A 52,601-nucleotide genomic window follows, 5' to 3' on the forward strand; every position below is an offset into this window, starting at 1 on the left:
GGGCGACGGCACAGAATGCCCGCGCCGCACGGGTGCTCGGCATCGACACCGACCGCGTCTATGCCGCCACCTATGGGCTCAACGCAGCGATCTGCGGCGCGTGCGGCGCCCTCGTCGCCATGGCTTACACCATCCACCCCTATCTCGGACTGCCCTACACGATCCGTTCGTTCATGATCGTTGTCGTTGCCGGTCTCGGCAATCTGGCCGGCGTCATTATCGCCGGGCTCGGTCTCGGTGCGGCCGAGAATGTTGCGGGTTTCGTTCTCGGCACACAATTCCAGCTCGCATTCGTATTCCTGCTGCTGGTCGTCGTACTGGTATGGCGCAACTGGCGGCTGGCCAGGCGGCGAGAGTATCTGAAGTGAGGGCTCCATATGCGAAATTTGCCGGCTATCTGGCGATCCTTCTGGTCGGCCTTGCGGCGCCGCTCCTCTTTTCAGCCTACCAGTCGCAAATGGCGGAGCTGTGGCTCTTCATCGTCTTCGCACTGACCTGGGATCTGGTCGGTGGCCAGATGGGCTACAATTCCTTCGGCAACGTGGTTTTCCTGGGCATCGGCATGTATGCCTGCGCGGCGGTCCAGGTGGGCCTGTTCTACGAGGTCTCCACCTACAACAACGCACGCGGCGGCGGCGCCACGGTCTTCACATTCGATCTCGGCCAGTATCTCGAGGGTCTTGCTATCGGCCTTCCGGTCGGCGCCGTATTGGCCGCGATTGCCGCGGCCATTCTCGGCGGTCTGGTCCTCGGCATGCGCGGCCATTATTTCGCGATCTGCACATTGGGCCTTGGCATTGCCGCCGGCCAGATAGCGAATGGATGGGAATGGATCGGGGCCGGCTCCGGCATGGTGCCGCCCACGCCGCCTGCCGCGCTGGGTGATCTGTCCCGCTTCTACTACTTCCTCGCCATGGCGCTCGCCATCGCCACCTTTCTCGTTCTGCGCTGGCTCTACACGACGCGCTTCCGGCTCGCCATCAACGCCATACGGGACAATGAGGACAAGGCTGAATCCATGGGCCTCAAGACCACGCGGATCAAGGTCATGGCGTGGGTTATCGCCGCATTCTTTCTCGGGATCGCCGGTGGTCTTCTGGGCAACCTCAAGCGCTTCATCGACCCCATCGATACCGCATTCGCCGGCGCCACCTTCGGCGTCTGGATGGTGCTCATGGCCATCCTGGGGGGCAAGGGCACCCTGTGGGGACCGGTTATCGGCGCCGCCGTCTTCCAGGTCGTCAAGGAGACGACATGGACCTATCTGCTCGGCTGGCAACGCGTGGCGCTCGGGCTTCTGATCGTGGTGATCGTCGTCTTCTTTCCCCAGGGTATCATGGGCTATTTCCGCGAGCGCTTTCCTGCCCGTTTCGGTCACCGCGTCGAAGAGGCGGCGAGGCCCGATCGGGCGGAGGAGACGACAGGATGAGCACGATGCTGGAAGTCGAAAACGTTTCGAAATCCTTTGGTGGCGTCCGGGCCAACCGATCGATCAGCCTCAAGGTGGAAAAAGGCCGGATCGTTGGCCTGATCGGCCCCAACGGATCCGGCAAGACCACCCTGTTTTCCTCCATCGTCGGCACGCATCCGATTGACAAGGGCACCATCCGTTTCCAGGAGCAGGAAATCTCTCATCTTCGCGTGGCCGAGATTGCCCGCCTCGGCCTCATCCGCACCTTCCAGCAGACACGGATCTACGGTCGCATGACCTGCATAGAAAACATGCTCATCTCCACGTCTCAGAGAGGCGGGAGTCTCGTAAACCTCTTCCAGGTGCACAACCCGGAACGCGAGAAGCAGGCCGAGGACCTCCTGGCCTTCGTCGGCCTCCACGCCAAACGCAAGCTGCAGGCTGGCTCGCTTTCCTTCGGCCAGCAGAAGCTTCTGGAGTTCGCCATGGCGCTCATGAACGAGCCGAAGATGCTGATGCTCGACGAGCCGACGGCGGGCATCAATCCGACACTGATCAATGGCGTGATCGACCGTCTGAAGCAGGCCAACAAGGAATTCGCCGTCACCCTGTTTGTCATCGAGCACAATATGAACGTCATCATGAACATGGCCGAGCACATCTATTGCCTGGCGCATGGAGAGCTCCTGGCCGAGGGGCCGCCGGAACAGGTCAGAAATGATCGCCGCGTCATCGACGCTTATCTGGGGGCGCATTGAATGGCGACGCGAGAGAGGCAAAGCAAGAACCATATGCACCAGCGCCGGCGAGGCACCGTTGCCGGCAATGCCGACCCGGTGCTGTCCATCACGGATGAGGAGCGGCAAGCCGGGCAGTTTGGCGCCGGCGCACCATCGCTCGGCACACTCGACGAACTTGCGGGCGACGACGTCCTTTTGACGCTCGACGGCCTGCGCGCCGGCTACGGGCCAATGGAAGTTCTGCACGATTTCTCGCTAAGGGTCGGGCGGGCACAGTCGCTCTGCCTGATCGGCCCTAACGGCGCAGGCAAGTCGACCGTGCTTCACACGATCTTCGGCTTTACCAATATCTATGCCGGATCGGTCCGGATCGGCGGCAGTGACGTGACGCGGTTGAAGCCCAACGATAAGCTCAAGCGTGCCGGCGTCGCCTACGTGCTCCAAGACAATTCCGCCTTCCCCGACCTGACGGTGGAGGAAAATCTATGGATGGGCGGCTATCTCATGGACTCGCCGAAAGAAGCGAAGTCCGCCGCCGGGCGCATCTTTGACAAATATCCGCAGCTGGCACAGCGACGAGCCCTGCCGGCCCGGGTCCTATCGGGAGGCGAACGCCGTCTCCTGGAGATTTCACGCGCCCTCGTCATGGACCCGCAAGTGCTGCTGATCGACGAGCCCTCGATCGGTCTCGAGCCGCGCTTTATCGAAATGATATTCGAGATCATGGATGGTCTGCAGCACCGCGACGGCAAGACCATCCTCATGGTCGAGCAGAATGCGAAGAAAGGGCTGGAGTTTGCCGATATCGGCTATGTCCTGGTTTCCGGCCAGCTCGCACGCGCCGGCAAAGGCGCCGACCTCATTGCCGACCCGGATGTGGGGCGCCTGTTCCTTGGTCAGTAGCGAGGGAGCGCCGCCCGGCACCGCAATCGAGAAGGCGATACCGGGCGCGGTGGTATGGCATCAGTTGGCCGGTGCGAAATCATAGGGCTCCAGCTTGGCGCGGGTGTAGACGCGGTACTCGTAATTCTCCTCGAACTGCATGCCGTCATCGTCGAATGTCTTGTCGCCGGTGACGCCGACATAGGTCTTCGAGACGTCCATCAATGCCTGGCGTACGGCATCAGGGTCTGTCGAGCCGGCCTCCTCGATGGCCAGCGCCGCCAGCATCGTTGCATCATATGCGTAGGCGCCGAAGGCCGTCGCCGAAGCGCGGCCATATTTCTCCTCGAAGGGCGCGGCATATTCCTTGTCGTAGAATTCGCCCGATACGCCGACCACCCATCCCTTGACGCCTTCAGCCGCCTCAGGAATCTCGCGCACCTCGTTCGACCACATTGTCATGTAGTCGGCATACCAGCCCTTTTCCGGCTTGAGGCCGAGTTCAAAGGCCTGCCGGAAGATCAGCCGGGCCTCGGTGCCGTAGGCGGTGTAGAAGACGGCTTCCGGATCGCCCTGGAACAGGCGGTTGAGTTCGGCCTTGTAATCGGTCTTTTCGAGATCGTAGCGCACCTTGTTGACGCATTCGCCGCCCATCTCTTCGACCGTCCGGCAGGCGGAAAGCTCCATGCCCACGCCGAACGGATTGTTCGGCACGATCGAGGCGAAGCGCGTGGCGCCGCTATCGCGCATGGCCAGGCGTGCGAGTTCGGCTCCACCGATGTTGTCGAGGCCGATGGCGTTGAAGAAATAGGGGCCGATCTCGCGAAGCTGCGGTGATGTCGAGCCGATGGAGATCTGGATCACCTTGTTCTCGTTGGTGAACTGCCCCGTCGGCAGCGATACGCCGCTCGAATATTCGCCGAGCACGAGCGGCACGTTGTCGACATTGACCAGCTTGCGCACGGCATCCATGGCGGCCTGCGGACGGGATTCGGTGTCTTCCACGATCACGCTCACCGTCCTGCCGAGAAGTCCGAGCCCGATCTGGCGCGTCTCGCCGCCCTTGAGCGGCACGGCGTAGCCCTCATTGATACGATCGAGCGCCAGTTGCATGCCTTCGGCGATGTCCTTGCCCTGCACGGCATTGGTTCCGGTGAGCGACGTGATCATGCCGAGCTTCACGTCTTCCTGTGCCTGCACGGTCGAGGGGACCGTGCCAAGCAACATCGCGGCGCCGATAGCGAGGGCGCCGCAGAGCACTGTCCGTTTCATGGCTTGTCTCCCTTGCTTTTCATCTTCGCGATGAGCAAGCGGGCACAGGGGCTGCGCCCGCCTGTCGCGGTCACGGCGTGTATGGCTGCAGCCCGCCGTCCTTGTAGATGAGGATCGCGTAGTCCTCGTTCGTCTGCATGCCTTCTTCATCGACCGCCTTGTCGCCGGTCACGCCTTTGTAGGTTTCTGCGGCCTTGTGCACGGCCTCGCGGATCTTGTCCGGCTCGGTGGAACCGGCCTCCTTGATCGCGAGCGCGGCGATCATGGCCGCGTCGTAGCCATAGCCCCCGAACACGGTGAGCGGCTTTTCGCCATAGGCCTCTTCATAGGGCCCTGCGTATTGCTCGTTGTAGAAGTCGCCGCCGACATCGTGCTCGATGCCGCGGACACCTTCGGCGATCTCGGGCGTGTCGGTGACCTCGTTCACCCAGTTGGAGACCTCGGTCCCGAACCATTTTTCACTAGCATTGAGGCCGAGCTCATAGGCCTGGCGCAGGACGAGTTGAGCCTCCGCCCCGTAGGCGAAGAATATCACCGCATCGGGGTTCGGCGCGTTCGCCTGCTGCAACTCGGCGCGATAGTCGGTCTTTTGCTCCTCGTAGCGCACGGTCGCCACGCATTCGGAGCCGCGCTCCTTGGCGGCCTCGCATACGGCGAGCTCAACGCCCACGCCATAGGGATTGTTGGGCATGAAGGTGGCGAAGGTCTTCGCACCGATTGCCTGCTCCGCGAGGTCCACCATCGCCGACCCCTGCAATGTGGCGAGGCCGATCATGTCGAAGAAGAAGGGACCGACATCCCTGAGCTTGGGCGAGTTGGCGCCGATGGAGATCTGCACGACGCCATTCTCATTGATGAATTGCCCCGTCGGCAGGGTGAGGCCCGAGGAGTACTCTCCGAGCACGACGGACACATTGTCGACATTGACCAGCTTTCGGACCGAATCCATGGCCGCTTGCGGACGGGATTCGGAATCCTCCACGATCAATCTGATCTGGCTGCCGTTGACACCGGGTCCGATCGCCCTGGTCGAGCCATCCTTCAGCGGCACTTCATAGCCTTCATTGACGCGGTTGATGGCGAGCTCCACGCCGCGCTGCATGTCCTTGCCGACGATGGCGCTCGGGCCGGTCAGCGAGGTGAACATTCCGATGTTTACCGTATCCTGCGCGTCAGCGGTCATGTGCGGCGACGCCGTAAGAAGCGTCGCTGCAAAGCCCGTGACGATGGTCAGGGCGGTCTTGTGCATCCACATGATGGTCTCCTCCCTTTCCATGTGTTCTCCACCCCTTTTTGCGGGGTGGCTGTTTCCTGAAATAGAGCGGCGAAGCGTTTCGTCCGCTGCCAAGACCCGAAAAATCGCGCTCAGCCTGCCCCTAGAAACGCCTCGCGTATCTTCTCGTTGGCCAGGATGTTGTGCGCCCGGTCCTCGAACGCGTTGCGTCCGTCGGCCAGCACATAGCCGCGGCTGGAGATTTCCAGCGAGCGCTGGGCCTCCTGCTCGACGATGACGATGGCGCGCCCTGCCGCGTTGATCTCCATCACCTTGTCGAAGACCTCACCCGCCATGCGCGGCGAGAGCGCCGCGGAGGGCTCGTCCAGCAGAAGCAGCATCGGGGCCGCCATGAGCGCGCGGGCCATGGCCAGCATCTGCCGCTCGCCGCCCGAAAGTGCCTTGACGCGCAGCCGCTTGCGCTCGGCAAGCCGCGGGAAGGTCTCATACATCTCTTCCGCGCGGCCACGCAGCGTCTCGCGGTCGAGAAGGTAGCCACCCATGCGCAGATTTTCCTCGACGGTGAGCGAGGGGAAGATGTTTTCGAGCTGCGGCACATAGGCGATGCCCTCGCGCACGCGCTGATCCGGCCTGAGGCCGGTGATGTCATCGCCGCGAAGGCGCACGCTGCCGCGGCTCGGCGTCAGGAACCCCATGACCACCTTGAGCAGGGTCGACTTGCCGGCGCCGTTCGGGCCGATGATGGTGACGATCTCCTGTTCTTCGACGCTGATCGAGACGCCGTGCAGCACCTGGGAACCGTCGTAACCGGCGTAGACATCCTCAACGGCCAATATTGCCATTCGGACCCTCCGCTCACTCCTGGCGCACCGCGTCCGGCCGTGCTTCGGTGCCGCTGCGCGCCAGATAGGCCTCGAGCACATCTTGCCGGCCAAGCACCTCCTCCGGCTCGCCCTCGGCGATGATGTGCCCGGCATCGAGCACGGACACCTGATCGCACAGCGACCGGATGACCTTCATATTGTGTTCCACGACGAGGAAGTTCTGGCCGCCATGACATAGTTTCCTGATGATCGCCGCGATGTCCTCGATCAGCCGCGGGTTGACCCCGGCCACCGGCTCGTCGAGCAGGATCATGCGAGGACCGTTCATGAGGGCCTGGGCAAGGGACAGAAGCTTCTTCTGCCCGCCGGACAGACTGCCGGCATATTCGTTGGCCTTGTCGCCGAGCATCACCATGTCGAGAATTTCATAGGCACGCTCGAGATTGCCGCGTTCCTCGCCGCGCACGGCGGCGAAGCGCGTGGCGGCGCGGAACAGGGATTCGCCCGACTGCATCGGCGCGGCGAGCAGCATGTTCTCCATCACCGTCATGGTGACGGGTTGGCGATGGCTCTGGAACGTTCGGCAGACGCCTGCGCGGGCCACGGCATCAGGCGACAGCCCGTCGAGCCGACGCCCGGCGAAGGTGACATGGCCCCGGTCGGGCCGGATGAAGCCGGTGATCACGTTGAAGAGCGTGGTCTTGCCCGAGCCGTTCGGCCCGATGAGACCGTAGATGAGCCCTTCCGGCACCGACAGGTTCACGCCGGCGAGCGCGGCGATGCCGCCGAAGTGCACATGCACGTCTTCAACCTTGAGCAGCGGGTGGCCGTTCATAGCGTCGCCGCCTTTCCGGGATGAGGCCCTTTGGCATGTAGAGAATGACGAGAATGATCAGCACGGCAATCAGGATCATGCGCAGGGATCCGAGAAGGGCCTGATCGATTGGGACGAAGTCCTTCAGGAACCGTGTTGAATTGTAGATCGACTGGATGATCACCGTGCCGACGATCACGCCGACGAAATTGCCCGCGCCCCCGAGGATGACCATCGCCCAAACGATGAAGGTTTCGAGCGGCAGGAAATATTGCGGTGAGATGAAGGCGTTGTAGTGAGCAAACAGCGCACCCGCCAGCCCGCCGATACCGCCGCCCAGGGCCATGGAACGTATACGAAAGGTTGCAATCCGCTTGCCGAGCGCGAGTGGCACGTGGTCGCCCTCGCGCAGCGCCTTGATCGTGCGGCCGAACGGTGTAGCCAGCACCCACCAGCACAAAGCCAGGCAGATAGCCAGGACGGTCAGCACCATCACCATGTAGAACAGGTCGTAGCTGCCGGACGTGAAATATGCGCGTAGCGGGCGGGGAATGCCTGACATCCCGAACGCCGCGCCCGAATATGGCCCGCCGAGTTGGGTATTGAGAAACACCAGCCGGACGATCTCGGCCGCCGCCAGGGTGGAGATCGCCCAGTAATCCTGCTGCAAATTGGAGGTGGGCAACGCCATCAGGGCGCCGAAGGCGGCCGCAGCCACGACCCCCGCCGCCATCCCCAGGAAGATCGGCCATCCCGCGAGCACGACCATGATGGTCGAGATATAGGCACCGAGCATGAAGAAGACGATGTGGCCGAGATTGACCAGGCCGGTGACGCCGTATTGGAGGTTGAGGCTAAGGCTCAAGATACCCCAGATGCCCACCATTGTGGCGAGATAGATGAGGAAATCGGTCATCGCCTTGCTCCCGTCAATCCGCTCGGCATGAAGAGGAGCACGAGGATCAGCACCGTAAAGGGAATCGCCGCCTTGTAGCCGGTCGGGATGAACAGGTAGCCTGAAGTCGAGAGTCCGAGGAACTCGGCGAGCGGCGCCCAGTTGATGGCGAGCCCGACATTCTCGGCCAGGCCGATGATCACGGCGCCAAGCAGCGCCCCGTAGGGGTTTCCGACACCCCCGAGGATGGCGGCGGCGAAGACCTGTATGATGATGCCGAAGCCCATGTCGGGCGCAAGCTGGGTGTTGAGGGCGATCAGCACCCCGCCGAGTGCGGCGAAGGCCGCGCCGATGAACCACACCGTGCGGATCACATTCTCGGTGTAGATGCCGCTCGACTGCGCCAGCTGGCTGTTGTCGGCCGCCGCCCGCATGGCGATGCCGAGCCGTGTGCGGTTGAGGAGCAGGTGAAAGCCGGCCATGGCGACGACGGCGGCGCCGATGATTGCGATCTGAATGGAGGTGATGCGCGCGCCCATCACCTCCATCGGACGCTGCAGCCCGATATTGTAGAAGAAGGGAGACGGGCCCCAGATGGCACGCACGGTCTCGCGCATGGCGATGCCGAGCGCGAAGGAGGCGATCATCAGCATGATCGGCGAGGCCCGGCGCAGGCGCGAGAAGATCGCCCGGTCGATGACAACGCCTAGTATCCCGGTGAGCACCAGTCCGACGGCCGCGGCGAGCCATAACGGAAGCGTCAGCGTCGCCGAGAACAGAAGCGCCATATAGGCCCCCACGGTCGCAAACTCGACATGGGCGAAGTTGGGAAAACGCAGCACGCTGTAGACCATCGTCAGGCCCACCGCCAGGAAGGACAGTTCGGCCGCGCGGATGAGGCTGTCGATGAGAACCTGGAACAAACTCAGCGCCTCCTCGACTGCCGATTTAAGAGGCCGTGCGAGGCAATGTCAAAGGGGTCACGCCAGGCAGCTTCTCTCATGTAAAGTGGGCCCGCCTGGTGAGACAGTTTGCCAGCTCAATGCAGCAATGGATGGGCCTGAGCCCTTTCGCCAAGCAATAGAAGCGTTCGGCTGGAAACATACCGAATTCAGCTCACTCCTCCAATTGTCATGCGGTTGGCGCTGTGGATCCTTCTGCTGACTTTCGAAGCCGTCGATGCTGAGAGAAAACGACGACGCCCAGCAGCAGCAAGCCGAATGGGTAGACAAGCTCTTTGGGCGGCAGGCCCGGTTGCTCGATATCGACGGCCGTGACGACATCGCCGAACGTCATTCCCGCTTCGTTGGCCGCGCCGCCAAAGGCAAGCTGGGATACGGTCCAGCGGCCTTCGCCATCCTGCGCCAGCTCCACGCCGAACGGGCCCTGCACCTGTCGTGGCGAGGGCTCGGGCGTTTTCAATGCGAACAGCTTGAACCGGTCGCCATAGGGCGTCTCGCGGACCACGTGGAAGCGGACGATCCGGCCCGGTTCCGGCGTCAGCTCGGCCACGGATTGGGGCGGAACCGTCTCGAATGGCGGATACAGCCGGTCCATGAACAGGCTCGGCCTGAACAGTGCAACGATGACGACGATCAGGACCAGCGCCTCCCAGAAGCGGTTGCGGACCAGCAGCCAATTCTGCGTCAGTGATGCAAATGCGAGGATTGCCAGCAGAGAGACGATGAAAACGAGCAGGCCGTGCCAAATGCTTTCGACACCGATTAGCAGAAGCGTGGGATTGAAGATGAAAACGACCGGAAGTATCGCGGTTCGGATGTCATAAAGGAAGGACTGAACGCCGGTTCTGAGCGGCGAGGCGCCGGAGATCGCCGAGGCGGCGAAGGCAGCCAGGCAGACCGGTGGCGTGGAATCGGCGAGAAGCCCGAAGAACAGTACGTAGAGATGCACGGCAATCAGCGGCAGCACCAGGCCCGCGGCACTGCCGAGTTCGACCAGCACGCCCGCCAGCAGCGAGGCGACCACGAGATAGTTGGCCGTGGTCGGCAGGCCCATGCCGAGCACGATGCACAGCACTGCGGTCAGGGCCAGCAGGATATAGATATTGCCGCCCGCCAGGGTCTCCATAACGCCGACCAGTGCATTGGAAAGGCCGGTGGACGAAACCGCGCCGACGATGATGCCGGCCGCACCGATCGCCACCGCGATGCCGATCATGTTGCGGGCGCCGGCGATCATGCCGGCGATGCATTCCCTGATCCCGAACCAGAACGCGGCGCCCAGACCGCCGCCTGAGCGCACAGCATTGACGACCGGCGTCAATATGATGATCGCAAACAGCGCCAGTATCGAATAGAAGACCGCGCTGGCCGGGCTCCAGCGTTCCACGATCAGCAGGTAGATCAGGATCGCGAGCGGTATGAGGTAATGAAGGCCGCTGAGAAAGGTCGCGCGGAATTGCGGAATTTCGCTCGCAGGCAGGCCACGCAGACCGAGTTTCAGCGCTTCGAGATGCGAAATATAGATTAGGCCCAGATAGCTGATCACGGCCGGAATGAAGGCGGCCTTGATGACGTCGAAATAGGAGATGCCAACGAACTCGGCGATAATGAATGCCGCCGCACCCATGATGGGTGGCATGAGCTGGCCGTTCGTCGAGGCGGCGACCTCGATGGCGCCGGCCTTTACTGCCGGCAGGCCGGTTTTTCGCATGACGGGGATGGTGAACGTGCCCGTGGTCACGACATTGGCAATGGATGAGCCGGAAATCATGCCGGTCATGCCCGAGGCGATGATCGCCGCCTTCGCCGGGCCGCCTCGCATCTTTCCGACCAGGGCAAAGGCGATATTGAGGAAATAGCGGCCGGCGCCGGCCCGCTCGAGCAGCGCGCCGAAGAAGACGAACAGAAACACGAAGCTGACGGACACGCTCAGCGGAATGCCGAACACCGCTTCGCCGCCCAGCCATTGGTAGCCGATCAGGCGTTCCAGAGACACGCCCTTGTGCGAGATGACGAGTGGCATCTGCTGGCCGAAGACCGAGTATAGCAGGAACAGCGCGCAGACGATCACCAATGGCAGGCCGATTGCACGGCGCGTGGCCTCCAGCAGCGTCAGCAGGCCGACCGCGCCGATGATGGCCTCGACCGGAATCGTCCATCCGGCGAGCTGCCATTCCAGCAATACGCCCTGCCGCCGTACCAGGCCGTCATAGCCGAAAAACAGATAAAGCGCCGTGCTGGCGGCGACGACCGCCAGCACGATGTCGTACCAGGGTATGCGCCGCTCGCGATGTTGCGGGCGCGCCGGGTAAAGCAGAAAGGCGAGCAGCAGACCGAAAGCGAGATGAACCGCGCGCGCTGGTACGTGGGTGATTATGCCGCCCCCCAGCATGAACGGAAGCGGGGAGGCAATCCACAGCTGGAACAGCGTCCACATGACGGCAAGGATGCCGATCACCAGCCCCAGTCTCGGGCCGGCCGCGCGCGTGCCCTCGATCTCCTCCAGCGGATCGTGGGCTTCCCTTTCGGGATCTATGGCTTTACCGGGGCGGCCGGCGCTTTCGCCGGCCCGCCCGCTCATGTTGCCTCCGGCCCGTTCGGGACCGCCAGCTTACCAGCCTTTCTCGTCATAGTATTTCTGCGCGCCCGGATGGATCGGCGCCGAAAGCGCATCTGCGATCATCTCTTCAGGCTTGAGATTGGCAAAGGCCGGATGCAGCGAACGGAAATCGTCGAGGTTCTCGAATACCGCCCGCGTGACTTCGTAGACGACGTCCTCCGGGACGTTTGCGCTGGTCACGAAGGTCGCCTTGACACCGAAGGTCGTCACATCCGAATCCGTGGAGGTGTAGGTGCCCTCCGGAATCGTTGCGAAGGCGTAGTAATCGTTCTCCTCCACCAGTTTCTGCGCAACCGGATCGTCGCTCAGATCCACGATGTATGCGCCGCAGCCATCGGTCGCCACGGCCACGCCGGCATTGGGCACCCCGACCGTATAGCCGAAAGCGTCGATATTGCCGTCGCAGAGCGCATTGGCCTGTTCAGTCGAGGTGAGTTCGGTTGCCACGGCGAAATCGGCCGTCGTCCAGCCATGGCCTCCCATCAACTCCTCGGTCGTGCCGCGCTGGCCGGAACCGGGATTGCCGATATTGAAGCGCTTGCCCTTCAGGTCCTGCCAGGACTGGATGCCGGAGCCTTCGGCGGCGACGATTTGATAAGGCTCGGGATGCACGCTGAAGACAGCGCGCAGATCGGGACAAGGACTGACTCTGTCTGGAGCCGAGCCGTTGTAGGCGTGAAACTGCCAGTCCGATTGCGCGACGCCGAAATCGAGCTCGCCGGCGCAGATCTGGCCGATATTGTATGTCGAGCCGGCGGTTGACGGCGCCGAGCACCTCAGCCCGTGCTTGCGGCCTTCCGCACGGCCCTCGGCGGCTTCCTTGTGGACCATGCGGCAAACGGAATTGCCGACCACGAAATAGACGCCGGTCGGTCCACCGGTCCCGATGGTGAGGAAACTTGTTTCCTGAGCAGATGAATGGCCTGCCGCCAATGCGACCGCCGAAGCGAAAGCGGTGGTGAGAAGCGTACGCTCGAACTGTTTCATGACATCCTCCCTGTTGGGTCCCGCCAGGGCGAAGCTTTCCCCAGGAACAGTCGGTTCCCTCGGTCCCGGGATGTTCGGTCTATTCGCCTCCCTGGCCTCACAAAGCCCTTCTTCGCCCAAGCTCCTTGCGCGGCAGCATTTGCCAAGGCACAACCGAACACGCACGTGCCGACGACTCACGCCGCGGCGCGCATCACCGACACTCAACGGAAATATATGGCAGCTCACCGAAGTGTAAACTTCGGCAAGTTTTGAGGCGAGTGCAAGAAGTGGGAGGAAGCAAGATCGATGAAGCGTTGCCAATCGCCGAAGATCTCGACAGCTCCATGCAAGAGATCAACCGCGTGGTCGACAACGGACTGCGGCTCCGCTCTGGCATGAAGTGAAAGACGGCAATCTGACGACGTCCGAAACCAGGTGCGTCCCGTTTCAAAAGGCGGACGGGACCAGAAGCACCAAATCGAAAATCGCCTGTTATGCCGCTTGAGCTGCGCGAATATCCCCGATTAGCCGTGAAGTCGAAGCTTCTACGCAGCCAGGGTCGAATCCTGGGGTTAAGCGAAGGTCGGCAATAAAGAAGCCCGCCGACTCACCGGAATTGGCGCGTCCCGCTTGCCGCCTGGGCAGGTATAGGCGTCTTTCTGCGGATCGTAGGCGAGGTCTTCGCGGGAGAAGGTGCCATCGTTGCGTCGGGAGTTATCGATGACCGGAACGTAAGGCTCGATCCCTTCTTCCTCAACCAACCAGCCCAGCATCGGTGCTGAACCGTAAGCCGCGTCAGCGACCGGCTTATCGGACAAAGGCCGAAGCGATCCCTTGTTCGCACAATCGTGTCCTTAACGGTGCCGGTCTCGGCCTGGCGGATAGGTGCCGTCGCTTCGACGTCCACGATGATCCCATTATCCAGATCAACGAGATAGTTGGTCGAATGGGTCGCGGCTTTCATGTCGGAACACGCAATAGCAGGGACGTGCATTGGAGAAGTGAGAGCGGAGATCAGGAACGCGAGCTGGCAAATAAATACCGGGATTGGGCAAAGACGCTGGTCTATGAATTCCTTTATGTGGCCAGTGTGCTTGATACGATCGCCGACTCACATATGAGCGCGAAGCTCAATGGGAAGATACCGACGCAAGGTCCTCCGCCGCTTGCGAGGATGGTGAGCGTGCGAAATCGCGTCCAAGTGTCATACAGCGCCCCCGGTCGTTGCGGGGGCTGGCTTCAACCGCTGTCATAAATGGGATCGGCTGCCCTCCTTCCTCGGCTCTGGCGAAGTCGAGGATGCCCATCAGCTCGCCGCATAGCTCGGCATGAACCTCGCCGTGCTTGTCACCGGGCGTGAGAACAATTTCCCCGATGAGTGAGCGCAGTGCCGCGGCCGCCTGCCGTCCACCATCCGGATCGTCCAGGGCTTCGGAAAACGTTCGACACGGAGACGGTAGAGATTGGCAATGTTCGGATGCACATCGCGGATGTCGGCCGGTGCCTCCGCCATGCGCGCCGTGATCTCCGCCTTCTGCCGTTCGAGTTCGTCCATGCGGGCCTTCATGGAAGGCTGATACATGCCGTCCTCGATAGCGGCGATGATACCCGCGATGGCCTTCTCCACCTTGGCAAGCGTTTTGCGATCCCCTTGCGCCTGAGCGCTGCGATTGCGGTTCAGCCGGTTCATTTCCTCGGCATAGGCGCGTACGGCTTCCGCGACCGCTTCCGATGAGACCAGTCGCTCCTTGAGGCCGACCAGAACACGCGCCTCGATCTTGTCGCGGGTGATGGTGCGGTTGTTGTCACAGGTGCCGCGCCGGTGATGGTTGAGACAGCCGTAGCGGTCCGTCGTGATGATGCCATACCTGCCGCCGCAGCAGCCGCAGGTCATAAGGCCGGAAAGAAGAGCGACCGGCCGGTTCGCCAGATGGACACGCTTCATGCGTCCTTCACGGGTATTGGCCGGGTTCGGCCCGAAGATTTCGGCAATCTGCTTCTGACGGGCGTGGACGGCGTTCCAGAGCCCGTCATCCACGATCCGAAGATGCGGCACCTTCGTCCTGATCCATTCGCTTTCCGGGTTGATGCGAGACACTCGCTTGCCGGTGCTCGGGTCCTTGATGAAGGGCATCCTTCCATTCCTGGGAAAACAATGCACCATCAAAATGCGGGATCAAACACCTACCCTCAGATATCTTCATCCTTATTGGCCTGCTCTTCCGGCATGCCAACCGGCTTGCTGTTGTCGTTTACAGCCTGTAACGCCTCGAAATCCTCGCGCGCCATGCGCCTGCCGATCAGCCGTGCGATGGACAGCACCACCGCGTCCAGTCGCTCGGCGACATCGGTTTCGTTGCCGGTACCTCCAGCGGGCGGGCAGTTGTCATTGGCCGGCCCTCTCTGCCAAGATGCTTTCTATCACCGCCCATTGCCGGCCTCTTCCTCTGGCCGCCACCTGCCCTGTCGGGGATTGGTGTGGTGTGGTGGAAAGCGACGGTCCGCATCCCGTTTAGGGCTGGCGCCTGGAGCTGCCGGTCCGGCTTCTTGATGTCAGGCCTTCAGAGCGGTGACGATCCATGTTGCAGCGTTCAAACTAACCCGTCCCGAATTCGCTCGCTCTGCAAGTGCTGCCCGGACCCGTGGCTCTACAACGGTGCGCATGTCCGGCGTATCCCGCAGAGCTTTCCCAAGCGCCCCGACTTGGGTGACCACTTCCAGCGTTTTGTCGATATCCCCGCACGAAACCTCGGCATCGAACGGGTCGATTGTGATCTTGTCAAAGCCCGCTGCACAAAGAACTTCCTTTATGAAGGAGGGCTGTTCAAAGCTGATATGCGGGGCATCGCGCAACGCCAGCCCTGCTGCTTCAAGCGGAAGGAAGTCCAACTCGTTTTCCTGAATTGATCGCCAGCAGACGAAGCCGATCCGACCGCCAGAACGAAGCATGCGCCGCAGATTGCCGAACGCGTGGATAGGGTCCGCAAAGAACATGACGCCGAAGCGAGAATAAACGAAATCGACGCTCTGGTCAGGCAACGACAGTTGCGCCGCGTCGGCTTGCTGTAGCGAAACCGCAGGCAGGTGGTTCGACCTGGCGCGCGCAACCATCAGGACAGCGGGTGCTATGTCGACACCGACTACGCGGCCGGAATTTCCAGCACGTTCGGCAAGTTGAAGGGTCGTTTGACCCGCGCCGCAGCCAACGTCCAGGATCGTCTTTCCTTGCATCGGCCCAAGCGCATTGATGGCGGCCAAGCCGAGTGGGGCCATCTGGAGATCAATCAGGTCTGCCAACTCGGCCCGTGTCCGATCGACGATGTCGAAGGAGGGGTCAACTGATTGCATAGGCCAATTCCGCACGAAATAGAGGTGAATGCAACGCTAGCTTCCGGTTTGGCATCGTCATCGTCTTTGCGGGCTGCAATGGGGTCTGTAGCGGCCGGGACAAGCCCACACCGGCCAGATGAGGGGGCAGCAATCGGAACCATTCTACAATCCGAGATCCCGTCCTCTACCCCTGCCGAGTCCGTGACTGAGGGCGAGAGCACGGCTGATGCCCAGCCCCGAATCGAACGAGATGCCGAGGTCCCGCTTGCGGCCTTCAAGGATGGATTCTAGCTGCGGATCGCGTTCGAGACCCATGACCATATTGCCCATCTCGGCCCGGATGGACCTGTAGCCGGAATAATCTCCCGCCGCATACTGGCGCTCGCCGGTCTGTTTGAGTTCCTGAAAACGCTCGACAAAGCGGTCGGCGCGCAGGTCGGGGTTCTTGCGCAGCATGTTGGGCCGACGCAGTACAGGTTCGAGGACCGGTCCACGAATACTCTGATACGTCAGGCTGCGTGCAATGTTCCACAATTCCTGCTTGCCTTGAGTGCAGCACGCCTAAGTTTTGTGCATCGCAAAAAATAATTGCAAAGTGCAATTGACAAGCAATGATTGCGGTGCTGCTATTTCCGAAATGGCTTCGTGATCGCTTCCTTTTAGAGCTTTTCAAGCAGCCTCCGACTGCATCGGCTTCGCTGCGATCACGCCTCTGAGCGACCCGGCAATACGCACGAAAGGATGATGCGATGTACGGCGATGCGAAGATCGTGGAGTTTTCAGGAAGGCGTTCGGCGACCTACCAGGATGCTCTTGCGACCTACTCCAACGCATGGCGATCGGACATCGCCTGCATGGCCCGGTTTCTCGACCCGAAACGCGGCGAGAAGGTCCTTGAGATCGGTGCCGGCAACGGATATTTCAGCGTGGCGATCGCGGAGTTGATCGGAGCGGACGGACTGCTGGTGGCGACCGATCCGTCTGTCGATCAGCTATCGGCGCTCGAGGCGGATGCCGAGCACGGCAACATCCGCGTTGTCCAGGCAACGGCAGAGGAGCTCGACATCGACTGCCGCGACTTCGATGCCGTGTGGAGCCGAGGGGCGATCCACCACGTCGCCAACAAGACTGCGGCGTTCGGGCGCCTTTCCGAGTGCGTCAGACCCGGCGGCCGGATGGTGATAGCCGACATCTTCGCCGGAACCCAGCTGGCGCGCTATTTTGACAGCGTCATCGCCAGAACCTGTTGCACCGGGCATGAGGTGGCGTTTCTTTCGCGAGAGTTCGCCGAGAGTCTTTGCGCGCTCACCGGGTGGAATACGCCTAGTTTCCACGATGTCACCACTCCATGGGAATTCGACCGTCGGGAGGATATCGGTCATTTCCTTCATCTGCTGTTCTCGGCCAAGGACGGGATTACCCCCGACGAGTGCCTCGATGCAGCGGATCGCTTCCTGAGCGTGACGCTCACGTCTTCGGGGTGGGCGCTGATGTGGCCCATGACGGTCATGACCACGACCCGCGCCAATTTCTCCTGAGGGGAGCGAAGCCAGCGATGCCGCATTCCGCGCTCAACTTCGACATGGTCCGACCGGCCAAGGCTGACATGCAGCCAGATTTGTTGAGGCGAAGGCCCCGCCGGTCGAAGTCACGCCCGACCGTCGCCTACCATGGCAAGCCAGGTGCATTCGTCCACATCGCCTGCAGCCACGCCTTTGCAAATGCGGACGCTTTGCCATTCGAGTCGACAGCCGAAGCGGTTGCGGCCGTACATGCGGGCACGGCCGATGCCCTGATTGTTCCGTGCGAGAATCTGCTGGCGGGCCGCGTCCCTGACATCCACCTGCTGCTGCCCGAAAGCGGGCTGCACATCATAGGTGAACATTACGAACGGATCGAATTGCATATTGCGGCGCGACACGGAACGACTTTCGAAGAAGTCAGACGAGTGTACTCGCACCCGGTTGCGCTTCAACAGGTCAGATGCTTTCTCACCCTTCACGGGTTGCAAGGTGTCGGCGTGTCGAATACCGCCGCAGCTGCCGCATACATTGCGGAGAGCTCAGCCTTGGACGAAGCCGCAGTCGCATCGCGAGAAGCGGCACACTACTACGGCCTTCAAGTCCTTCGGGCCAACATCGAAGACAGCCCGCACAACATTACACGTTTCTACATTCTCGCTACCGAGCCCTCTCGATCCAGATCGAGGCAGGTGCCGATGCTCACGACCGTCCTTTTTGCCGTGGAGAACAGGCCAGGTTCGTTACACGATGCCATCGAAGGGTTCGGCCGGCACCAGGTGAACCTCACGCGACTCGAAAGCTATCTCGTCGATGGTGGTTTTGTCGCGACACGATTTCTCTGCGAATTCGAAGGTGATCCGCGCTCTACTGAAGTACGGAGTGCCGTGGAGCACCTTTCCATGAATTGCACGTCGAGCGTTATCCTCGGCACTTACCCGGCAAACCCGACGCGACCGCAGCCATCCGTGAGGGGGATGAAGGCGTGAGGCTCGCGGCTTCGGACTGGATGCATGAATCCGTCGAAGGATTCCGCGAACGTGCGCGACGCAGGTTGCCGCGCTTCGTTTTCGACTTCATTGATGGCGGCAGCGGCGGAGAGAGCACGCTTCTGGAGAACCGGGCCGCGCTCGACCGTATCAGGCTCGTGGGCTCCGGACCGCGCGATATGCACGAATGCTCCCAGGAAACATGTCTCTTCGGCCGTACAATCGCAATGCCGCTCGTCATCGGTCCGACTGGGCTTGCCGGTGCTGCAAGGTCCGGCGGGGACGCTGCGCTCGCCCGGGCCGCCGGAGTTGCGGGCATTCCCTTCGTCATGAGTTCGGCTGCGACCGCAACCATGGAGGCGGTCGCGGAAGCAGGCGAAGGTCCGAAGTGGTTCCAGCTCTACGTGTTCCGGGACCGGGCCGTCACGCTGAGATTGATAGAGCGTGCGGCCGCATTGGGTTTCGAGGCGCTGGAAGTCACCGTCGACAACACGATCCCCGGACGCCGACTTCGAGACGTCCGCAATGGCTTTACACTTCCGTTTCGATGGAATGCCGGCAAACTGTGCAGCCTTCTGGCGCATCCCGGCTGGACTCTGGATATGGTGCGAGTAGGCCCTCCCCGGCTCAAGGTCATGGCAGCCGAGCTTGACCTGCAAGCGACCGAAACCATCGCAGAGTTGATGCAGGCACAGCTCGACCCCTCCGTGGACTGGGACGACATCAAATGGGTGCGCAACGCCTGGAAGGGACCCTTGATCGTCAAGGGCCTCCTCGACCCTGCCCAGGTCGGAAAAGCCATCGACGCTGGCGTTGACGGCATCGTGGTCAGCAACCACGGTGGCCGGCAGATCGACGGAGCGGTCGCCACGATCGACATTCTTCCAGAGTTCGTCGAAGCGGCTGCCGGTCAACTGACCATTCTCATTGATAGCGGCTTCCGAACCGGAAGCGACATTGCCCGCGCCCTGGCTCTAGGCGCCGACGCCGTGCAGGTGGGGCGGGCGACGCTCTACGCGCTCGCGGCTGCAGGCGAGGCTGGCGTGCGCAAGGCGCTCGACGTTCTCAGAGAAGAGCTGCGCGTCGTGCAGATGCTGGCGGGAGCTCGCACGCCGGCCGAGTTCAGCGTGGCGAGCGTACGCGGCGCTCGCATACCGTCCGTCCGGCCTGTCGCGGCTGTGGCCCCGGAGCGTCTGACCGGCTCCTGATCGATTTCAACAAGAACGAAAATGGGGAACTTCTCATGCGTATGACCGGTCGAATTATCGCCGCCCTTTTCGCCCTTGCGGCTGCTGCCTCATCTAGCCTTGCCCAGGACACGGAACCGAAAAAGGTGGCGCTCACCTATATTATCGATCATCCCGCGATCGACGCGGCTCGGCAGGGCATCGTCGATGCGCTTTCGGAAGCCGGCTATGCGGGAGAGCGGCTGGAGCTGATCGTACAAAGCGCCCAGGGCAGCGTTCCGACACAGCAGCAGATCGCGCGAGAGTTTGCGGGTCTGGCGCCCGACCTTATGGTCGCGATCAGCACACCGTCGGCCCAGGCGCTCCAGAGCGTTGCGGGCGATGTGCCCGTCGTTTTCTCTGCGGTGACGGATCCTGTCGGCGCAAAGCTCGTCGCCTCGCTGGAAACGCCCGGCGGGATGATCACCGGAGCGAGCGACATGCAGCCCTTCGGTCCGACGCTCGACCTCATCCGCTCGCTGCTTCCCGATGCAAAGACTCTCGGCGTGATCTACAATTCGGGAGAGGCGAATTCCGTATCCCAGGTTGAGGCTCTGACCGCCGAGGTCACAGCCGCCGGTTTCGAGGTCGTGGAATCCACGGCGTCGCAATCCGCAATGGTGCCAGACGCTGCGCGCAGTCTTGCCGGACGCGTCGATGCGATCCTCATTCCTACCGATAGCACTGTCGTTTCCGCCATCGAAGGCGTCGTTTCCGTCGGCGAACGCGCGAAGCTTCCCGTCTTCGCCAGCGATACCGACTCGGTGAAGCGCGGTGCGGTGGCGGCGCTCGGCTTCAACTACTACGAGCTTGGAAAGCTGAGCGGCGCGATGGCCGCGCGCATCCTCGGTGGGGAAAGCCCGGCATCGATCCCGGTCGGCGTTCTCGAAACGCAGGACCTCTACCTGAACCCGAAGGCGGCGGAAGCCATGGGGGTCACGATTCCTGCTGAAACGCTGGCATCGGCCGCCGTGGTCGTTGAGTAGAGGGCACCCCGATGAGCATGTTCGCCCTGTCCGGCGCCATCGAGGCCGGACTGATCTTCTCGCTGGTGGCGCTGGGCGTCTATATGTCCTTCCGCCTCCTGAATTTCCCCGACCTTACTGTCGACGGAAGCTTTCCGCTCGGGGCTGCTGCGGCCGCGGTCGGGATCGTCAATGGGTTGAATCCCTTTCTCGCCACCGCCCTCGGCGTGGCCGCCGGCGCGGTGGCGGGGCTGGTCACGGGCGTGCTCAACGTGCGGCTCGGCGTCATGAACCTTCTCGCCGGCATCCTGACCATGGTTGCGCTCTATTCCATCAACCTGCGCATCATGGGTAGCCCCAATACCTCGCTGTACGGATCCGAAACCGTCTTTACTCCGTTCGAGTCGCTGATCGGGCCCGGCCTCTGGACGAACGCGATCGTGCTTGCGGTGATCGCCCTTGCCGTCAAGCTGCTGCTTGACTGGTTTCTAAGGACGGAGCTTGGCCTTGCTTTGCGGGCGAGCGGCGAGAACCCTGTCATGGCTAGCGCGCAATCTATCGACAACGATCGAATGGTCCTTGTCGGAATGGCAATCAGCAACGGCATGGTGGGATTGGCAGGCGCTCTCTTCGCGCAAAGCGTTGGCGTGGCCGACGTGTCAATGGGCATCGGAACCATCGTGACGGGACTTGCAGCAATGATCATCGGCGAAGCCGTGTTCAAGGCGCGGAAGGTCGCATGGGCGACCGTGGGCTGTCTCGCAGGGGCTATCCTTTATCGCTTCTTCATCGCAGTGGCGCTCAGTGCCGGCGTACTCGGTATCCAGGCGCAGGATCTCAATCTCGTCACCGCGCTGGTCGTGGCTGTGGCGGTGGTTGCGTCGAAAGCGCGATTTGCCGGCGCCGCACGTGTTCGGCTCGGCATGACGCGTCTGCGCTCGACGTTCCAGCCGCAGCGAGGTGGTTGAGATGCTCAGCGTGCGCGGTGTTCACGTTACCTTCAATCCCGGGACGGCCCTTGCGGTGGAAGCACTCCGTGGCGTCGATCTCGATGTGCCGGCGGGACAGTTCGTAACCGTGATCGGCACGAACGGCGCGGGCAAGTCCACCCTGCTTTCGATGGTGGCCGGTGATGTGAGACCCGATAGGGGAAGGGTAGCGGTCGACGGCAAAGACCTCACGCTACTGCCCGCTCGCGCCCGGGCCGGCGTGATCGGGCGGGTTTTCCAGGATCCGCGCATCGGAACGTGCGCCTCCCTGAGCGTGGAGGAGAACCTTGCGCTCGCGGCAAGCCGGGGACGTCGCCGGAACCTGCGCAACGCGCTGGGCGGTTCGCGCCGCCGCGCGTTCCTGGCGGAACAACTGGAGAGGCTTGGTCTCGGGCTCCAGGATCGCATCACCTCGCCGGTCGGAACGCTGTCGGGCGGCCAGCGGCAGGCCGTCAGCCTACTAATGGCCACGCTCCTTCCGATGAAGGTTCTCATCCTCGACGAGCATACCGCGGCTCTCGACCCCGGCGCGGCGGCGCAGGTTCTGGCACTGTCGGCCGAGATCAACAAGGAGCAGGCTTTGACGACGCTGATGGTCACGCACAGCATGCGCCAGGCCCTCGACTACGGAGACCGGACCATCATGATGACCGCTGGCCGCATCGCGCTTGACGTCGCTGGCGAGGAGCGACGCCGTTATGAGGTGGGCACGCTGATGGAATTGTTCAAAAGGAACACCGGGGAGCCGGTCGAAGACGACCAGCTCGTGCTGTCGTGAATGCTCGGGAAATGCCCTCGACCGGTTTCAGGTTGTCTTGCGTCGGGCCTCCCGCTCCCTCCCCAACTCGTCCTCGAGCAGACCGGGCCGGCTCTCCGGAACCATCTGGCGCAGCTTCTCGATACGGACTTCGCCGAACAGCCCGGCACGCGTGTACGGCTCGCCTGCAAGGAAAGCATCGACGGCCGCCCCGTCCGCCAGGTCGAGAACCATCAGGCTTCCAATGGTCCTGCTCTCGTCCGCAGCAAGCAGCGGCCCGCCAAACAGGATGACGGCGCGATGACGGATCATGTATTCAAGGTGGATCGCACGTGTTTCCTGCCGCAAGCCTTCCGCATCGAGGCGATCGATACAATGAACGACAAAAGGCATGTCGGACTCCTGATTGTCAGGACGGGTCGGTCCGGCCACAAAAAGCAGCCTGGGATATAATTGCACAATGCAAATAAAATGCAATGAATGGAACGATGGCGACTTCGAAGCCGCCGCGCCAGAGAGGAACCTGGGCCATCGATGAAACGTCGCGCTTCGGCGCTTGACGTCTGGCGTCGTGGCCGAAGCAACGGGCAATGCACTCCACATGCGAGAGACAGTGAAAGCTGCCGAGGCTCCGTCCGAGCCGTCTGGTAACAGCGTCAACGTTCAAGGCGGAAAGCGGGACTCGTGCAAGCCGAGCGAGACGGCCGTTGCTTGGATCAAGCGGCTGGTCGCCTTCGACACAACCAGCCACAAGTCCAATCTCGACCTCATCGAGGACGTGAAGGCCACGCTGGCACTGCTCGGGTTCGTTTTCCGCATCACGTACGACACCACGGGCCGCAAGGCGAACCTTCTCGCGACGCTTCCATCGGGTGATGGAAGGCTCACAGGAGGCCTTTGCCTGTCAGGCCACGTCGACGCAGTCCCCGTCGACGGGCAGCCCTGGTCATCTTCTCCCTTTTTGCCCGTCATACACGATAGTCGTATCTATGGCCGCGGTACGTGCGACATGAAGGGCTTCGTCGGCACCGCGATTGCCGTAGCCGTCGCGCACCACGACAAGCCGAGGCAAGCCCCGCTCCATCTTGCCCTTTCCTACGACGAGGAAGTCGGCTGCCTGGGTGCGCCGGCAATGGTTCAGGACATGATCGCCAGCGGCATCGTTCCCGATGGATGCGTCGTCGGCGAGCCCACCATGATGAAGGTTGTCAGTGCCCATAAGGGCGCCAATGTCGGCCGGTGCAGAGTTGAAGGGCTGGCGCGGCACTCGTCGCTTGCCCCGCAAGGCATCAATGCCATCGAGTTCGCGTCACGGATCATTGTCCACATGCAGTCCATGGCGGATGAATTCGCGCGGAGCGGGCCGTTCTCCGACGGCTTCGATGTGCCCTTCACGACTCTGCAGGTCGGCCAGATCGAGGGCGGCATCGCCGTAAACACCGTGCCTGCCTCCTGCACTTTCACCTTCGAGCTCCGCAACCTGCCCAGTACGTCCGCCGACGCGGTCTTCGACAGGATCAGGGAATACGCGCGCACAGAGGTTCTCCCGCCCATGCGCCACCGCGCCGATGGGGCGGCCGACATCGTCTTTGAACGGCTGGCGGCCGCTCCTGCGCTGGAACCGCAGGAAGACAGCGCGTTCACGCGCCTCGTGCGTGCCGTCACCGGTGACACCGCTATCCGCAAGGTCGCCTACGGAACGGAAGCCGGGATCTTCAGCCAGGCCGGTATTCCCACCGTCGTCTGCGGGCCGGGCGACATCGCGCAGGCGCATACGGCCGACGAATATGTCGAACTTTCGCAGATCGCGCGTTGCGAGGCGGTTCTCTCCGAACTCGCCAAGCGCATGTGCGTGCGCGCCTCGGAACCTCTTTCCAGCAAGGAGACAGCATCGTGACCATCGCCTCACAGGTTTCGCAATCCGAATCCGCAGAGTTCAACAAGGTGACACCGAACCAACGGCGGGTGATCGTTGCGGCATCGATCGGCAATGCGTTGGAATGGTTCGATTTCGCGATCTACGGGTTCTTCGCCGCCACCATCGCCCGGCTCTTCTTCCCGACGGAAAGCGGGACCGCGTCTCTGCTGCTGACCTTTGCCACCTTCGGTGTCGCCTTCATCATGCGGCCGGTAGGAGCGGTGGTCATCGGAAGCTATGCCGATCGCAAGGGCCGGAAGGCGGCGCTTTCCCTGTCGATTGTCCTCATGGTCCTCGGAACGGCGATGATCGCTCTTATGCCGACCTATGAGACGATCGGCATCGCTGCGCCCATTCTCATTACACTGGCGCGGCTGCTTCAAGGTCTCTCGGCAGGTGGTGAATTCGGCAGCGCCACCGCGCTGCTGGCCGAGCAGGACCCGCGCCGCCGCGGTTTCTTCGCAAGCTGGCAGGTGGCGAGCCAGGGCCTGATGATCATGCTTGCCGCATCATTCGGCATTGCTCTTTCCGGCGTTTTCGCCGCGGAATCGTTTGGAGACCACGGCTGGCGCATTCCCTTCCTGTTCGGTCTCTCGCTCGGGCCGGTCGCGTTCCACATCCGGCGCAAGATCGATGAATCCCCCGAATTTCGCCCCGCTGAGACACTGAAGTCGCCGCTACGCTGCGTCGTGGCAAATCAGACGCTGCGCCTTGTCTTCGGCATCGGCGCGGTGATCTTCGCGACCGTTTCAGCCTATCTCGTTCTGTTCATGCCTACCTATGCGATCCGCCAGCTCGGCGTAACCGCCTCGGCTGCGTTCACCGCGATCAGCCTCGTTGGCCTGATCCAGCTGTGCCTGGCCCCCGTGTTCGGGCACTGCTCCGACCGGATCGGGCGCTTCAGGATCATGATTCCGGCGGCGACCGTGTTTCTGGTTTGCATCTACCCGCTCTTCGCGTGGCTTGCAGCCGCGCCCGGCCTGGAACGCCTGATTGTTGTGCAGATTGTAGCAGGGTTACTCGCCACAGCCTATTTCGCGCCACTCCCGGCGTTGCTGGCTGAGCTCTTCCCGGCAGGTACGCGAACCAGCGGATTGTCGCTTTGCTACAATCTGGCCGTAACGGTCTTCGGCGGGTTTGCCCCGTTCATCATCACCTGGCTGATCGCGACGACCGGAAGCAATCTCGCGCCTAGCATCTATGCTGGTGCTGCTGCCGCGCTAAGCCTTATCGCCCTCATCGTGTTGTGTTCGCGTCTCCCGATGTCCGGGCCTCACATCAATGTTGTTGGTTCGGAGGCCCGCTGATGGAAAGCGACGGCACGGTTCACTCGATTGCGGAGTATCGCAAGCTGGCGCGACACGCCCTGCCGATGATGATCATCGATTTCTACGACAGCGGGCCCGAAGCCGAGAATACGCTGCGTCACAATCGTGTCACACTCGACGCGCGACGGTTGCTGAGCTCTGCGCCGGTACCCCGTCGCCGGCCGGCAGCGGCCCGCCGAAGAGGATGACGGATCATGTATTCAAGGTGGATCGCACGTGTTTCCTGCCGCAAGCCTTCCGCATCGAGGCGATCGATACAATGAACGACAAAAGGCATGTCGCACTCCTGATTTTCAGGACGGGTGGGTTCGACCAGCACGGTTGCGACAAAAAACGGCCTAGGATATAATTGCACAATGCAAGCGTTTTTCAATCGAAATCGAAACCCGACCGCGGATCAGGAGGGGGACGAGGCGTCCTCGGAAGCCGAACTTCTTCGCCTCGAAAGCTGGCTGCCTTTTCGCTTCTTTACCATCTCCGTGCGGGTCGCCGATCTGCTGACGAGTTTCTACGGGCCGCGCTACGGACTGTCGCGGGCGGCTTGGCGAACCATGGCTATCGTGGCCAATCGCCCCGGCGCCAGCGCCAGGGAAATTTGTCAGGCCGGTGGTCTCGACCAGTTCACCGTCAGCCGCGCCATCGCATCGCTGGTCGAGAACGGTTTTGCGCGCCGGCGGACCGGGAAGACTGACAAGCGTTATGCCTCCATTGAGCTTACGAAGGAGGGTTGGTCAGCCTTCGAGGAGATTTCGGCCCTGTCAAAACGTCTCGACGCAGAACTGACCACGCAAATCGCGCCCGAGGAGATGGCCATGCTCGACGATGTCCTGAGGCGTCTGGATGATGCCAGTGCGGGCATGCTGGCTCGTGGGTGGCGCGGATTTTTCGAGCAGCGACCTGAGGGGCTTCGACCCAACGCGCGTTCAGGACGCAAGGCGAAGGACGGCAATGACTGAAGCTTGCATCGACGGATCAGATGCCTCATTGCGCGTGGCCGGTGTCGATAGTCCGCGAGTGGGGCGTCGTCGACCGTGACGAATGTGCTCCTTTTCCTCGCAACCGTCGTCCTTTGGGGCTCCGCGGCGGTGGTCACGGCCCATCAGGCAGTGTCCGCCGATCCTGCGGTGTCGGTGGCCTATCGGATGCTGCTGGTCAGCATCGTGATGTTCGTCTGGTGTTTCGCGAGGAAAACGCCTCTGCGCGTTGCAGGAACGAACCGGGGATGGATCGTCCTCCAGGGCGTCCTCTTCTTCGGCCTTTCCTTCATCAGCTTCTATCACGCCACGTCCCACATCCCGAGTGGGATCGCGGCGCTCATCCTGTCCACCTCGTCGCTTGCGGCAGCACTCACGGCCTCGCTCGTTCTGAGAACCCATCCGAGTGCGCACCTCCTTGCGGGGCTGAGCATCGGGATTGCGGGATTGGCAGTGGTCGTGCTGCCGCAGTTTCTTGCCTTCAGTGCAACATCCGATACGGTACCGGGTGTCCTGTGGGCCGTGGCAGCAGCGTTCTGCACAGGGTGCGGGACCGTCGTTGCGGCACGCAACCAGCGCGCGGGCCTACCGGTGACGGTGATCATGGGCTGGAGCGCTCTTGCGGGTGCCGCCTTCTCATTCGGTTGGGCAGTCGTCGCAGGGGTCGATCTGCGCCCCGCCGTCACCGCCCCCTATATTGCCGGGCTGGTCTATCTCGCGATCCTAGCCTCTTGCGTGACCTTCGCTATGTATTTCAGCCTCGTGCATCGAATCGGACCCGCCGCCGCCGCCTACGCTTTGTCAGCGGTTCCCCTTGTAGCTCTCGCACTGTCCATGATGTTCGAGGGCCTTCAACTGACTGCCCCGATCATTGCAGGCAGTGCGGCCATCCTGTGGGGCAATGTGATCGTTCTCGGCAATTCCAACGCGAAAGCTCCGGCAAGCTCCAGCCCGGCCCGGACCGATGCATAAAGAGAAGCTTGCGCGGGTGTACTCAGGCTGCGACTGAACCCAGGAGAAAAGCGAATGCCAAAGACCGTCTACGGCGTCCACCCAACCGTGCCGCTGAGCAGCGTGGTGAACGCAGGGGATCTTCTGTTCGTATCGGGTCAGCTGCCATTCGGCGAGGATGGCCGTCTCATCTACGGCGGTATCGTCGAACAAACCCGTCAGGCTATCCTGAATATACAGGCGGCACTGCAGCCTCTCGGGGCGGGTCTTGGCGACATCGTCAAGACCACGGTGTGGCTGACGGACAAGAATGACTTCGCTGGCTTCAACGACGCATATCGGGAGTTTTTTGCCGAAGGGCCGCCGGCACGATCCACCGTTGTTTCGGCGCTTGTGCTGGACGTTCGCGTGGAAATCGAGGCGATTGCCTATTTAAAGCTGGCCTGCCCCAATGAGGTGGTCCGGTTTCAGTCTTAATGCATGATCGGCTTTCCCGCCGTCGCTTGGGCAGATGATGGTGCCGATCCGCTCGGTGTCGCAAGCATGACGATTGCCTGCGGTGCTGGCGGTTTGTATCCGAGCGATGAGTGCGGTCGCTCGGTGTTGTAGTAGCGCCGCCACGTCTCGATGATGACCTTGGCCTCGGCGAGGCTGTAGAAGATCTCGCCGTTGAGCAGTTCGTCGCGAAGCTTTGAATTGAAGCTCTCGCAGTAGCCGTTCTCCCAAGGGCTTCCTGGCTCGATGAACGCGGTTTTCGCGCCGACAGCTGCAATCCACTCCCGCACGGCTTTGGCGATGAACTCCGGCCCGTTGTCCGAACGAACATGGCCAGGCACGCCGCGCAGGACGAACAAATCCGACAGGACGTCGATGACGTCGGTGGAGTTGAGCTTGCGATCGATCCGGATCGCCAGGCACTCCCGGGTGAACTCGTCTATGATGTTGAGCATGCGGAACTTCCTGCCATTGTGGGTCCGGCCTTCGACGAAGTCATAGGACCAGACATGGTTTGGGCGTTCGGGCCGAAGCCGGATGCACGATCCGTCATTCAGCCACAGACGGCCTCTCTTCGGTTGCTTTTGTGGAACCTTCAGCCCCTCCCGCCGCCAGATACGCTCGACACGCTTGGCGTTCACCGTCCAACCCTCGGACCGCAGCATCGCCGTGATCCGGCGATAGCCATAGCGGCCATACCGGGAAGCGAGCCGAATGATGTCAGCGGTCAACGTCTCTTCATCCAGCCGGCCTCCAGGTTTCTTTCGCTAGGTCGAGCGATGCTGGCCGAGAACCTTGCAGGCAAAGCGCTCCGAGACGGAGAACTTCACCATGACATGGTCGACGCAGCGGCGGCGGCGGGCGGGGCTCAGAAGTTTCCCGAGGCAGCCTCTTTGAGGATCAGCTTCTCGAGCGCCAGGTCCGACACCGCCTCGCGCAGCCGGTCGTTCTCTTTCTCAAGCTCCTTGAGACGCTTCACCTGGTCGCCCTTCAGGCCGCCAAACTCCTTGCGCCAGCGATAACAGGTGAACTGCGTCACACCGATCGAACGAACCGCTTCGCCAACCGATCGGCCTTGTGACAGCAGAACATCGACTTGGCGCAGCTTCGCGACGATCTCTTCGGGCTGATGTTTCTTCTGGGGCATTCCAAATCCTCTCTAACGACCAATAGCCTACTTCAGGGAGGACCACTTTTCAGGGGGCAGACCATCTTTACAGACGAACAGATAGTTGCCCGGTCGTGCCAGCCCGGGGGCGGACGGGACGCGTGTAAGCGGAAGTTTAGGAGGTTAAGCCGGTGCGTTATTGGCGATTTTTGACGCAGCCGAGGCGAAAATTTGCTGTGGTTGCGAACGTAGATCCGCTTCAGTTCGCCGGAGGTCGTGACCTCAGCCGGCGAGCCGGGCGATCAGCTTGCCGCTATGAAGCGCGATGATTCTCGGCGCAGTAGCGAGCCGCCATGTTGACGTCGTGCAGCACCAGCACCACGCCGAGCCCTTTGGAATGGCTCAGCCTCTGAAGCAGCGACAGCACCTTCAGCGAAGCGTACTGAATCAGATCCTTGGCCGTCGCACGGCAACCGGTGCGCGCCTGAGAAAGTTCCGGTTCTTAACGCGACAGTCAGGGCTGTCGTGGCGCTTGCATTCCGCCGATCCAGACTGCAGCGATGTTGGACCTCGATGCGGTATAGACGATCTTCTGCAGGACGAGCTCACCACTGTCGAGATCGTCCCACAGGCGGATCATTCCGGTCACTGCGGCAGTGTCAACGGCAATGGCGTCAAAGTGGTAGCCGGGCGCGAACAGTCCGATGGGCAGGCCAAGCGCAACGCCGCCGCCGGTCGTCGCGAGATAGAACGCATGGCGGAAGTCGATGCGCGAAGCGGCACGCAGGCTGCGCCTTTCCGGAGGCAGATCGGGATCGGTGCCGGATTCCAGCATTCGCGACGCCAGGACGGCCGCGCGCATGCTTTCGAACAAGGAACTGCTCGGGCCTCCGGAAATGTCGGTTCCAAGCCCGACATGAATGTTTTTCTCAAGGACCGCCCTCAGCGGGAAGACAGCATTGGCGAAGTAGATGTTGGACAGCGGGCAGTGAGCGACAGCCGCCTTGCGCGCACCGATCGTCTCGATGTCCTCCGTCGTCACGAAGTTTCCGTGAGCAAGAACGCTGTGCCTGCCAAGCAGGCCAAAGCGGGCAAGCGCGGCGGCGTCCGTCACACCATAGCGATGGAGCACATATTCATGCTCCCAATCGCTCTCCGAGCAATGTGTCTGGACGTGACAGCCGCATTCTCTCGCCAGTGCGCCCAAGCCCTCGAGGGCTGCGTCGGTGCAGGAAGGGATGAAGCGCGGGGTGATTACTGGACGAACCAGGCCTTCATGGTTGTCCGGATGGTTTCGGATATATTCGATGAGCGCACCCGTGCCCTCGATTGCTTCGGTCGCCAAGCTGTCACGATAATAGGATGGGCACTGGTCCGGCATTGTCCATCGCCACTTTTCCGATCAGCGCGCGCTGACCCCGTTCGAGGCAGGTGTCGGCGAGAATGCGGGTGGCGTCCTGATGGATCGTTGCGAAATAGACGGCCGTGGTGGTGCCGTTCGCGATGAGGTCGTCGACAAGCAGACGATAGCTGCGCTTCGCAAAGCCAATGTCCGCGTAGCGCGCCTCGAGGGGAAAGGTGTATTTCTGCAGCCAGTCTTCCAGCGGCACGTCGAGCGCCTGGCCGAGCTGCGGATATTGCGGCGCGTGCACATGAAGATCGACCAGGCCGGGCAAAAGGTAGGTGCCCGAGCCAAGCTCAAGCAGCTTCTGCGCTTGGCGATGGGCCTGGACCGTCACGTCGTAGTCCGCATCGCCGGGGCGGCGGACGGAGGCAATCGTTCCATCCTCCCCCACCTCCACCAGCATCCGATCAAGCTCTTCGACCGCCCCAAGCCTGGGCGCATGGAAGCCGTCCGCAAGGATGGCCTTGCCGCGAAGCGTCTTCATGCGGCGGCTTGCGTCGTTCCGTAGACGATGCCTTTTTCCTTGAGCCACCGACGATAGGCAACCGAGGACGTATCGGCGCGGGTGGGAATTTCCGCGCGCGGCTCAAGCGGCAGGAGCACCGGACGCTGATTCTCCAGGATGATGCGGTCCTGCAGGAAAATGAGCTGCTGAAACTGGACCAGCTCGGTGAGAGAGGAGGTTTCGTCGATCAGGAACATGACGGGGTGCGCGCGGCAGCGATCGTGGTCGAGCGGCTGGACGAAAAGGCAGATCGCGTCCCAGCGATTGTCCGAGTTCGGACAGGTCTTGTAGAGCATCACCGTGAAGGGGCTCATGACACGATACATATACTGGGTCATGATCCCGCTGGTTGCCGAAAGCGCTGCCTGCGGCTGGAAGAACTGACAGTTGGTCGCCCAGACCTCGTCCACGTCACGCCGGATTTCGGTCGTGTAGTGCCGCACCTCCGTGTGCGGCTCGGCACCCAGAATATCGGTATGAACGAAGGGGAAATGCGCCATGTCGAGAAAGTTCTCCACGATCCGCAGTCCGGACGCCTTCACCGAAATCGCGCCGCAGACCACCTTCCGCCGGTCTTCCTCGAAAGCTTCTGCAATCTCGGGCAGGTCACGCGAAGGGGCGCCGAGTGTGGTCCAGAGATAGCCGTAGCGCTCGGTAGCGGGGAGAGCGGCCGCCTCCCCTGCCATTTTCACGGTGATTTTGCCGGCCGCCGAGCGCGTGACGGACAAATCGATCCCCAGCAGCCTGTTCATGGTGGTGCCCGCGGGCAAATCCTGCAGGGCTTCGATGCAGTACCATTGATCAAGTGCCGCCTTTTCCGCCGGTGTCATTCTTGCCACTCCTGCCGTTCAGTACCTGTGGAGACGATCCATCGTCTTGCGGTGCCGTGCAAGCGCAGCTTCGACATCGAAGCCGGTGAACGCGCCCTTGGCAATGTTCTCCTTTCCATTGATGAAGGAATATTCGACGCGGAAGGGTCCGCACAGGACGAGCGCCGCCAGGGGATCGCGCTCGGTTCCGGAGAGGCCGAGCTGGTTCAGATTCACCGCGATGAAATCGGCGGACATGCCAGGCGCGAGATAGCCGATGTCGTCGCGGCCGAGCAGCCGAGCACCTCCACGCGTGGCCAGCTCCAGCGCCTCGCGCGCCGAAAGCGCCTTCGGCGTTCCGCCGAAGCCGCCACGGCCGCCGGGGGCCTCGGACAGATATTTGTGAGGCGCCACACGCTGCAGCATCATGGCGAGCCGCGCCTCCATGAACATATTGGAGGTGTCGTTCGAGGCCGAGCCGTCGACGCCGAGTCCGACATTCACCCCCTTGTCCAGCATTTCGCGGATCTTGGCGATTCCTTGGCCGCAACGCATGTTGGCAGAGGGGCAGTGAGCCACCCCAGTGCCCGTCTCGGCAAACCGATCGATTTCAGCCGAGCTCAGAAAAATCGCGTGGGCGAACCAGACATCCGGGCCGAGCCAGCCGACGGATTCGGCAAATTCCACCGGCCGCTTTCCGTAGATTTCTTGGCAGTAGGTCTCCTCGAAGAGCTCCTCGGCCAGATGCGAATGGAGGTGGACGCCGGGATGCGCGCGGGCGATAGCCGCCGCTTCCTGCATCAGGCCGGGTGTCACCGAGAAGGGCGAGCATGGCGCCAGCACGATCCGGCTCATGGAGTGACGGGAATTGTCGTGATAGCGGTGGATCAGCCGCTCGGCATCCTTGAGGATGTCCTCCTCCTTCTCTACGCATCGGTCGGGCGGCAGCCCGCCCTGGCTTTCTCCGCGCGACATGGCGCCGCGCGCCGCGTGGAAGCGCAGACCAATCTCGCGCGCCACCTCGATGGTGGTATCGAGCGTGCAATCGTTCGGCAGAACGTAGAGGTGATCGGAGCTGGTGGTGCATCCCGACTGGATCAGCTCAGCCATGGCGATGCGAGCGGATGCCGCGATCGCCTCGTCATCAAGCTCGGCCCAAACCGGATAGAGCGTCTTCAGCCAGACGAGAAGCTCATCATCCTGCACCATCACCCGGGTGAGGTTCTGGTACATATGATGGTGGGTGTTGACCATGCCGGGCATCACGATATGGCAGGAAAGGTCGAGCGCGCGATCTGCACGGCGCCCGCCCAGCTCATGCGTCGTGCCCACCGCCTCGATCACATTGTCGCGGACGAGCAGCGCCCCGTCCGGAATCTCCCGCCGCCCGTCGTCGAAGGTTGCAAGCAGCGCGATGTTCTTGACGAGAAGCGTCGACATGCCGGCTCCTAGCGCAGGTCGCGATGATAGGGTTCTCCGAGAGAGGCCGGGGCCGCCATCAGCCGCCGCACCTTCTGCCAGGCGAGCACCGGGACGATGATGAGCGCAATGGTGCCAAGGTAAGGCATCATCGAGAGGACGGCGGCGCCGACCGGCCATCCGCGCGCTTGGCCGACGAAGCCCAGCGCGGTGACGAAGCCGAAAAACAGCGCGGAAAGCACCACCGGAATGGGGCGGTAGCCAGCGAAGATCACCAAAGCGACTGCGATCCACCCGCGCCCGGCCACCACGCCGTCGGACCAGGAGGGTACGAAGGCGAGCGTGAGATAGGCGCCCGCTCCGGCGGAGAGCGCCGATCCCGCTACGACATAGGCGAAGCGGATGAGGCCGACCGGGATGCCGGCCGAGTCGGCCGCGGCCGGATTTTCGCCGACCGCACGCAGGTTGAGCCCGTGGCGGGTACGGAACATCAGATAGTGAAGCGCCACCGGCAGGACGATGTAAATCAGGTAGACGAGGATGTTCTGCGAGAACAACGCTGGGCCAAGGACGGGAATTTTGCTCAGAAGCGGGATTTCAACGCGTTCGAAGACAGCCGGAGACGGCATGCCGGAATAGCCGCGGCCGACCGTGGCGGAAAGGCCGGTACCGATCAGCGTCAAAGCGAGCCCGCAAAGCACCTGGTTGGCGCGCAGGAATACGGTGGCGCTTGCGAAGGCAATGCCCAACGCGGCACCTACGGCCAGTGACGCCAGGAAGCCAAACGCGGGCGACGGCACGGCGGTCACCGCCGCGACGCCGGTCACCGCGCCCATCGCCATCAGGCCCTCGACCCCGAGATTGACGACGCCCACGCGCTCAGCAAGCACCTCGCCAAGCGCGGCGAACGCCAGAACGCCGCCCGCCAGGAACGCGGTGGCAAGCAGGCTCGTGAGAAGGTCCATGGCGGTCAAACCTTTCCGCGCACGATACGATAATGGGAGACCTCGTCGCCGACAGCGGTCAGAAACAGGATTAGCCCCGTGATGGCGAGGACAGTGGCCGAGGTCAGCCCTTGCGTCTGGAGCACGATGCCCGCATTGAGGATGACGGCCATGAACGCCGCCGAAGCGATGACGCCCAGGCAGGAATTGCGCGCCAGCACCGCGACCATGATGCCGAGATAGCCGAAATTGTTGGAGATGCCGCCTTGCAGGCGGTGGACCGTGCCAGCGATCTCCAGCATGCCCCCGATCCCAGCGATCATACCCGACAGAAGCATGACCGTAACCAAATGTCGGCGCACCGGCATCCCGGCATAGCGGGCGGCCTTCGCGTTCGAGCCGGCAAACCGAACCTCGTATCCCCATCGGGAGTAGGCAAGAAGTGCCGCAAAGCCAAGCGCCATGAGAACGCCTGCGGGCAGCCCCCAGTGCACGAGGCCCCAGAACTCCGGTATTTCGGCTGGAATGCGTGCGGTCGCGGAATTCGAGACGCCCCCGCGCTCGCGCCATGGGCCGGTCGCCACGTAGTAGACGAGCAGCGCCGCGACGAAATTGAGAAGAAGCGTTGTGATCAGCTCGTTAACCCCGGCATAGGCGCGGGCCAAAGTCGGCACCAGGATCCAGAACATCCCCCCGACCGCTCCAGCAACGAACATGAGAGGCAGGATCAAGGCCGCCGATCCGGGCAGGAAGAGGCCGACGGCGGCGGCGGCGAACGCGCCGATGTAGAACTGGCCTTCCGCGCCGATATTCCACACCCCGATCTGCTGTCCGACCGCTACGGACAATCCGGTTAGCAGAAGCGGAATGAGGAGAAGGCCGAGATCCTCCAGGCCGAAGGTCGAGCCGAAGGTCGCCCTGATTACCTGCGCCGCAAGGGCGAACGGATTTTGGCCGGCCAGGACGAGCGCCACTGCCGCCACCCCGAGCGCCAGCAGGACGGCGGCGATCCGCGCCCCAAGTGCCGCGCCGGTGCCCGCCGAAGGCAGGCGCTGAAGACGCCACTCGACCATCACGCCGCCACCATCGCCCGCTGCCGCCCCCCCATCAGGAGACCGATCTCGTCCATATCGATGTCGCGGTTCTCGACCACTCCCATGATCTTTCCCTCGTAGAGCACGGCTATGCGGTCTGAGAGGCTGATGAGTTCCTCGAGATCTTCCGAGATGAATATGATGCCGGCTCCCTGATCGCGCAGTTCCGCGATGTATTTCAGCATTATGTTGATCGCCCCGACATCGAGGCCTCTGCTGGGATAGGCCGCCACCAGCGCCTTGCGGGCGATCCGCATCTCCCGGCGCGCAACGAGCCGCTGCTGATTGCCGCCCGAAAGATTGCGGATGGGCATCGAGAAATCCGGAACGGTGACGCTTGCCGCCTTGGCGATTTCCAAGGACAGGCGGTAAGCGGCATCGGGCCTGTAGAGACCCCCTTGAGAAACAGGCGGCTTCCCATACTCACGAAGCACCGCGTTTTGCGTTATGCTGAGGGCTGGCGCCAAGCCGCTCGCCAGCCGGTCCTCCGGTATATGGCCGATGCCCAACGCTGCGAACCGTGCCGGATCAAATCGTTCCACCGGCGTTCCGTCGATGAGGATCCGGCCGGAAGACGGCGCCAGAAGGCCGGCCAGAACATGGCTCAGCTCGCGCTGGCCGTTGCCAGCCACACCGGCGATGCCGAGGATTTCGCCTCCGTGGACCCCAAGGGTGATGTTTGAAAGCGTGGTCGACCCGTCGTTGGCCATGGCCGACACGCCTTCGAGCCGGAGCACCGGCTCGGCGGTTACGGGCGCTGCACCTTTCGGCCGCCGGCGCATATCGGAAAGGACGATGTCGCGGCCGACCATCAGCCTTGCGAGCATGCGCGGGTTGCAGTCGGCCGCCCGCTCGGTCGCGACCCTGCGCCCGCCGCGCAAGATGGTGATCCGGTCGGAAATCTCCAGCACCTCCTCCAGCTTGTGGCTGATGAAGATGACGGAGTTGCCCCCGTCGCGGAACGCATGCAGCGCCTTGAACAACTCGCGTGCCTCGGCCGGCGTCAGCACGGCCGTCGGCTCATCAAGTATCAGCGCGCGCGCCTTGCGGGCCAGCACCCGCAATATCTCCACCCGCTGCTGCTCGCCCGTCGAAAGCTCGGACACGAAAGCATCGGGCCGGACCGGCAGATTGAAACTCCGCGCCAGCTCCGCCGTCCGTGCCTCGAGCTTGCGGGTCGAGGCGCGCCAGGGCGTTTCCTGCCAGCCGAGATGGATATTTTCGGCCACGGTGAAGGCCTGCACCAGCTTGAAGTGCTGATGCACCATGCCGATGCCCGCCGCGATGGCGTCAAGAGGCGACGAAAAATCCACGCGGTAGCCGTCGATGATGATCTCTCCGGCGTCGGCCCGGTAGATGCCGGTGAGGATGTTCATGAGCGTCGACTTGCCGGCGCCGTTCTCGCCGAGCAGCGCATGGATCTCCCCGGGCATGACCTCCAGGTCGACATCCTCGTTGGCGACAACTCCGGGAAAATATTTGGCGATACCCTTGAGAAGGACCAGCGGCGGGGTTCCGGGGGCAGCGCGCGAGTTCTTGGAGAGGTCATTCATGGCAGAACCGGACATTGCGGGCATCGAGGGAGAAGCGGGGGAGGAAGCAGGCAGAGGGCGAGCGCTGCCTGCCCCTCCCCGTTGTCACCCCGCGACCTTCAACCGCTGAGCCCGCTGACGCCCTCGATCGACCAATCCCAGGTGTAGAGATCGAGCTCGGTCATCTGCTTGCCGGCCTCCACGCGCGTCGCGCCCGACGCGTCCTTGATCTCGCCAACGAAAGGCGACCAGCCGTCCAGCATTTTCTGGCGAACCGCATCGGCGGCATCGCCCACCTCCTTCGGCACGTTCTGGCCCCACACATCGCGGTCGACGCCGCCGGCGAGCGGCAGGATGTGCTCTCCCGGCACCCAGGTGCCGGCAAGCCGCTTGCCCACCTGGTCTACATAGAAATCCTTGAAGTCGATGATGATCGACGAGACGTAGGCATTGGGCCCATAGCGGCGGATGTCGGTGTTCCACATAGCCGCCCACACGCCACGTTTCTCGGCGACCTGAAGGTAGCCCGCCTCATCCATGATGCCGAAGAGGAAGTCGCATCCATTGTCGATGAGCGCGGTGCCGGCCTGCGTCGCGGCCTGCGGGTCGAACCAGGAATTGATGACGATGGTCTGCAGGGTCGCGTCCGGATTGACCGAGCGCGCACCCATGAGGAAGGAGTTCGTGCTGCAGAATACCGACGGCACTGGAAAGGAGGCGACGTAGCCGAGCTTGCCCGTCTTGCTCAGATGCCCGGCGGCCACGCCGACGATATAGGTCGGGTACCAATGGGCAAGATAATACCAGCCCAGATTGTCCATGATCGCGTGGCCGTCGCATTCCATGAAGGCGACGTCCGGCGCACGGCGGACGACCTCATGAAGGAAGTCGCCGGTCGAAGAGGTGTCGAAGATCATGTTGGCGCCTTCGCTCACGAACTGGCGGTATGTTCGCGTCGCATCAGCCGAATAGGGGACGTTCTCCACCTCGTGGATCTTCTTCAGCTTCGGATAGGCTTCCTGCACGGCGAGCAGACCCTGATGGTGGCTCCAGGTCCAGCCCTCGTCAGTGATCGGGCCGACATGGCCGAAGCCGATGACGGCGTCCTCCTCCGCGATCGGGGCCAGTGGCTCTGCCGCGTATGCCGGACGCAACAAACCCTTCGGCATCACGAGCGATGCGGCTCCTATGGCTCCCATGTTGAGGAGCCCCCGGCGGGATAGTCTTTTCAGGTCAATCATGATTCCCCTCATCGATCTTATGCTCTTGCGGCCAGCGGGCCCTGCCAGGCATTGGCTTCATCAACCCGATGCAACCCGCATGCCAAGCGGTGCGGCACTGTTCGATTGGCCATCGAATGCGAATATCCGCGCTCTCGTGACGTCCGCTTGCCCGTGGAAGTGCATTCGAACTCATGCAATCCCGCCCCGTCCGGCCTAGGCTGCGAAGAATTTCGGACAAGGGGCGTTGCGCATAGGGGCTAATTCCGGATGCGGCCGTTGCTTTTCCAGCAACACTTGACGCCTGGATTTTGTCAGGACTAGATAGGCAGTGCACATGAAATAGACTAATCCCAATATTGCCTATTTTTAATGCAGGCGCCTAAAATAAAAACAGACGGGGACAGCGATGGCACGGCAGATTGGGTATCCGGCGGAAGGGGAATCTCCAGGCAGGATCATGGCCGCCTGCGAAGCGCTTGCTCGATAGGTCGCAACGCGTGGTCGCAAAAGCGCATCTGGTCTTTGAGGGCAGACTGCAAGCGGAAGCCTTCATCGAGTTCGCGCAGCACAGGGCCGACCGCCTCGACCTTGAACTTGCAATCGATGCAGCCAGCGACGATGCGGTAAGTCTCGTGGTGAGCGGCCAACCGGACCTGGTTGATGCCTTCGAAATGGCATGCAGTCTCGGCCCTTATGAATGCATCGTCTTGGATGTGCTGCGCAGGCATGCAGCCTGAACGCCGATTCCGGAGAAAGACATGGAAGAAAGGAACGATTGGCACCCGGTGGCGCTCTCGACGTCGATCAAGCCGGCGACCTCGGCGGGGACGCGGCTCTTCGATGAGGAACTGGTCGTCTGGCGCGATACGGGCGAGGCCACGCATATATGGGAGGATCGCTGTCCGCATCGCGGCATGAAGCTGAGCTTCGGCTTCGTGCGGGGTGACCACATCGCGTGCCTCTACCACGGCTGGCAGTATGATGCTGCAGGCCAGTGCCGCTACATCCCGGCGCATCCGGACATCAAAGTACCGCCCGCCATCAAGGTAAAGACCTATGGCGCGGCCGAGCAGGACGGAATGATCTGGGCGGCGCTCGGCCCCGATCTTCCGCCGCTCCCCTCAAGATCCGCCACCGAAACCCTGCCTGTGCGCAGCCTCTATCTCCGTGGCGGCACGGGCCGGGCCTTGAACCTGCTGCGGGACCACCCGCCGCGGTCCTTCACGCAGGAGGCGGGGCCGGCGCAGATCGAGCCGGTAAGCCCTACGCTCTTCCGAATCCGTGCCGGCACCGACGCATTGTTGATCGGCGTACAGGCTTTGTCGGGATCCCGCACCGCACTCCATATCGTCATCGCCGGGCCTGCTGCCGCTTATCAGGGAGCAGGACAGCTGCATTTTCTGCGCTGGGCAAACGCGCTGCGCCACGATGCGGAAACCGTGCAGGTGGAACCGGCTGCGACTGCGCTTGGGGAGGCGGTGTAATGCCCGCGCTGGCGCTCTATAATTACGAGCTCGATGATGCCTGCTACAAAGTGCGGTTGGCGCTTTCCATCCTCAGCGTCGAGTACGAGGCAATCGCCGTCGATGCCTTCCCAGGCAAAGAGCAGACAAAGCCGCCCCTGCTGGACCTCAATCCCCTCGGCCGCCTGCCAATTCTCAGGGACGGCGACGTGGTTCTCCACGGAGCCGAAGCCATTCTGGCGCACCTGGCGCGCGCCTATGACGGTTCGGGAAAATGGCTGCCGGCGGAAGCTGCGGCGTTTGCATCCGTCATGCAATGGCTCCAGTTCGCCGCAAGCGACTTGTCGGTCGCGCGGGAGGCCAGAGAACAGGCCCTGTTCGATGCCCCCGGCGACGGGACGGCCCTCAGCACCGAAGCGGCCCGCATGCTGCGCATCATGGACGATCACATGACTGCCCGCAGCTTCGCAGGAGCAAGCTGGTTCGCAGCACCCCATGCGACGATCGCCGACATTGCGCTCTTTCCTGCTTTCGCGCTTAGCCGCGACTTCGGCGTCGACCATGACGAATATCCGGCACTACGCAACTGGGCTAGGTATGTCCGGCAGCTTCCCGGGTTCACAACCATGCCTGGCATTCCCGACTATCATTGAGGCCGCCATGACCGCGCTTGCCAGCTCTTTCCAGCAGATCAACTCCAGCGCTGACACTGCCTGAGCGGGCCCGATGGACCCGTATCGCCTCGGCCTGGTCTCCCCGCGGATACACTACTTCCAGCTCGTAGTGCGCCTGGGGTCGATCCGGCAGGCTGCGGAGGCGCTGAACGCTGCTCCCTCGTCCGTCAGCCGTATCCTGCGAGCCCTTGAGGAGGAGCTCGGAATGCCGCTCTTCGAGCGCGTACGTCAGCGCCTGAAGCTGACGAGCGCGGGGGAGCTCCTGCTGTATCATGCTCGTGTCAGCACGGGCGAGTTGAGCCGCGCCTGGTCGGAAATCAGCGAGCTGCAAGGTCTGCGGCGCGGCACGGTTTCGGTGGCTGTGATCGAAAGCGTCGCGCGGGGTCTCATGCCCGCGGCGCTCCAGTCGTTCTGGTCGCGGTACCCCCACATCACGGTCAACGTACATGTGGCGGGATCGCAGGCCTGCTGCGATGCGGTGGCCGACGGGGACTGCGACCTCGCCATGGCCTTCGACCCGCGCGTGCCGCGCCATGTGCGCAAGATGGCGACGGTGAGCCTTCCACTCGGCGTGCTTACCCGCCCCGACGGTCGCCTTGCCGGCCGGAAGGAGTTGAAACTGTCGGATATCGTCGGCGAGCACCTCATCCTCTCCGATTCTAGCCTGACGCTCGGGCACATGGTGGACGAGGCCATCAATAGGCTGCAGGTCGACCTCGCCATGCGCTCGCACACCAATTCCATCGGCCTCATGGTCGACATGGCGAAGATGGATCTTGGGACGGTGCTGCAGACGCGGGTGGGGATCGAGCAGGAAATCGCTGCCGGGACCCTCCACTTCGTGCCTTTGCGCGACCCGAAGCTCAGCCCGCGCCGCCTAATGCTGCTTTCGCGCTCCGAGAAGGAAATGTCGGATGCGGCGCTCGCCTTCGCCACTCTCCTCGCGCATTCGATGGAGCGGCTGGCGCGGTGAAAGATGTTGCGTTCTACGCAATCACCCGATCGAGAATCATCGTCTATTGCGAACACCCTGCGTCTGCGACGTTCTCCGCGACTGGAGGTCGATGATGAAGCAAAGTGCAGTCGAAGCCGTCATTCGCGGCTTGAAGAAGGCCGGCGTGAGCATTGTGTGTTACCTGCCGGATTCATTGTTCAAGGAGCTCTATCCGGCGCTCGACGCGGACCCCGACATCCGCACCATCCGCGTCACCAACGAGGGGGAAGGTGCGGCGATCTGCGGCGGCGTATTCCTGTCCGGCAAGCGGGCCGCGCTTGTCATGGAAAATTCAGGCCTGCGCGCCGCGGTCGAGCCGCTGGCGCGAATGGGCCTGGGGGCCGGAATCCCTGTCGTGATGCTGATGAGCTATCGCGGCGAGCTGGGCGAGAACAATTGGTGGGCCATTCCCCACGGCATCACCATGGAACCGGTGCTCAACGCACTTCGCATCCCCTATCAGGTCATACGCGAAGAAGAGAAGATCGAGCGCGCGATTGCGGATGCCTATTCCTGGTCGTATTCGGCCTATTATCACTCGGGAGTGGCCCTGGGCGGCGAGGTGGTGCGATGAAGCGCTTCGATTGCATGAAGGCTCTGGCCGCCCGCCTCAAGGACGAGCTCGTCATCCTCTCGCTCGGCGGCAGCGTGGACGAGTGGTACAACGCCGCTCCGCATATGCGGGAGGCGGGCCTTTTCCAACAGCAATTGGGGTGCGTGACCCCGCAGGCCTTCGGCCTTGCTGCCGGCCTTCCGCACCGCCGAATCGTCTCGCTCGATACCGATGGCGGCCTGCTCTTCAATCTCGGAATCCTGGCCACGCTCGGCAACGAGCAGCCGAAGAACCTTTTCGTCGTCGTCTGGGACAACGAGTGCTACCAGTCCATCGGCGGTCCGCCGACGCACACGGCGACCGGCCGTGTCGACCTCGCCGCCATAGCCCGCGGCGCGGGCGTCGAGCATGCTCACATAGCCACAACGGTTGAAGAGTTCGACGCGCTTTGCGCGAAAGGTCTTTCCATGGAAGGCCCATTCATCATCGTTGCGAAGGTCGCGGGCACCGTGCAGCCGGACATCAAGCGAAAGCATAGCGATGGCCGCGAGGACAAGTACATCTTCGTGCGCCATGTGGAGGCGACCGAAGGCATCGTGATCATGGGCCCGAGCGAGCACAACTAGCGATGCCGACCGCCACGCCGACAATCCCGCGAAGGTCGCCGAAAAGAGGCTACGACTTCATTGTCATCGGTAGCGGTTCGGGCGGCGCGGCGGTCACCCGACGGCTGGTCGATGCGGGGGCGGACGTGCTCCTTCTGGAGGCCGGCACCGCCGGTATCGGTATTGCTGAGCTGGACGACCCCGCGGGTTGGGTGCCGCTCGGTCGCGGCGCTTACGACTGGGGATATGACTATGCGCCCACGGATCATGTGATGGGCCGCACGATCGGCATTCCCAGAGGGCGAGTCCTCGGAGGATCGTCCTCGATCAACGCCATGATGTGGTATCGCGGCCATGCCGCCGACTACGACGCCTGGGAGGAAGCCGGCGCGAGGGGCTGGGGCTTTGCCGACGTGCTCCCCTATTTCAAGCGCTGCGAGGACTGGGAAGGCGGCGAAAGTGAATGGCGCGGTGCGGGTGGTCCGTTGCGAATCGAACGAAGCCCAGACCCGCACGCAATCGCACTGGCGCTGATCGAAAGCGCCGCGGAGCTGGGCATCGCCCGCATCGATGATCCGAACGGAGCGCAAAATGAAGGCGCCGCTCTATCCAACTTCAATATCTGCTCGGGCAAGCGCTGGAGCTCGGCGCGAGGCTATCTCTGGCCGGTGCTGAATGCAGAGAATCTGGCGATCATGACAGAAGCTGAGGCACAGAGCCTCAGGTTCGAAGCCAATCGCTGCAAAGCGGTCCGGTACGTTCGCGCGGGCATTGCCGTGGAGGCGGAGGCGGCGCAAGGCATCATCCTCGCGCTCGGTGCCATCGACACGCCGCGGCTCCTCATAATGTCTGGAATTGGCGAGCCGGGCGACCTCAGACGGATTGGCATTTCGGTCAAGGCCGCCCTCCCCGGGGTCGGCCGGAATCTGCAGGATCATCCGCTGGTGCGCGCGATCAATTTTCGCGCCCAACGACCGCTTGGGCCGGTGCGGGACAATGGAGGCGGTTCGATGGTGAACTGGAAGTCGCATCCCTCCCTTGCCCAGCCCAATCTGCACGCATTTCCCGTGCAAGGCCGCAGCGCCACACCCGAGCTTGCCGGGCAGTACGATCTTTCAGCCGATGGGTTCGCCATCGGCGTTGGATTGATGCGCTCCAGAAGCCGCGGCTACCTCCGCCTGCTCGATGCAGGACCGGGAGCACCGATGGAGATCCAACCGAATTTCCTGGCTGAACCCGCCGACCTCCAGGACCTGGTCGATGCAGTCAGTTTCGTGATGGAGCTGGCGCACACGTCAGCCTTCAGGGATTGGTTCGCCGGCTTCGCCGCCCCAGGCGGAAAACTCGATCGCAGGCAGGCGATCGCGTTCATCCGCTCTGCGTGCTCCACCTTCTTCCACACTTGCGGCACCTGCCGCATAGGGGAGGACGAAGGCGCTGTGGTCGACAGCCGCCTGGCCATACGCGGAATTGAAGGGCTGCATGTGGCCGATGCCTCCGTGATCCCCGTCATCCCGAGCTGCAACACCCATGCCCCCGCCACCATGATCGGCGAGCGCGCCGCAGACTTCCTGCTTCAGGCGGCCTGAACCCGCATGCCCCCCGTGACCAAGCGAAAGGCACCACGACCATGACGGCGACGACGATGATCCTGGCGGGCGACTACCTCCTCACCATGGACGCGGCCAACCGCGTCGTCACCGATGGCGCAGTCCTGATAAGGGAAGGCGCCATCGCCGCGGTCGGTGGACTGGCGACGCTCACGGCGGCAAACCCGTCCGTGCCGGTCAAGAAGATCGGAAACAGCGTCCTCATGCCGGGCCTCGTCAACGCCCACGCCCATTCCGGCTTTCTGCGCGGAACGGCGGAGCATCTTCCCGTCTGGGACTGGCTGACGCGGCACATCAACCCCATGCACCGCGTGCTGCAACCGTACGAAGCCGAAGCCGCGTCATGGCTCTGCTATGCGGAATCGCTGCTTTCGGGCACCACCACCGTCGTCGATATGTGGCGGTTCATGGAAGGAAGCGCAGGTGTGGCGGAGGCAATCGGCAGCCGCCTCGTCGCCGTACCCTATGTGGGCGAGCATCCCGACTACAATTACTTCGACACGCTCGACATGAACGAGATGCTGCTTGAGACGTGGCACCGAAAGGCCGGCGGACGCATCAATGTTTGGGTCGGGTTGGAGCATCTCTTCTATGCCGATGAGAGCGGGCAGCATCGCGCCATCGAACTGGCGAGGAGATTCGATACCGGCTTTCACACCCATTGCAGCGAAGCCGAGATCGAACTCGCCGAATTCCGGAAGCGCTACGGCAAGCGCCCCATGTTCGCGCTAGATGAGCTCGGCTTTTTTGACACGCCGCGCACCATGATCGCCCATGCGGTCTGGCTCGACGGCTCCGAGATCGAGCTGATTGCTGGCCGGCGCGTGTCAGTCGCCCACAACCCCGTCAGTAACATGAAGCTTGCAAGCGGCATCGCGCCCATCGGCGAAATGCTGCGTGCCGGCGTGCCCGTCGGCATCGGCACTGACGGGGAGAAGGAGAACAACAATTTCGACATGTTCGAGGAGATGAAGGTCGCCTCGCTCCTTGGCAAGCTGAGGGACCTCGATGCGTCAGCCATGGACAGCTGGCAAGTGCTGCGCTTGGCCACCATCACAGGTGCTCAGGCTGTCGGCCTGGAACGGGAAATCGGCTCCATCGAGCCGGGCAAGCGCGCCGACATCATCGCCGTGCGCACCGACACGCCGCGCATGACACCGCTCTTTGGCGAGGGCGAATGGTTCAACCTCCACCACAATCTCGTCCATGCGGTGCGCGGCGGCGACGTGGCCATGACCATGGTGGACGGACAGATCCTCGTCGAAGATGGACAGCTCAGGACCGCCGACCTGAAGGACATCATCGCCAATATCCGCGCCTTGGTGCCTGGCCTCTTCGGCCGGCGCGCGGCCTATCTGGCCGAAAATGCGGAAGGAACGAAGCAATGGACCAAGCAGGCGTGATGCACAACAAGGAGTCCTGACCGATGGCGAAAACGACGGATCGTATCGCCCTCGACCAATGGTATGCGGTGGAGACCAGCGCCGACCTGGGCACCGCGACAATCCGCACGCGCCTCCTCGGCCAGGACATCCTGCTACATCGAAGCAATGCCGGCGAACCGGTGATCCGCGAGGAACACGATCGCACCCCCGGGCCACGCCTGCCATGGCGAGAGCGGTACGGCTGCGTTTGGACGACCCTCGGCGAGTCCAACGGCGAAATCTTCGACATCATCGAGGCTGCTGAGGACGACCGCCGCTTCGTGCCTTGCGGCTGGGTGAAGATGCGCGCATCCGGCCTGCGGGTGGTCGAGAACTTCCTCGACATGGCGCACTTTCCCTTCGTGCACACCGATATCCTCGGCTCCGAGCCCCACACGGAAGTGCCCGCCTATCTGAGCGAGATCCGCCGCGACGTCGACGAGGTTTGGGCCACGAACTGCACCTTCTTCCAGCCCCGCATCGCCGCCACCGAAAGCGAGGGCGCATTCGTCCATCTCACCTATCGGGTGCCAAGTCCGTTTGTCGTGATGCTCTATCGCGTCTGCCCCAGCGCTCCCGAACGACTCGACGCGATCGCCCTTTTCATCCAGCCCATGGAGGAAGATCTCTGCCGGGCGCAACCGGTAATGTACCTAGTCGATCAATTCTCCACCCATACGGACTTGCTCAAGTTCGAGCAAATCATCTTCCTGCAGGATCGCATCATCGTAGAAAATCAGCGGCCGCTTCTCCTGCCGCTGGAGCCGCGGCGCGAAATTCCAACACGGGCCGATACCTCCTCCGTCGCCTATCGACGCTGGCTCAAGGAAAAGGGCTTGCGGTTCGGCACGACCGCCGGTACGGGCTGATGAGCATCGAGGTGCTCCATCCGAGATCCGCCGAGGAGGCGCTGGCGCTCACCGCCGGGCCTCCTTCCGCCTTCATTGCGGGCGGAACGGCGCTCCATCTGCAATGGGAGCGGGACCCGAAGGCAAAGCCGGCGCGGCTGATCAACCTTGCGCGGCTCGACGGAATGCGGGAGGTCGAATGCGGGCCGGATGAAATCCGCATCGGCGCGATGGCAACTTTGGGCGCGCTCACGCGGCACGCGGTGCTGACGGAATCCTTGCCGCTGCTGGCGGCAGCCATCCGCTCCACTGCCGGTCCCGCCGTGCGCAATCTCGCCACGATCGGCGGCAATATCGCCGGACGTACGGGCTGTCTCCTGCCAGCTCTCCTTGCTCTCGATGCAAGCCTGGACCTTATCGAGCCTCGTGGACCGAGGTGGGTCCCTCTTGCTGGTTGGCTGGCCGGCACCTTCAGCGAAACCGCGTTGATCAGCGGCGTGATCATCCCGCGCAACGGGCAGCCGACACGCTGGGCACATCGCAAGATTGGCCTCAGGGCAACCTTTGCTCCGAGCCTGATTGGCGTGGCCGGGATCCTCGATGTCGAGGGCGGCCGCATTGTCTCCGCGCGCCTTGCCGTCGGCGGTGGACCAGTTCCGCCAACCAGGCTACTCGCAGCGGAAAGTATGATAGCGGGCGGCGAAATCACGCAACTGGACTGGTCATCGCTCCATGCGGCCATCCGGGAGGAGGTTGTAGCGCCGGATGACAAGGTCCGCTCCGGCCGGTACCGGCGCTTGGTCGCAGCGAATGCGCTTGTCCATGGCCTTGGCGGCACCCTGCCCTGCCGCCACGCATCGCGGACTAGAGCCCTCGGCAAGTATGCAAAGCGCACTCCGCCTGCGCTGAACAGACACAGTGCCGGCCAGCGCTGGCACGTCCGCCCGGATGGGCCCGCCAAGATCGCGGGAAGCTTCCCCTATTTGACCGATTGCCTCGAGCCGGACATGCTCGTGGGTCGGATCCTGCGGGCCGGTATTCCGCATGCCCGCATCCTTGTGATCGACACGAGCGAGGCCGAGGCGATTCCCGGTGTCGTCGCGGTCGTGACCCATCGCGACGTTCCCGGCCGGAACGCGTTCGGCATCGTGGTGCAGGACCAGCCGGCCTTCTGCTTCGACAAGATCCGCTATGTCGGCGATGCGGTAGCGGCAGTGGCAGCGATCGACGAGAAAACGGCCGAGAAGGCGCTGTCCCTGATCCGCGTCGATTACGAGCCCCTGCCCGCCGTCTGCGATCCCGAGAAAGCACTGGTGGGGACCGCTTCGCTCGTTCACGCATCCGGCAACCTCCAGCGCCAAGTCACGCTTTCGCGCGGCGATGTGGAGAAAGCCTTCGCCGGCGCGGCCCATGTGACGGAGGCCACCTATGTGACGTCGCGCCAGATGCACGGCTTTATGGAAACCGAAGGCGGCTATGCCTTCGTCGCGGACGACGGAACACTGACGGTCGCCGCCGGCGGCCAGCACGGCAGGCGTGACCGGCTGCAACTTTCGCGAATTCTCGACATGCCGGAAGAGCGCATCCGGGTGATCAGCAGCCCGACGGGCGGTGCGTTCGGCGGCAAGGACGAGCTGACCGTGCAGCCCGCGCTTGCGCTGCTGGCACTGAAGACCGGGCGCAAGGTGCGCCTCAAGCTCAGCCGCGCCGAATCCGTGGTCGCCGGCGTCAAGCGCAATCCTATGACGATCCGCATACGCACCGCCTGCGACCGTGACGGAATGCTGATTGCCAACGAGGTCGATGTGATCGCGGATGCCGGCGCCTACGCATCGCTCGGCCCCGGCGTTCTGGAAACCGCGCTCGAACATGCCTGCGGCCCCTACATCGTGCCCCATGTGCGCACGCAGGGCCGCCTTGCCTACACCAACAACGGCACATGCGGCGCCTTCCGCGGCTTCGGCGCGAACCAGATGACCTATGCCGTCGAGTGCCAGATGGATCGATTGGCCGCGATGGCGGGCCTCGATCCCGTCACGATCCGCCAGCGCAACATGCGCCGGCCGCAAACGCCCGGATATCTCGGTCAGAAGGTTGCTCCCACGGAGCGTCTTTCAGCAATGCTGGAGGCGGCGGAAGCAGACCCCATCTGGGGTCTGCCGCAAGGCCCATCGCCGGATGGATCGGAAATCGTCGGCATCGGCATGGCCATGAACTATCAAGGCAACGGGCTCGGCACGCTGCCGCCCGACCCAGGCGGCGGAGCGCTTCGCCTGGCGTCCGACGGGGCCATCGAAGCGCTTTTCGGCACGGACGAAATCGGCCAGGGGCTGCTGACGGCGATCCAATCGGCTGTCGCCCAGGAGATCGGCTGCAGCCGCGACGATGTTCGCCCGGTGACCGGCGATACGGGCAGCACACCTGAATCGGGATCGACGACGGCATCGCGCGGAACCTATATTGTCTGGAGGGTGGCGAGGGATACAGCGCCCGATTTCACACAGAAACTCCTTGCTGCCGCATCCGGCGTGCTGCGGCGTGCTTCGCCGGAGCTTGCCATTGCACCGGGAGGCATCGTCGAGCGCGGATCGAACAGCGGCGAGCTTCTGATGAGTTTCCGTCAACTTGCCGAAGCGCTGCCGGCGGAAGAACTGCCCTGTTCCGCGACGAGCTTCCAGTTCCCCAAGTCCGACCACTTCCAGAGCAATGCACGATTCATCTTCGCCTTCGGAGCCACTTTGGCCCGCGTTGCGGTGAGCCGCATCACCGGCCAGACCCGCGTGCTCGACCTGCATCAGCACACGGCGGCTGGCCCGATGCTCGATATTGCGGCTTATCTCGGCCAGATCGAAGGCGGCAGTGTGCAAGGGCTCGGCTACACGCTCAGCGAAGACGCCGCCATGCGCGGCGGGCACTATCTGACCTGCAATCTCGACACCTATGCCATGCCCAGCATCGCCGATGCCCCCCAATCCATGCTGGTCACCGCGCTGGAAGAATTGGACGCAGGCGATCCATTCGGCCCCCGCGGCGTGGGCGAGCTGGGTATCGGCGCGGTAACAGCGGCCATCGCCAATGCTGTGGCCGACGCGATTGGCTACTGGCCGGAGCAAATCCCGTTCGACCCTGAGCAAATCCTCGAAGCCATGGGAGCAGGCCCATGAGCATATCCCCCGGCGGAATGATGACGTTCACGATCAACGGAGTACGCCTTGAAGTTGAAGCGCCGCCTGAAACGAGCCTCATCGACATATTGCGGGAAAAGCTTGGGCTCACCGCGGCGAAAGAAGCTTGCGGTATCGGCCGCTGCGGCGCCTGCAACGTTCTCATGAACGGCAACCTCGTCAATGCTTGCCTGTTGAGCGCCTGGCAGGCCGAAGGCGCAGAGATCGTCTCACTCGAGGGACTTGACGCGTTTCCTGAAACCAGACTGCTGCGCACGGCACTGGCCGAGGAAAACGCCTTTCAGTGCGGCTATTGCGCCCCGGGCTTCACCATGGCGCTGACAGCTCTTTTTCGCGAGCATCCAGAGGCTTGCGTGAATGACATCCGTGCGGCGCTCGAAGGCAATATCTGCCGTTGCACCGGCTATCACTCGATCATTCGCGGGGCGCTTGCTGCCTCCAAGGCTCTGGCCGCGTCAGCCTCATCCGGAGACATCGATGGCGATCATCATCCGCAACAGTGAACCCGCCTACGCGGGCACCAGGTCGCTTCTGGCCAGCTCTCCCTGTCGCCACCTGATCGGCGGGCGCTGGGTGGACGCTTCGGACGGGGCAACCTTCGAAACGCATGATCCGGCGAGCGGCCGGCTCCTCGCACGGCTCGCGTGCGGCACGGAAGACGATGCTGACCGAGCCGTGGAGGCGGCTCGCGCCGCCTTACGGAACGAGAGCTGGCGAGAGATGACGCCCTCGGCCCGCGGAAAACTGCTTTGGCGCATCGCTGAACTGATCGACACCTATGCGGACGAGTTGGCGGAGCTGGAAACCCTTGATCAAGGCAAGCCCTTCAAGACGGGACGCCTGGGCGAAATTCCAGCAGCCGCGGAGCAGTTCCGCTACTTCGCGGGCTTTGCAACGAAGATACTCGGCTCCACCATTCCCACCTCCATTGCCCACCAGCCGGCAGGCAGGAAGATCTTCTCCTATACCACGCGGGAGCCGGTGGGCGTGGTGGCAGCGATCGTGTCCTGGAACTCCCCTCTTCTCATGGCTGCGATGAAGCTCGCCCCGGCGCTCACGGCGGGTTGCACGGTGGTGCTGAAGCCGGCCGAGGAGACATCCCTTACGGCACTTCGGCTCGGTGAGTTTCTGATCGAGGCCGGAGTTCCAGACGGCGTGGTGAATATCATCATGGGCTATGGCGAGACGGTCGGCGCTGCGCTTGTCGCTCACTCCGACGTGGACAAGGTGGCATTTACGGGCTCGACTGAAGTGGGCAAACTCATCGTTGCCGCAGCTCAAGGCAATCTCAAGAAACTTACCCTCGAGCTCGGCGGAAAATCGCCCGCAATCGTCCTGCCCGACGCGGAGATGGGCATTGCCGTGCCTGGGATCGCGAGGGGGATTTTCGCCAATACCGGGCAGGTCTGCGTTGCCGGCTCGCGCGTCTATGCGCATCGTTCTCTCCACGAGGCGCTCCTCGACGGACTTGCCCGCGAAGCCGCTCGCCTGCGGCTTGGTCATGGCCTTGACCCTGAAGCGGATCTCGGCCCTCTCGTCAGCCGCGCCCAGGCCGAACGTGTGGCTGGCTATGTTTCAGAAGGCATATCCGAAGGCGCCGAGCTGATCGCCGGCGGCCAAGGGTCGGGCGAACTTGGAGCGTTCTTTGAGCCCACGGTGGTGGCGCGCGTGAGTCCCGGCATGCGCATGATGCGTGAAGAGATCTTCGGCCCCGTTGTGGCCGTCACCCCTTTCGACGACGTCGAGGAAGCGCTCGCCTACGCGAACGATTCCCCCTACGGGCTCGCAGCCAGCATCTGGACGCGCGATTTGAGCTCCGCCCACCGCCTGTCCGCACGGATCTGCTCCGGCACCGTCTGGATCAATTGTCATTCCTATTTTTCGCCGGAGTTGCCCAAGGGCGGACACAAGCAATCTGGCTGGGGCTACGAAAACGGACCGCAGGGGCTCGAAAATTATCTCGAGACAAAGACGATTTGCGTAATGATCTAGGCGTGTCTGATGGCCATGCAGGATGCGAGTTGCTCATAGATCAACAATCCAACCGCCGACGGACGGAAAAAATGGATCAAGTAATTTCTGAAAACGCTTCGAAAGCACTTACCGTCATCGATGTTTCAGAGCCTGACCTGAAAAGAATGGAGTGATATCAGTAGGTTGTGATTCCGTCGGATTTGCAAAGATTCGATGGAGGACACGATGCCTAAGAGCCTGACCTGAAAAGAATGGAGTGATATCAGTAGGTTGTGATTCCGTCGGATTTGCAAAGATTCGATGGAGGACACGATGCCTTGGACCGATATCACCCGGCGAGACTATGCCCGCGAGGCGGCGCGCTACGCAAGCGATCTGCGCGAGGAGGAATGGGCGCTGATTGCGCCGCTATTGCCTGGAGCGAAGCCGGTCGGACGGCCGCGAGCGGCAAACCTGCGCGAGGTGGTGAACGCGATCCTCTACATGGCCTCTACCGGCTGCCAGTGGCGCATGCTGCCGAAGGACTTTCCGCCGTTCACCACGGTGCAGAACTACTTCTACGCCTGGCGCGACATGGGCGTGCTTCGCGCCATCAACAACACACTCGTCATGGCGGCCCGGGAGCGGGAGGGACGGGAGGCAAGCCCGTCGGCTGGCGTCATCGATAGCCAGAGCGTCAAGACCACCGAAAGCGGCGGCGTCCGGGGCTTCGACGCCGGCAAGAAGATCAACGGCCGCAAGCGCCACATCGTGACCGATACCGGCGGGCTCTTGGTCGGCCTCATCGTCCACAGCGCAGCTGTCCAGGATCGTGATGGCGCCGCACAGGTGCTGAAGTCCATCGTGAAACGCTGGCCGTGGCTGCGCCATGTCTTTGCCGACGGCGGCTATGCGGGCCCGAAGCTGAAGGGCGCGCTGAAAAGGATCGGCCGTTTTGCACTGGAGATCGTCAAGCGAACGGACAAGGCAAAGGGCTTCGAGGTGCTGCCGCGTAGATGGGTCGTGGAAAGGACCTTCGCGTGGCTGGGCCGCTGCCGCCGACTGGCCAGGGACTTCGAGAAAACGATCGCATCGGCCGAAGCCTGGGTTCTCATCGCCAGCATCCGCATGCTCACGCGGCGGCTCGCAAGACCATGAAATCCAACCGATCTTTATGATTCAGGCACT

Annotated in this window: 50 protein-coding genes and 3 pseudogenes (1 of these 53 only partly in view); 29 read left to right on the top strand and 24 right to left on the bottom strand. The window is 62.7% G+C overall.

The genetic code is table 11. The features are described from left to right. The 4 genes in view from GM910_RS09380 to GM910_RS09395 are tightly spaced (each overlapping or abutting the next) and all read left to right on the top strand, a layout consistent with a single transcriptional unit that may run on beyond the window. A protein-coding gene (locus tag GM910_RS09380; RefSeq protein WP_201285445.1) for a branched-chain amino acid ABC transporter permease crosses the window boundary here: on the top strand, positions 1-368 show its final stretch. It extends 535 nt beyond the left edge of the window; only the last 368 of its 903 coding nucleotides appear in the window; its start codon lies off the left edge, out of view; it ends in the stop codon at positions 366-368. After that, complete coding sequence (locus GM910_RS09385; RefSeq protein ID WP_246225931.1) at positions 365-1,429, top strand: branched-chain amino acid ABC transporter permease; 1,065 nt, start codon at positions 365-367, stop codon at positions 1,427-1,429. The genes GM910_RS09380 and GM910_RS09385 overlap by 4 nt, the downstream gene beginning before the upstream one ends. Next, on the top strand, positions 1,426-2,169 hold the full coding sequence (locus tag GM910_RS09390; protein ID WP_159587263.1) for an ABC transporter ATP-binding protein: 744 nt from the start codon (positions 1,426-1,428) through the stop codon (positions 2,167-2,169). The genes GM910_RS09385 and GM910_RS09390 overlap by 4 nt, the downstream gene beginning before the upstream one ends. Further along, positions 2,170-3,054: an ABC transporter ATP-binding protein gene (locus GM910_RS09395; protein ID WP_246225932.1), complete on the top strand. Its 885-nt coding sequence runs from the start codon at positions 2,170-2,172 to the stop codon at positions 3,052-3,054. Positions 3,055-3,114: 60 nt separating this feature from the next. Here the strand turns inward: GM910_RS09395 and GM910_RS09400 are convergent, their stop codons facing one another. The 13 genes and pseudogenes from GM910_RS09400 to GM910_RS09460 form a co-directional block, all read right to left on the bottom strand. Further along, positions 3,115-4,305 (bottom strand): ABC transporter substrate-binding protein, encoded by a 1,191-nt coding sequence (locus GM910_RS09400; RefSeq protein ID WP_159587264.1) that lies wholly within the window; start codon positions 4,303-4,305, stop codon positions 3,115-3,117. 70 nt (positions 4,306-4,375) lie between these two features. Next, positions 4,376-5,581 carry an ABC transporter substrate-binding protein gene (locus GM910_RS09405; protein ID WP_159587265.1) on the bottom strand — a complete coding sequence of 402 codons (1,206 nt, stop codon included), beginning with the start codon at positions 5,579-5,581 and terminating at the stop codon, positions 4,376-4,378. 89 nt (positions 5,582-5,670) lie between these two features. Continuing rightward, positions 5,671-6,381 (bottom strand): ABC transporter ATP-binding protein, encoded by a 711-nt coding sequence (locus GM910_RS09410; RefSeq protein ID WP_159587266.1) that lies wholly within the window; start codon positions 6,379-6,381, stop codon positions 5,671-5,673. 13 nt (positions 6,382-6,394) lie between these two features. Beyond that, positions 6,395-7,198 (bottom strand): ABC transporter ATP-binding protein, encoded by an 804-nt coding sequence (locus tag GM910_RS09415; protein WP_159587267.1) that lies wholly within the window; start codon positions 7,196-7,198, stop codon positions 6,395-6,397. Continuing rightward, complete coding sequence (locus GM910_RS09420) at positions 7,170-8,093, bottom strand: branched-chain amino acid ABC transporter permease (protein ID WP_159587268.1); 924 nt, start codon at positions 8,091-8,093, stop codon at positions 7,170-7,172. Before GM910_RS09420 ends, GM910_RS09415 begins: the two co-directional genes overlap by 29 nt. Beyond that, positions 8,090-8,995 (bottom strand): branched-chain amino acid ABC transporter permease, encoded by a 906-nt coding sequence (locus GM910_RS09425; protein WP_159587269.1) that lies wholly within the window; start codon positions 8,993-8,995, stop codon positions 8,090-8,092. The genes GM910_RS09420 and GM910_RS09425 overlap by 4 nt, the downstream gene beginning before the upstream one ends. A gap of 208 nt (positions 8,996-9,203) precedes the next feature. Further along, entirely contained in the window at positions 9,204-11,615 is a 2,412-nt protein-coding gene (locus GM910_RS09430) for a TRAP transporter permease (protein WP_159587270.1), read from the bottom strand. 30 nt (positions 11,616-11,645) lie between these two features. Beyond that, positions 11,646-12,641, bottom strand: a complete 996-nt coding sequence (locus GM910_RS09435; protein ID WP_159587271.1) for a TAXI family TRAP transporter solute-binding subunit — start codon at positions 12,639-12,641, stop codon at positions 11,646-11,648. 614 nt (positions 12,642-13,255) lie between these two features. Continuing rightward, positions 13,256-13,572 (bottom strand): annotated as a pseudogene (locus tag GM910_RS27185) (IS5/IS1182 family transposase); the annotation flags it as partial. 357 nt (positions 13,573-13,929) lie between these two features. Continuing rightward, positions 13,930-14,757, bottom strand: a complete 828-nt coding sequence (locus tag GM910_RS09445) for a recombinase zinc beta ribbon domain-containing protein (protein WP_201285447.1) — start codon at positions 14,755-14,757, stop codon at positions 13,930-13,932. 56 nt (positions 14,758-14,813) lie between these two features. Continuing rightward, positions 14,814-14,945 (bottom strand): hypothetical protein, encoded by a 132-nt coding sequence (locus tag GM910_RS27605; protein ID WP_281354879.1) that lies wholly within the window; start codon positions 14,943-14,945, stop codon positions 14,814-14,816. A gap of 231 nt (positions 14,946-15,176) precedes the next feature. Next, positions 15,177-15,971 carry a class I SAM-dependent methyltransferase gene (locus GM910_RS09455; protein ID WP_159587273.1) on the bottom strand — a complete coding sequence of 265 codons (795 nt, stop codon included), beginning with the start codon at positions 15,969-15,971 and terminating at the stop codon, positions 15,177-15,179. Between the two features lie 144 nt (positions 15,972-16,115). After that, positions 16,116-16,409: a hypothetical protein gene (locus tag GM910_RS09460; protein WP_201285448.1), complete on the bottom strand. Its 294-nt coding sequence runs from the start codon at positions 16,407-16,409 to the stop codon at positions 16,116-16,118. A gap of 293 nt (positions 16,410-16,702) precedes the next feature. Here GM910_RS09460 and GM910_RS09465 point away from each other — a divergent pair, with 293 nt between their 5' ends. Genes GM910_RS09465 through GM910_RS09490 form a run of 6 tightly spaced genes read left to right on the top strand, consistent with a single transcriptional unit; the run spans position 16,703 to position 22,420 of the window. Next, a complete protein-coding gene (locus tag GM910_RS09465) occupies positions 16,703-17,491 on the top strand; it encodes a class I SAM-dependent methyltransferase (protein WP_159587274.1) in 789 nt (262 codons plus the stop codon). 17 nt (positions 17,492-17,508) lie between these two features. Next, positions 17,509-18,462 carry a prephenate dehydratase domain-containing protein gene (locus tag GM910_RS09470; protein WP_159587275.1) on the top strand — a complete coding sequence of 318 codons (954 nt, stop codon included), beginning with the start codon at positions 17,509-17,511 and terminating at the stop codon, positions 18,460-18,462. Continuing rightward, positions 18,381-19,670, top strand: coding sequence for an alpha-hydroxy acid oxidase (locus tag GM910_RS09475; RefSeq protein ID WP_246225933.1), 1,290 nt, complete (start codon positions 18,381-18,383; stop codon positions 19,668-19,670). The genes GM910_RS09470 and GM910_RS09475 overlap by 82 nt, the downstream gene beginning before the upstream one ends. A 41-nt stretch (positions 19,671-19,711) precedes the next feature. Then, on the top strand, positions 19,712-20,674 hold the full coding sequence (locus tag GM910_RS09480; protein ID WP_159587276.1) for an ABC transporter substrate-binding protein: 963 nt from the start codon (positions 19,712-19,714) through the stop codon (positions 20,672-20,674). A gap of 11 nt (positions 20,675-20,685) precedes the next feature. After that, a complete protein-coding gene (locus GM910_RS09485) occupies positions 20,686-21,621 on the top strand; it encodes an ABC transporter permease (protein WP_159587277.1) in 936 nt (311 codons plus the stop codon). A gap of 1 nt (position 21,622) precedes the next feature. Further along, positions 21,623-22,420 (top strand): ABC transporter ATP-binding protein, encoded by a 798-nt coding sequence (locus GM910_RS09490; protein WP_159587278.1) that lies wholly within the window; start codon positions 21,623-21,625, stop codon positions 22,418-22,420. Positions 22,421-22,447: 27 nt separating this feature from the next. On the opposite strand, the gene GM910_RS09495 is transcribed toward GM910_RS09490, so the two are convergent. Further along, positions 22,448-22,792 carry a YciI family protein gene (locus GM910_RS09495; RefSeq protein WP_159587279.1) on the bottom strand — a complete coding sequence of 115 codons (345 nt, stop codon included), beginning with the start codon at positions 22,790-22,792 and terminating at the stop codon, positions 22,448-22,450. Between the two features lie 220 nt (positions 22,793-23,012). On the opposite strand from GM910_RS09495, the gene argE reads away from it, so the two are divergent. The 6 genes from argE (at position 23,013) to GM910_RS09525 (ending at position 28,047) form a co-directional block, all read left to right on the top strand. Then, positions 23,013-24,296, top strand: coding sequence for an acetylornithine deacetylase (gene argE / locus GM910_RS09500; RefSeq protein ID WP_201285449.1), 1,284 nt, complete (start codon positions 23,013-23,015; stop codon positions 24,294-24,296). Beyond that, positions 24,293-25,624 (top strand): MFS transporter, encoded by a 1,332-nt coding sequence (locus GM910_RS09505; RefSeq protein WP_201285450.1) that lies wholly within the window; start codon positions 24,293-24,295, stop codon positions 25,622-25,624. Before argE ends, GM910_RS09505 begins: the two co-directional genes overlap by 4 nt. Further along, complete coding sequence (locus tag GM910_RS09510) at positions 25,624-25,833, top strand: hypothetical protein (protein WP_159587281.1); 210 nt, start codon at positions 25,624-25,626, stop codon at positions 25,831-25,833. Before GM910_RS09505 ends, GM910_RS09510 begins: the two co-directional genes overlap by 1 nt. A 168-nt stretch (positions 25,834-26,001) precedes the next feature. Next, on the top strand, positions 26,002-26,601 hold the full coding sequence (locus GM910_RS09515; RefSeq protein WP_159587282.1) for a MarR family winged helix-turn-helix transcriptional regulator: 600 nt from the start codon (positions 26,002-26,004) through the stop codon (positions 26,599-26,601). Between the two features lie 84 nt (positions 26,602-26,685). Further along, on the top strand, positions 26,686-27,591 hold the full coding sequence (locus GM910_RS09520) for a DMT family transporter (RefSeq protein ID WP_281354882.1): 906 nt from the start codon (positions 26,686-26,688) through the stop codon (positions 27,589-27,591). Between the two features lie 54 nt (positions 27,592-27,645). Beyond that, positions 27,646-28,047, top strand: a complete 402-nt coding sequence (locus GM910_RS09525) for a RidA family protein (RefSeq protein ID WP_159587284.1) — start codon at positions 27,646-27,648, stop codon at positions 28,045-28,047. Here the strand turns inward: GM910_RS09525 and GM910_RS09530 are convergent. The 10 genes and pseudogenes from GM910_RS09530 to GM910_RS09570 form a co-directional block, all read right to left on the bottom strand. Further along, a pseudogene (locus GM910_RS09530) lies at positions 28,044-29,212 on the bottom strand (IS3 family transposase). The gene GM910_RS09525 and the pseudogene GM910_RS09530 sit on opposite strands and share 4 nt — an antisense overlap. Positions 29,213-29,421: 209 nt before the next feature. Beyond that, a pseudogene (locus tag GM910_RS27805) lies at positions 29,422-29,606 on the bottom strand (Fe3+-hydroxamate ABC transporter ATP-binding protein FhuC); the annotation flags it as partial. Positions 29,607-29,687: 81 nt separating this feature from the next. Next, the gene (locus tag GM910_RS09540) at positions 29,688-30,554 is read right to left on the bottom strand and encodes an amidohydrolase family protein (protein WP_281354880.1); all 867 of its coding nucleotides are present in this window, start codon (positions 30,552-30,554) and stop codon (positions 29,688-29,690) included. Further along, positions 30,523-31,062 carry an amidohydrolase family protein gene (locus GM910_RS27610; RefSeq protein WP_281354881.1) on the bottom strand — a complete coding sequence of 180 codons (540 nt, stop codon included), beginning with the start codon at positions 31,060-31,062 and terminating at the stop codon, positions 30,523-30,525. Before GM910_RS27610 ends, GM910_RS09540 begins: the two co-directional genes overlap by 32 nt. After that, the gene (locus GM910_RS09545) at positions 31,059-31,913 is read right to left on the bottom strand and encodes an aromatic ring-hydroxylating oxygenase subunit alpha (RefSeq protein ID WP_159587285.1); all 855 of its coding nucleotides are present in this window, start codon (positions 31,911-31,913) and stop codon (positions 31,059-31,061) included. Before GM910_RS09545 ends, GM910_RS27610 begins: the two co-directional genes overlap by 4 nt. 18 nt (positions 31,914-31,931) lie before the next feature. Further along, on the bottom strand, positions 31,932-33,332 hold the full coding sequence (locus GM910_RS09550; RefSeq protein WP_159587286.1) for an 8-oxoguanine deaminase: 1,401 nt from the start codon (positions 33,330-33,332) through the stop codon (positions 31,932-31,934). An 8-nt stretch (positions 33,333-33,340) separates the two neighbouring features. Continuing rightward, positions 33,341-34,276, bottom strand: coding sequence for an ABC transporter permease (locus GM910_RS09555; RefSeq protein WP_159587287.1), 936 nt, complete (start codon positions 34,274-34,276; stop codon positions 33,341-33,343). Between the two features lie 5 nt (positions 34,277-34,281). Further along, positions 34,282-35,328 (bottom strand): ABC transporter permease, encoded by a 1,047-nt coding sequence (locus GM910_RS09560; RefSeq protein ID WP_159587288.1) that lies wholly within the window; start codon positions 35,326-35,328, stop codon positions 34,282-34,284. Further along, positions 35,328-36,917 (bottom strand): ABC transporter ATP-binding protein, encoded by a 1,590-nt coding sequence (locus tag GM910_RS09565; RefSeq protein ID WP_246225935.1) that lies wholly within the window; start codon positions 36,915-36,917, stop codon positions 35,328-35,330. The genes GM910_RS09560 and GM910_RS09565 overlap by 1 nt, the downstream gene beginning before the upstream one ends. 83 nt (positions 36,918-37,000) lie before the next feature. Continuing rightward, the gene (locus GM910_RS09570) at positions 37,001-38,122 is read right to left on the bottom strand and encodes a BMP family ABC transporter substrate-binding protein (RefSeq protein WP_159587289.1); all 1,122 of its coding nucleotides are present in this window, start codon (positions 38,120-38,122) and stop codon (positions 37,001-37,003) included. A 479-nt stretch (positions 38,123-38,601) separates the two neighbouring features. On the opposite strand from GM910_RS09570, the gene GM910_RS09575 reads away from it, so the two are divergent. The 13 genes from GM910_RS09575 (at position 38,602) to GM910_RS09635 (ending at position 52,571) form a co-directional block, all read left to right on the top strand. Next, a complete protein-coding gene (locus tag GM910_RS09575) occupies positions 38,602-38,841 on the top strand; it encodes a hypothetical protein (RefSeq protein WP_246225937.1) in 240 nt (79 codons plus the stop codon). A 21-nt stretch (positions 38,842-38,862) separates the two neighbouring features. Continuing rightward, positions 38,863-39,588, top strand: coding sequence for a Rieske (2Fe-2S) protein (locus GM910_RS09580; RefSeq protein WP_159587290.1), 726 nt, complete (start codon positions 38,863-38,865; stop codon positions 39,586-39,588). Further along, positions 39,588-40,220, top strand: a complete 633-nt coding sequence (locus GM910_RS09585; protein WP_159587291.1) for a glutathione S-transferase family protein — start codon at positions 39,588-39,590, stop codon at positions 40,218-40,220. The genes GM910_RS09580 and GM910_RS09585 overlap by 1 nt, the downstream gene beginning before the upstream one ends. Positions 40,221-40,293: 73 nt before the next feature. After that, on the top strand, positions 40,294-41,214 hold the full coding sequence (locus GM910_RS09590; RefSeq protein ID WP_159587292.1) for a LysR family transcriptional regulator: 921 nt from the start codon (positions 40,294-40,296) through the stop codon (positions 41,212-41,214). 94 nt (positions 41,215-41,308) lie between these two features. Beyond that, positions 41,309-41,809, top strand: a complete 501-nt coding sequence (locus tag GM910_RS09595) for a thiamine pyrophosphate-binding protein (protein ID WP_159587293.1) — start codon at positions 41,309-41,311, stop codon at positions 41,807-41,809. Then, on the top strand, positions 41,806-42,414 hold the full coding sequence (locus GM910_RS09600) for a thiamine pyrophosphate-dependent enzyme (protein WP_159587294.1): 609 nt from the start codon (positions 41,806-41,808) through the stop codon (positions 42,412-42,414). Before GM910_RS09595 ends, GM910_RS09600 begins: the two co-directional genes overlap by 4 nt. A 2-nt stretch (positions 42,415-42,416) precedes the next feature. Beyond that, positions 42,417-43,982 carry a GMC family oxidoreductase gene (locus GM910_RS09605; RefSeq protein WP_159587295.1) on the top strand — a complete coding sequence of 522 codons (1,566 nt, stop codon included), beginning with the start codon at positions 42,417-42,419 and terminating at the stop codon, positions 43,980-43,982. A 41-nt stretch (positions 43,983-44,023) separates the two neighbouring features. Beyond that, entirely contained in the window at positions 44,024-45,406 is a 1,383-nt protein-coding gene (locus GM910_RS09610) for an amidohydrolase family protein (RefSeq protein ID WP_201285451.1), read from the top strand. Positions 45,407-45,429: 23 nt separating this feature from the next. Next, positions 45,430-46,296: an aromatic ring-hydroxylating dioxygenase subunit alpha gene (locus tag GM910_RS09615; protein ID WP_159587296.1), complete on the top strand. Its 867-nt coding sequence runs from the start codon at positions 45,430-45,432 to the stop codon at positions 46,294-46,296. Then, entirely contained in the window at positions 46,296-49,439 is a 3,144-nt protein-coding gene (locus GM910_RS09620) for a molybdopterin cofactor-binding domain-containing protein (RefSeq protein WP_159587297.1), read from the top strand. The genes GM910_RS09615 and GM910_RS09620 overlap by 1 nt, the downstream gene beginning before the upstream one ends. Further along, positions 49,436-49,963, top strand: a complete 528-nt coding sequence (locus GM910_RS09625) for a (2Fe-2S)-binding protein (protein WP_246225939.1) — start codon at positions 49,436-49,438, stop codon at positions 49,961-49,963. The genes GM910_RS09620 and GM910_RS09625 overlap by 4 nt, the downstream gene beginning before the upstream one ends. Further along, positions 49,938-51,452, top strand: coding sequence for an aldehyde dehydrogenase family protein (locus GM910_RS09630; protein ID WP_159587298.1), 1,515 nt, complete (start codon positions 49,938-49,940; stop codon positions 51,450-51,452). Before GM910_RS09625 ends, GM910_RS09630 begins: the two co-directional genes overlap by 26 nt. 294 nt (positions 51,453-51,746) lie before the next feature. After that, positions 51,747-52,571, top strand: coding sequence for an IS5 family transposase (locus GM910_RS09635; RefSeq protein WP_159587299.1), 825 nt, complete (start codon positions 51,747-51,749; stop codon positions 52,569-52,571). Positions 52,572-52,601: the final 30 nt, after the last annotated feature.

Source organism: Chelativorans xinjiangensis, from assembly GCF_009812055.1.
In the GTDB taxonomy this organism is placed as follows: Bacteria; Pseudomonadota; Alphaproteobacteria; order Rhizobiales; family Rhizobiaceae; genus Chelativorans; species Chelativorans xinjiangense.

Bases quoted from the DNA above. Each gene is read 5' to 3' on its own strand.
- GM910_RS09390 (WP_159587263.1), top strand. From the start codon at position 1,426: ATGAGCACGATGCTGGAAGTCGAAAACGTTTCGAAATCCTTTGGTGGC.
- GM910_RS09395 (WP_246225932.1), top strand. From the start codon at position 2,170: ATGGCGACGCGAGAGAGGCAAAGCAAGAACCATATGCACCAGCGCCGG.
- GM910_RS09400 (WP_159587264.1), bottom strand. From the start codon at position 4,305: ATGAAACGGACAGTGCTCTGCGGCGCCCTCGCTATCGGCGCCGCGATG.
- GM910_RS09405 (WP_159587265.1), bottom strand. From the start codon at position 5,581: ATGGAAAGGGAGGAGACCATCATGTGGATGCACAAGACCGCCCTGACC.
- GM910_RS09410 (WP_159587266.1), bottom strand. From the start codon at position 6,381: ATGGCAATATTGGCCGTTGAGGATGTCTACGCCGGTTACGACGGTTCC.
- GM910_RS09415 (WP_159587267.1), bottom strand. From the start codon at position 7,198: ATGAACGGCCACCCGCTGCTCAAGGTTGAAGACGTGCATGTGCACTTC.
- GM910_RS09420 (WP_159587268.1), bottom strand. From the start codon at position 8,093: ATGACCGATTTCCTCATCTATCTCGCCACAATGGTGGGCATCTGGGGT.
- GM910_RS09430 (WP_159587270.1), bottom strand. From the start codon at position 11,615: ATGAGCGGGCGGGCCGGCGAAAGCGCCGGCCGCCCCGGTAAAGCCATA.
- GM910_RS09435 (WP_159587271.1), bottom strand. From the start codon at position 12,641: ATGAAACAGTTCGAGCGTACGCTTCTCACCACCGCTTTCGCTTCGGCG.
- GM910_RS09445 (WP_201285447.1), bottom strand. From the start codon at position 14,757: ATGCCCTTCATCAAGGACCCGAGCACCGGCAAGCGAGTGTCTCGCATC.
- GM910_RS09455 (WP_159587273.1), bottom strand. From the start codon at position 15,971: ATGCAATCAGTTGACCCCTCCTTCGACATCGTCGATCGGACACGGGCC.
- GM910_RS09460 (WP_201285448.1), bottom strand. From the start codon at position 16,409: ATGCTGCGCAAGAACCCCGACCTGCGCGCCGACCGCTTTGTCGAGCGT.
- GM910_RS09465 (WP_159587274.1), top strand. From the start codon at position 16,703: ATGTACGGCGATGCGAAGATCGTGGAGTTTTCAGGAAGGCGTTCGGCG.
- GM910_RS09470 (WP_159587275.1), top strand. From the start codon at position 17,509: ATGCCGCATTCCGCGCTCAACTTCGACATGGTCCGACCGGCCAAGGCT.
- GM910_RS09480 (WP_159587276.1), top strand. From the start codon at position 19,712: ATGACCGGTCGAATTATCGCCGCCCTTTTCGCCCTTGCGGCTGCTGCC.
- GM910_RS09485 (WP_159587277.1), top strand. From the start codon at position 20,686: ATGAGCATGTTCGCCCTGTCCGGCGCCATCGAGGCCGGACTGATCTTC.
- GM910_RS09490 (WP_159587278.1), top strand. From the start codon at position 21,623: ATGCTCAGCGTGCGCGGTGTTCACGTTACCTTCAATCCCGGGACGGCC.
- GM910_RS09495 (WP_159587279.1), bottom strand. From the start codon at position 22,792: ATGCCTTTTGTCGTTCATTGTATCGATCGCCTCGATGCGGAAGGCTTG.
- GM910_RS09510 (WP_159587281.1), top strand. From the start codon at position 25,624: ATGGAAAGCGACGGCACGGTTCACTCGATTGCGGAGTATCGCAAGCTG.
- GM910_RS09515 (WP_159587282.1), top strand. From the start codon at position 26,002: ATGCAAGCGTTTTTCAATCGAAATCGAAACCCGACCGCGGATCAGGAG.
- GM910_RS09525 (WP_159587284.1), top strand. From the start codon at position 27,646: ATGCCAAAGACCGTCTACGGCGTCCACCCAACCGTGCCGCTGAGCAGC.
- GM910_RS09540 (WP_281354880.1), bottom strand. From the start codon at position 30,554: ATGCCGGACCAGTGCCCATCCTATTATCGTGACAGCTTGGCGACCGAA.
- GM910_RS27610 (WP_281354881.1), bottom strand. From the start codon at position 31,062: ATGAAGACGCTTCGCGGCAAGGCCATCCTTGCGGACGGCTTCCATGCG.
- GM910_RS09545 (WP_159587285.1), bottom strand. From the start codon at position 31,913: ATGACACCGGCGGAAAAGGCGGCACTTGATCAATGGTACTGCATCGAA.
- GM910_RS09550 (WP_159587286.1), bottom strand. From the start codon at position 33,332: ATGTCGACGCTTCTCGTCAAGAACATCGCGCTGCTTGCAACCTTCGAC.
- GM910_RS09555 (WP_159587287.1), bottom strand. From the start codon at position 34,276: ATGGACCTTCTCACGAGCCTGCTTGCCACCGCGTTCCTGGCGGGCGGC.
- GM910_RS09560 (WP_159587288.1), bottom strand. From the start codon at position 35,328: ATGGTCGAGTGGCGTCTTCAGCGCCTGCCTTCGGCGGGCACCGGCGCG.
- GM910_RS09565 (WP_246225935.1), bottom strand. From the start codon at position 36,917: ATGTCCGGTTCTGCCATGAATGACCTCTCCAAGAACTCGCGCGCTGCC.
- GM910_RS09570 (WP_159587289.1), bottom strand. From the start codon at position 38,122: ATGATTGACCTGAAAAGACTATCCCGCCGGGGGCTCCTCAACATGGGA.
- GM910_RS09580 (WP_159587290.1), top strand. From the start codon at position 38,863: ATGGAAGAAAGGAACGATTGGCACCCGGTGGCGCTCTCGACGTCGATC.
- GM910_RS09585 (WP_159587291.1), top strand. From the start codon at position 39,588: ATGCCCGCGCTGGCGCTCTATAATTACGAGCTCGATGATGCCTGCTAC.
- GM910_RS09590 (WP_159587292.1), top strand. From the start codon at position 40,294: ATGGACCCGTATCGCCTCGGCCTGGTCTCCCCGCGGATACACTACTTC.
- GM910_RS09595 (WP_159587293.1), top strand. From the start codon at position 41,309: ATGAAGCAAAGTGCAGTCGAAGCCGTCATTCGCGGCTTGAAGAAGGCC.
- GM910_RS09600 (WP_159587294.1), top strand. From the start codon at position 41,806: ATGAAGCGCTTCGATTGCATGAAGGCTCTGGCCGCCCGCCTCAAGGAC.
- GM910_RS09605 (WP_159587295.1), top strand. From the start codon at position 42,417: ATGCCGACCGCCACGCCGACAATCCCGCGAAGGTCGCCGAAAAGAGGC.
- GM910_RS09610 (WP_201285451.1), top strand. From the start codon at position 44,024: ATGACGGCGACGACGATGATCCTGGCGGGCGACTACCTCCTCACCATG.
- GM910_RS09615 (WP_159587296.1), top strand. From the start codon at position 45,430: ATGGCGAAAACGACGGATCGTATCGCCCTCGACCAATGGTATGCGGTG.
- GM910_RS09620 (WP_159587297.1), top strand. From the start codon at position 46,296: ATGAGCATCGAGGTGCTCCATCCGAGATCCGCCGAGGAGGCGCTGGCG.
- GM910_RS09625 (WP_246225939.1), top strand. From the start codon at position 49,436: ATGAGCATATCCCCCGGCGGAATGATGACGTTCACGATCAACGGAGTA.
- GM910_RS09630 (WP_159587298.1), top strand. From the start codon at position 49,938: ATGGCGATCATCATCCGCAACAGTGAACCCGCCTACGCGGGCACCAGG.
- GM910_RS09635 (WP_159587299.1), top strand. From the start codon at position 51,747: ATGCCTTGGACCGATATCACCCGGCGAGACTATGCCCGCGAGGCGGCG.